Genomic DNA, 57671 nt, shown 5'->3' on the forward strand with positions numbered 1-57671 from the left:
GCTACACTTATTGTTTAATCCGGAAAATTTGTATTTTTCAATTTTATCCGGAACTTACAAGTAAGTGTGCACATGCTCATGCTGGGCACACACAATTTGCAAATTGCATTGCGGGTGCAGTGGTGTGCGTTGTCTCTGCTCCTTTCTTGACCGTCATGTCCTACCGGACACTGACGCTCTTCGAAATCCGCAACGACAACTTGCAAGTGACCGTTAGCCACAAAAAAAGCCGGTCGATAAATCAACCGGCATATATCTTAAGATTCAACGACTCTTATTCGTCAAGCTTGTCAAGAGCAAAAGCGTAAGCACCCAGCGAAATGGCACGGCTTGCTCCGATACGGCTAATTCCCACGGCCAACATTGGCTCCGGGTTGTACACCACCGTTTTTTCGCTCTGTGGCACCTTAATTTCGACTGCTTTCTGATGAAACAAGGCTGCTAATCCCTCTTCGGTATCGGCACTCACCACTTTCTGTACCAACCGGGGCATCGTTTCCCCGTTCGGTAAATCCAGGGTACTGTTCATTTCAGCCAGAGCAGAAGGCATAATCAACTCAGCTGCACCTGAGAGTCCTCCGCCAATCACAATCAAACCATCGAATGTAGTGGCCAGTTGAGTAAGCACATCTCCCAGTGATTCGCCAACCGAAGCAAAAGCTTTTGTCGCTGCGTCACTGTTTCCGGGACGCATACCTTTCGCAATCTCGAAAATATCTTTCGGTGTCAGTTCTTCAGCATTCGCGTCTCCGCTGTACTCACCGTAATGACGTTTCACCGCACGAATGGAAACACCATCTTCGGCACACCAATTGGCATTTAGTTTATTCCGGTAGGCATAAATCTCGGCCGCCATGGCATTGTCGCCAATAATAAGCTTGCCTTCGCGTACCAAACCGCCACCCAAACCGGTTCCTAAGGTAATTCCAACGAGATTGTGGTATCGTTTGGGTGAACCGGCATCCTCGAGGCTTTTATTGATTTCGGGAAGAAATCCTCCCAGCGCCTCACCATAAGCATACAGGTCGCCATCGTTGTTGATGTAGACGGGCAAATTGAATTTCTCTTCCAGGAACGGACCGAGTGCTACACCGCCACGGAAACCGGGCAAATTGACCAAATCGCCAATAATTCCATTGGGATAATCGGCCGGACCGGGAAAAGCGAAACTAATCGCTACCGGCTCTTCCTGCAATTCTTCTTTCACCCGGGAAAAACCATCGACCATGTTGGCCAGACTTTTTTCCAGATTGTCTCCGTTTGACGGTAATGTAATGGGTTCAACAATATTTTCGCCGCCGCGAATGGCTGAAAAGACAAAGTTGGTACCTCCGGCATCGAGTGTCATCACCACACGCTTGTCATCAAATAAGTTCATTGGTTTACAGTTTTTGTGAATTTCGGAGGTTGAAAATACAAAATTCCCTCTAAAACGTGTCAGCATTTCAGTGGTTTGGAAAGTCTTTAAACAAAAAAAGGCCCGGAAAATTCCGGGCCTTTTTCAATTCGGTATTATTTCTTACATATCCAGATTTTTCTGAATCAGCTCCTTCAGTTGTTTTGCCTGCGGATCACTCGGATCGAGCTTCACAGCTTTATCAACATAAGGCATAGCGGCTTTGAAATCAACCTTTGCTTTCGCAACCTGTGCTTTGTACTTGTCGTCGGTTGTTTTGTACTTGCCGGCTTTTACATCGTTGGCAGCAGCCTGCAGAATAGCAGCACCTTTTTTGTAGTGCGCATTTCCTTCTTTCAGGTAATAAACGCCCAAAAAGGATTTGATTTTCTTACTATTCGGGTACTTCTGGAGGCCCGTTTCAAGCGTCGACTCAAACTTGGCCATGTTATTCAAGTGCCGGTAAGAGTTGGCAATGTACAAATACGCGTACTCAGCTTTGTAACTTGCGTCAGCCGCCATGGTGAAATACTTGATGGCTTTGTTCCACTTCTTGATTTTGTAAGCAGAATACCCCGTGTTGTAAATCATCACATAATCCGGATCCTGGTCGCCCCAGTTGGCAATAGCTTTCTCGAAATTGGTAAGCGCTTTTGCATAGTCCTTCGAACGCAAAGCTTCATTTCCCGCATTTTTCGATGCGATTGCATCCGCCTTTTGGTCCTGTGCAAAAGAGGTTGCCAAAAATCCTACACTAAAAATTAAAACAGCGATCAGTTTCTTCATTGTTGCTCCTATTTTTAAATTATCTATCAATTATGTTCTATAGAATGCTATTAGTAAGCTCAAAAATAATGATTTTAAAAAAATATGAAAGTAGTTACATGTATATTTTTCATCCCCGCTTCATACACTTGGGCACTGAATATAATAGTATCTACTCATAAATCTTATGTATTTGTCGGAATCTCCCCCTAAAAACAGACGGGCAATAACCATAAAACAGAAATCAGGGGTTGTACCGGTCTTTGTGGTAAAACTTCAATATATTCTGAATCATATCGATGTATCCTTTGGCGTTTTTATTTTCCGGTTCAACCGATACAACCGCATTGAAGCAATTGAGGGCCTTTCCCCACTCCTGCATTTTGTAATAGCTCATTCCCAGAAGCATGTTGACCGTTGAATCCAATTCATTGATCTCATCGTTATTCAGTATCGAGAAAACCTCTTCCAGTTCGCCCCGCTCGTATGCTTCTTTCGCTTTTGTCAATTTCTCATTCATAGGTTAAAATTTCAATTACCCGCTTTCCTGACACAATGTGATACGAAAACTGTGCCATATTTTGTTTACTATAGATTTACTATTCAGGATTTGATATTGTCGGCACGCCCAACAGACAGCACACCATGTACATTACGTAATTTCTGAATCAGGAAATCGAGGTGTTCGAGGTCATTTACATACACCCGCAGCGTTCCTTCGAAATTGCCGTTTTCCGAATTCACTGATATCGAGCGCATCTGTACACCGACGTCTTTGGAGATGATGTGGGAAATATCGCTGACGAGTCCCATTTCGTCCGTCCCGGAGATGTGGATGGTCGTCTGGAATGAGTTCCGTTTCCCGGTATCCTTCCACCGGGCCCGAATGACACGATAGGGATAGCGTTCGAACATCTGCGGCGCATTGGGGCAGTTCATCCGGTGGATTTTAATTCCTTCGCGAATGGTCACAAAACCAAATATGTTGTCACCGAAAATCGGATTACAACATTGCGCCAACTTGTAATTGATGTTCCGGATGTCATTATCAATCACCAGGAAATCGCCGCCGGTATCGAAAGTCAAGTCTTTCATATCCGAAGCCGGCAAAATTTCCGATAACTTATCTTTGGTTGTCTCTTCCTCCTTCTTGCCGGTCAGAATATTCTTAATCTCCAGCGGCTCAATTTTCCCCACCGAAATATTGTAGTACAAATCGGCGGCTAATTTCAGCTTGTAATGTTTTAACAAGTCGCGGATGACTATGTCGTTGTAATCTATCTTCCAGTTTTTCAGCTTACGCAGAAGCATCTCTTTGCCATTATCAGCTTCCTTTTTCTGCTCCTCGTTCAAACTGGCCTTGATGCGCGACTTGGCTTTCGAAGTCACCACAAATTCGAGCCAATCGAGCTTCGGCTTCTGATTGTTGGAGGTTTCTACCGAAATATGGTCGCCGTTTTTCAGCTTATGTTTCAGCGTTACCATCCGGTCGTTCACCTTTCCACCGGTACAATGATCGCCAACAGCCGAGTGTATTTCATAAGCGAAATCCAGCAAGGTAGAACCGGCCGGTAGTTTTTTCAGATCACCTTTCGGTGTAAAAACGAAAATTTCGTCTTCGTATATATTCACCTTGAACTCCTCGATGAAATCAACCGGGTTCAATTCGGGATTCTCCAGTATCTCGCGGATATTCTTCAACCAGTCGTCCAAATCCGAAGAGCCTTTCCCTCCTTTGTAACGCCAGTGAGCCGCCAAACCGTTCTCAGCTACGTCGTCCATCCGGCGCGTCCGGATTTGCACTTCAACCCAACGCTTTCCCGGTCCCAGCACCGTCGTATGAAGCGACTCATAGCCATTGGATTTAGGGATGGTGATCCAGTCGCGCAAGCGTTCGGGGTTTGACTGGTACTCTTCGGTAACTACCGAGAAAGCCTGCCAGCAATCCGACTTCTCATCTTCCGGCTTCGAGTTTAAAATAATACGAATAGCAAACAGATCGAATACTTCATCAAAGTCGACTCCCTTCTTATTCATCTTGTTCCAGATGGAGAAAATCGATTTAGTCCGGGCCTTCATCTCAAAATCGAAACCACGTTTTTTCAGCTTTACTTCGACGGGTTTGACAAACGCAGAAACAAAATTCTTTCGTTGTTCATCCGTTTCCTTCAACTTATCGACGATGTGCTGATAATCTTTGGGATGTAAATACTTTAGCGAAATATCCTGCAACTCGGAATTGACCTTATACAGCCCCAAACGGTGAGCTAGCGGGGCATACAGATGCATGGTTTCATGCGCATGCTTCTTGTGCACCGAATGCGGATACCGGTCGAGTGTACGCATATCCTGCAGCTTGTCCGCAATTTTAATCAGGATAACCCGCACATCGCCCGAAAGGGCCAGCATCAACCGCCTGAAGTTTTCACTTTGCAGCGCCAGGTTATCGGTCTTGATGCCATTTATTTTAATCAGGCCGTCAAGTATTTCAGCAACGACTCTGCCAAATAACTTTTCAATTTCCTGCCGGGCCTTGGTTTCTTCCTCTTCGGTGTACACGTTATGCAGCAACGCTGAAATCACCGAATCCGACGCCAGTCCAATTTCGTTGGCAGCCAGGCGCGCTACCGCGATGGAATGCAAAATAACCGGGTCACCATTCGACCAGGTTTTGTCACCAATCTTTTCCTTCGCCAGCTCAAATGCATTATGCACCAGAACCAGTTCTTTATCGCTGAAACTGCGCGAGCAGGCAGCAATTAGTTTGTTATACTCTTCTGAAATAAGTTCGTTAAAGCTTTCCGTCACTTGCTGTCAATTTACAAATCCGTCACTGCATAAAATTAGCAAATATGGGAGGAGATTGGAAATCCTGTTTTCATTTCATCGGGTCGGTACTAACCGGCGAAGTCCTGTAATAATCGGTTTGTGGATATCCGCCCGGGGTATTGTAATATCCACCGTTATAAGGGTTTCCAACCTTGCTGATACTGAATTCGGCCTGCATGCTAAACTTGTCGGAAAACTTATAACCGACAAACAAAGAGCTGCCATAATTTGTCAGATTCTTCACGGCCGGATTCAACTCATTTTCAGACTGAAAAGTGTTTGAAACGAATCCTGTTCCGCCTAAGAATAATTTTTCGTTAACAGCGTAGGTCGCCTGCCCCAGTAAAGACGCATAGTAATATCGACCACTCATCACCGGGTATTCATTCAGATAATAAGAATAGAGAGGCATATCCTCGAACCGGGTCACTCCCATCGTTCCCAGCATATCGACGCGCCAGCGCTTGCTAGGCGAAAAACTAAATCGCGGAGCCACATATTGATTGAAGCCGTATCCATGTTTAAAATTGGTAAATACCGACGTCCCGACTTCAACACCAAAGTCATGCGGCATAACAGAATCCGTTGGCGATTGCTGCAATTGAAGCGACAGAGGCACTGACATTTCCGGTTTCTGTACCGACAATGAATCAGGCTCTTCCGCCAGGGCAGTCTGCACAAAAATGGCCATAAACAACAACGTTAATACGCTATATTTCATCCTCATAATCATCAACTTAAAAACACCAGACCGGCTTAGAAATATCCTACGCTCAAGATTGTAAATATCCTTCATCTTTCCTAACAAAAACCAGACCATCAAGAATCTGAACAGGGGGTTTTATTTTTTGATAAATTGCCGTAACTTTTCTCAGAATTTGCCCTTTATCGATATCAATCTTTAACCTAAATAAATATTCCATGATGAAAACTTTACTCTCCCTCCTAAAGGTATTTACTGTGATGAGTATTGTATTGCTCTTCAGTAAATGTACAAGCGACCATGGTGTTCCCGTGGATGAGCCTGTAAAACAAACTATCCCCCAGTCTGATGCTTCAGGATATCTGACACAAGTTAATGAAGTTATCCATTTCCGGCCATTCGACGGCCAAACGAAATCTGTTACTGTTGATCCGGTACAGGGACTCACCCTGGTTCACAAGGCAAATGTAAGCGCCCCAGAAGCCGATTTGCCGTTGAGTGCCTCTTGCCTTTACGTTAAGGATGACATAGCAGTTATAGGCTATAACGTTCAGGGAACCGAATTTGGCGGTGCATTTCAGGTTATCAAGTTCAAGGAAGAAACCGAACAGGTAGAAACGGTCGTATCCAATCTGCCAGTCGACGTGAACGACATCATGCTGAAGGATAACATCGTGTATATGGCCTGTTCCGATCCGAAAACCGGCGCAGCACTTTATACCTATAACTTAACTACATCAGAATTTACCCGCGCTTTCATTCTTTCGAAATTACTGGAAGGACAAACAGTTGCTTCGGCAAACGGTTTGGTTTTATCTGATTCGGAAGCCATGTTGTCTGCCGGAAATACCAATGGTGGTCTGTTTTGGGTTTCGGAAGGAACCGAAGGTTTCAGTGGCCTTAACTATTACGGAGCTACTTCAGCCAGTTCGATAGCGATGAGCCCCGATGGAAATCACCTGGTCTTGTTGGTCGGTGGTAACGAAGGCGACAAAGCCAGCCTTGTTTTGACCGGAACCGACGGCACTTTTGAGAAGACTATTACGTTGTCTGATGAGCCGGTAACGCATCAGAATGTTGCAACCGAAAATATGTACAGCGGAAAGACCAAGGTGCGTTTCATTACCGATAATATGGTGATTGCCACATTGGGAAGCCAGGGAGCGGTGGTCGTTAATCTCACTACTGATGAGGTTCAGTCTACTCCGCCTTCGATGTTACACGCAGGAAACACAAACAGCTTTGCCTTCGACGACAAATTCGTTTACTACGGTAATGGCGCCGATGGCTTGTACCTGGCCCGTTACGATACCGAAAATCCTTCGCTGATGGTATACCCGGTATGGGTTTGGGATACGCAATCCAGTGCACCTCCGGGATCGGTCAACGATGTAGCATCCGATGGTTCGAAGTGGATAGTTGTCGCCAAGGGGCTTGACGGCGTGCACATTTTGAAATTCGTCGATGACGGATGTGGCTGCAGTTTCTAATGGCAGTGCACAGAACTTCGACTAGCAAGAAATAAATAGTACTAAGCAATCGATAATTCAGCAAAGAACTCAGGCCGGTGAAAATCCGGCTTGAGTGTTTTTATAGGAGCCCAACTAACAAAATGAGGAATGAGCGTTTCGTCGCCGCATTTATAAAAATTGCCGCGAAAGCTTTTTCCTCTTTCCAGTCCAATCATCGAAAAAGGAATCTCAACCGTTAGGTTCCAGTCCGATAGAACATCTTCAGGCGGCAATGCATCCGGATGTAAACTGGCGTTGCGTCTAATCAATGCCAACTCTTCCGTCTGCAAACGCCGCCTGCTTTTACGCTTAGCTCCTACTGCAGACAAACAAACACCCAATGCATTGAACTCGAAATTGCGGTAATTTTCATTCTCCTGAAGAAAAAACTCCACGCACGAATCTTCGTAAACCGGCTCCTGGTCGTTTCGGTTAACTGCTCTCACATAATCCTTACGAACCACGTAATGCAGGAACAGCGAATGACCGCAATGTCCCAGGTATACATCAACTTCCGGTTTGTGCGGAAATTCGTTCCAATTGATTTGCTGAAGCTGAAGTGCCAGTCCTTCTGTCGGAAGCAGTTCTCCGGCATTCTCTGCAGTAAGTGCCGGAAGATATGGAATCGTTGGGATAGTCATCATGTTCGGTAATTTGGTTGGTGCAAGCTACGAAATCCATTGACCACAAAAAAGCCGGAAAACCTCTATGATGATTTTCCGGCTTCAACAAGATCCATTAAAATAATTACTTCCTCACAGATGCCTCCTTGTGCACCCGCTCCAGTTCGACCGTAAAGTGCCGAAGAATGGGCGCTTCGTGGGTAATGCTAAATCCATGTTTTATCTGGTCTCTGCGGTCGTAAACATTCTTCAATACCGCAGCTACGTAGTGCATGTGATTATTGGTATAAACTCTCCGTGGAATGGCTAAGCGAACTAATTCCAGCGCCGGATAGCGGTTTTCCCGCGTATGCGGATCCCGATCGGCCAGCAATGTTCCAATCTCAACGCCGCGAACTCCACCTTCGAGATACAGTTCTACAGCCAGCGTCTGAGCAATATATTCCTCTTTCGGAACATGTGGCAGAAAGCGTTTGGCATCGACAAAAACAGCATGCCCGCCAATGGGTTGCTGAACCGGAACGCCATACTCAATGAGTTTGTCTCCCAGGTATTTTACCTGCTGAATACGGGTGTCGAGGTAATCGAAATCAACGACTTCCTGAAGGCCTACCGCCAATGCATTCATGTCGCGGCCACTCATGCCGCCATAGGTAACAAAGCCCTCGAACATGATGGTATGCATCGAGCATTTGTCTACCATCTCTTTTTCCCGGAAGGCCATAAACCCGCCGATATTCACCAAACCATCTTTCTTCGAACTCATGGTCATCCCATCGGCATAGGAGAACATTTCGCGGACAATTTCCTTGATAGACTGATTCCGGTAACCGGGTTCCCGCATTTTGATGAAATAGGCATTCTCCGCAAAACGAGCTGCATCGAAAATAATGGTAGTGCCGTATTTTTTCGCCATCTGGTACACGTCCTTCAAGTTCTGCATGGAAACGGGCTGACCGCCGGCGGTATTACAGGTAACCGTTACAATAATCATCGGAATGCGCTCTTTCGGGTTCGAAATCAGCACATGCTCCAGTTTATCCAGATCGACATTCCCTTTGAACGGATGCTCTTTAGTGGTATCGTATGCTTCTTTGATGGTACAATCGACTGCATCGGCATGACGAAACTCGATGTGACCTTTGGTTGTATCGAAATGCGCATTACCCGGAATCAAATCCCCTTCTTTTATCAGCGATGAAAACAGCACGTTTTCGGCTGCCCGTCCTTGGTGGCTGGGAAGGAAATAATCGAATCCGGTAATGTCTTTGATGGTTTCTTTCAGATGAAAATAGGAAGAAGAGCCGGCGTAACTCTCATCACCGGTCATAATCGCTCCCCACTGTTGGTCGCTCATCGCGCCCGTACCGCTATCGGTCAGCAAGTCGATAAAAACCTGCTCGCTACGAAGATTAAATAAATTGTATTGGGCTTTTTTTATCCACGCTTCACGCTCCTTCCGGGTACTTTTCCGGATAGGTTCCACCATCTTGATTTTATAGCTTTCTGTAAAAGGTAAATCCATCTTAATTTGAGAATTTAGGGTGTTCAGGTAAAATCCGGCTTTCGCCGAATCAATCATCTAGAAATATTAGAATGCGATGGATTAACAAAAGGAATCCCTGTTCTTCAGATTCCTGTAGAGCTGAAACATCAGCCACCATATGTGAATGGACATTTTCATGTTAACTCCCTTACTTATGTTACAAATATAGGGAATGCAACAGGCGTCGGGGGAAAAAGAAGTCGAAAAGGGTAATTCCAATTTTTATTTTAGCGGGTGTTCTTCAGCATGGGGTTGTCGCGAAAAATAGCGGTCGTTTCCATATATCACGTTGATTTTTCCCGGTAGGATTTCCAAGGTATAATGCCCTCGTTTTAGGGTCTCTCCGTCCGATTCGCCGGGGATAGGCTTATCCGATTCAAAACGAATCTGACGAGCTGTGTGGGTCGTTACGTGTTTGTCCTGAATAAAGCTTCCGTTGTATAATCCGGTAAAATTTCGGAGTATTCCCCACAGGCCTATCCGTCGGATGACAGTTACCTGAAATTCTCCGTTGTCGGGAATGGCTCCGGGAGCCTGCATCATGCCGCCTCCGTTGAATTTTCCGATACCCACGCTAGCGCTAAACAGCACAGTTTCAAACGGCTTTTCATCAACAAAATAACGCAACCGCCGGCTTCTGTACGACAAATAACTGGAAACCAAACTATGTATATACACCCGAATACCTGACTTGCCTTTGTCCTTCAACCGGTTGGCGCGGGCTGCTGTCATCGCATCGAAACCAAACCCTGCCATGTTCATGAAATACCGGGTCACCGTTTCGGTGGGGCGACGAATGGTAATTTTTCCCACATCCTGCCGAATGGTTTTGCCTTCCAGAATAATTTCGATAGCCTTTTTGTATTCATCGGGTATCCCGAAAGTACGAATCCAGTCGTTTCCGGTCCCAACCGGAATCATCCCGATAGTCACCTCCTCCGGAGGACAGTTATCTTGTTGAAAGACACCATTCACCACTTCATTCAGAGTTCCGTCACCTCCAGCGATAATAATATTCCGGTAACCGGCTGCCACCATTTCACCCGCAAGGGAAATCGCGTGGCGAGGATAATCGGAGGTCACCATATGGAAATTGATTTTGTGCTTCTTCAGCAACTTCATAATCTTTCCTTTATCGTGCGCTCCTCTTCTACTTCCAGCATGCGGATTGAGAATAACCAGCCAGTCAGATTGTATCATTTTTCTCGAAAATTATGTTCCGAAGATAGTAAAATTGAGATCAAGCAAGCGGAGTGGAAAATGTGTTATGCATCATCCGAGGGATTCCGGCTCATCTTGTCAAGGAATTCATCGATAAACAGGTTCATGTGATCAAAATGAGAGCCCTCCCAAAATACTTTGCCACAGTCGGTGCACCGATAAAACTGGTCAAAGTAGCGGCGTGTTCCCGTTTCGAGCCTTTCCTGTACTTCTTCTTTGGGTACCTCTACCATATGTCCGTTGCACTGCATGCAGCGCGTAAAGGGACGAATGGCCCGAATAAGGCCGAAATGTTCAATCACTTCTGAAAGCTGCTTTTTAGACTGCTGCGAACGAAGCCAGTAGCCCAACTTCACGCGATTGTATTTAAGGATACCCAGGTCGCGGGTCAACACAATCCGGTTCTCCGCTTCAGCAATATCAGCAATCACATCGTCATCCATCCGGTTACGGTAAAGGGTGTCGAAGCCCAGCATACGAAGATACTTCGCCAGTTTTCCCAGGTGGACGTCCAGAATAAAACGTGCTTCACCCGGCAATACCGTACGCAGATGAATAACCGAGCTATCATTTAGCAATTCGGCCACCGGATACACGTTCACCAGATCCCCAGAAGCCAGCAGAGCATCAAATGCAACCGACTTACCATTTATCGTCAACACATCGATTTCAACGTGGGGAATACCGGCTGATTCGACGGCATCCTTCACCGTTTGCCCTAAATTGAGTTTTACCCTGAAGGGTTTTTGCCGGTAATCCGACGGAAGAAAATCATTCAGGTTACCAAAGGCACGAATCCATATGAAGGAAAGTTTGCTCATCGGATTGTCTTGCTACCAAAGGTAAGAAAACCTTTTTCGGGATACGATATTTGGGCGTTTAACCGCCAAACGGACGACTTTGCGCGTCATTTTTCGGCTTCAGCAGAAAAAAATAGAAAAAGCCTTTTAAATTTGCAGCCGGAAAATCATCAAAATACAATATCTGTAAGACTATAACGTATGGGACGCGCCTTTGAATACCGCAAGGCCAGGAAGCTGAAACGCTGGGGCACCATGGCCAAAACCTTTACCAAACTGGGAAAAGAAATCGCAATCGCAGTTAAATCCGGTGGCCCCGATCCGGTAGCCAACTCACGCCTTCGCGTGTTGATTCAAAACGCCAAAGCGGCCAACATGCCCAAAGACAATGTCGAAAGGGCTATCAAACGTGCTGTATCCAAAGACCAGGATGATTACAAAGAGCTGGTTTACGAGGGCTACGGACCATACGGAATAGCCGTGTTGGTAGAAACAGCTACTGACAACCCCACTCGTACCGTGGCCAATGTGCGCAGCTACTTCAATAAATGCAATGGCTCACTGGGAACCTCTGGTTCGGTTGAATTCATGTTCGAGCACAAATGCAACTTCAAGGTAAAAGGCAAAGAAGGACTCGACCTGGAAGAGCTGGAACTGGAATTGATTGATTTTGGTGTACAGGAAATATTCGCTGAAGACGAGGACATTCTCATTTACGGCGACTTTGAATCGTTCGGTCCAATCCAGAAATACCTGGAAGAGAACGAATTTGAAATTGTGAGTGCCGAGTTCGAACGTATTCCGAACGATACCAAAGAATTGAATGAAGAGCAGGTAGCCGAGATTGAGAAGCTACTGGGCAAGTTGGAAGAAGATGATGATGTGACCAATGTCTTCCACAATATGAAAGAAACAGAGTAAACATCTCTTCAAGAAATACAGTTAAAAGCCCTGAGATGCCAATGCTACTCAGGGCTTTTATTTTGATTCTCATCTATATATAAAACCTAAAGTCACGTTCAAATTTAATAGGCGGTTTTCATCACTTCACCAATCGCTTCGTACAATTCAGCTTTTTTAATCGGTTTCGCGATATAGCCATGGCATCCGGCTTCCAGCAACTGGTCGCGCTCCTCCAGCATCGCATAGGCTGTTTGCGCTATAATCCGGGTAGTTATTCCTTTCTCTTTTATTTCCTGAAGACATTCGTAACCGCTTTTCACCGGCATATCGATGTCCAACAACACCAAATCAGGCTGGCTCTGTTCCAGCATATCCATCAAAATTTGCCCGTTGGAAGCATGTTTTATTTCTGACACCCGGTTCTTCAGTATCTCGCGCAAATACATATACGAGTTCCGATCGTCTTCAGCGATAATAATGCTCAACCCATGGAATTCATCCATCTTACTTCCGGCTTTCTTACCTTCGGGAAACATCTCTTTCACCGGTTGATACGGAACTGTAAAACTAAAAGTAGTCCCGATATTGGGTTGCGATGTAAACCAGATACTCCCGCCCAAAAGTTCTACAATACCTTTGGAAATACTAAGCCCCAGACCGGCACCTTCGTGATGTTTATCTTCATCAATCTGCCGGAAGCGTTCGAATATGATTTCCGCCTTTTCAGGAGAAATACCGAGCCCTGTATCTTTTACATAGAATTCGATGAAATTGCCATCTTCGGTTTGTTTCTGAACGAAACCAACCGTAACACTTCCCTTCCGTGTAAACTTCAATGCATTACTCATCAGGTTGTCTATCACCTGTTGCACCCTGATGCCATCGGTATGCAAACGAATGGCGGCGGCATCTTCGGGAAGTTCCAACATCAAATCCAGGTTAGGATTGCTGGTGACCCATGCTGATTTCTCAAAGGTACGGTAACTATTTTCAAGCAGCTTGGCAGGCTCGCAATCAGTTTTGTGTATTCGCAATTGACCCGCCTCAATTTTGGAGATATCGACAATATCGTTGATGATTTGCAGCAGGCGCTTGCTGGAATTCTGGATAATATCAATAAAATTATCGCGTTCTGGGTCGTCGGGGTCCAACTCTCCCAGCAAATTGGAGAAGCCCATAATGGCATTCATTGGGGTACGGATTTCGTGGCTCATGTTGGCCAGGAAAATAGATTTCAACCGATCGCTCTCTTCCGCCTTTTCTTTTGCTTTTAGCAACTCCATGCCTGTTAAAACCTCACGGGTGATATCCTGCAGCGTACCGTGGCGTCTGACAGGGCGTCCCTGCGCATTGTATTCCGTAATGTAGCGTTGCTCGATATGCTTTATCCGGTTATTATTAAGTAACAACCGATGCGTTATTTCGCCAAACATTTCGTTAATTTCAGCGGAAGTATAACACTCTTTCACCTTCTTCCTGTCCTCCGGATGAATTAGCTGAATAAATTCATCGAAGGTAATTTCAAGGGTGCCGGCTTCTAACTCCAGGATGTTACCAATTGCCTCTGAAAAACCAATGTTCATGGTTGTGAGATCGAGTTCCCAGTGACCTATCTGTGCCAACGTTTGCGCCTCTTTCAACTTCCGCTCGCTTTCCTTCAACGCCTCCTGTGTTCTATAAAAATCGGTCATGTTCCGGGCTACCCCAAGCACGCCAATCAGATTTCCTTCCGAATCACGCATGGGCGTTTTGATGGTTTCAAATAACGCCTCATGTCCATCGTCAGCGTAGGTCACCCATTCGAGGTTCGTCTGAGCTCCGTCGGTCTCAATGGCTGCTTTGTCTTTTTCACGGAAGAATGTAGCCAAATCACCCGGAAAAAAGTCGTAATCCGTCTTTCCGATTAACTGTTCCACGGGAACACCCATCAAGCGCTCAAATTCATGATTGCACGACAAAAACCGACCTTCTTTATCCTTTAGCCAAACTAAATCGGGAATGGTTTCGATAAGTGTTTTTAGCTGTTTCCGTTCATTTTCCAGTCTTAATTTGGCCTCTTTCCTTTCGGTAATATCTCTGACGAACATCATATGAGCCGGACGCCTGTTATAAGTCAGTGTACTCGCTGTTAGCTCGACAGTGATTAATCGACCATCTTTATGCTGAATAATCGTTTCGTAATTCGTTGGAACATCTTTTCCAATGGTTCGTGCAATGTAATATTGCTCTAAGCGAATACGTTCCGAGGGCGCAATGAATTCCAGAAAATTTCGGTTAAGTACTTCATTTCGTGCATAACCAAAAGCCTGTGAGATCATGTGGTTGGCAAACTGAATCAATCCGTCCTGAAGAATCACAATGGTATCACCGGCCCCTTCAACCAACGTCCGGTATTTTTCCTCACTTTCGTGAAGAGCATTACGGGTTTGCCAGTTTTTATTCTGCTTCAGCATCAACTTTCCCAGCAATACATTCCCAATCGGATAAACCGTCAGGAGCGGCAATGCCAGCTGCGACAACGTTTCCCAACGCACACTGGCAGGAAGCAAAAGTGAGCAGGCCAACATGGCCAAATGAACCACTACCCCAAGAGAAAGTAACTCCAGAAGTTGATTGCTGCAAAACCAGTTGGGACGGAGTTTTCGCCAAAGAATACCAATGGTTCCGGAGGTAATGATAACGGCTGTTCCCATCCACACGCCGGCACCACCTTCCAGTATCCGGAAGACTCCCGTAGCAATCATGGCAATAACAGTGGGAACCAGTCCAAAGAAAACACCGGATATGGAAAGCATTACCGAGCGCGTGTCGAAAACCAGGCCGGGTTTCATGGTCCATTGCGATAACATCAGAATAATCCCGATAGCTCCCAGAATAACGCCGGTAATCAGTTTATCGGAGATTTTTTTTGAGTTCTCTTCTCCCACCCACAGATAATCGTAAAGCATGCTGAAGGCCAGAAGAATGGCTGTATTTTGCAACAGCGCTACCACAATCGAATTATTCATCCTCTATCACTTAGTCAAGGGTGCGAAGATATACTATTTATCAATCTTTTAAGAAAAGATTTCTCATATAGCAGTCATGTTTTTTCCACACATTCAATTTATCCTTGGGTTCGTTATTACAAATTTATAACGATAAAGAAGTGAATAAAATTGTCTGAAACAGGGACGAACCCCGCGATTCATTTATCCGGAGTTAGGCCAAAAACCAAAACGTAAAAAGTGGAAGAGTCTATAACCGGACTACAGAAAATTCTTATCAAGAAACTCCTGAAATTTCTCTTTGTACTGGTCGCCTACCGGGATGTAGACTTTACCAAAAACGATGCGGTTTCGTTCGATCGTTTCGATTTTTGCCAGGTTGACAATGTACGAGCGGTGTACCCGCATGAAGCGGTCCTCGGGTAGTTTGGCATCCAGCGCTTTGAGGGAGTTGAGCGACAGAATGGGTTTGGCTTCATTCTGTGCGTGCACTTTGATATAGTCTTTCAGGCCTTCGATATACAGGATATTATCGAAGTTAATGCGCCGGATCTTGTATTCTGACTTGATAAAAAGATATTCATTGTTGGCCTCGATTTGCGTATGCGCCTGATGTTCCAGGTTGAACATATTCTGCGCTTTGATAGCGGCCTTCAGGAATTCCTCATAACTAAAAGGTTTCAGCAGGTAATCGACCGCATTCAGTTTAAAACCTTCCAACGCATATTTTTCATAGGCGGTGGTGAAGATGATTTTAGGCGGAGAAGTCAATGTGCGGGTAAACTCGGTTCCCGACAAATCGGGCATGTGGATATCGAGAAACAACAGGTCGACCTGCTCGTGTGCCAAAAATTCCATGGCATCGAGCGGATTGTCGAACGTATTCACCAGTTCCAGAAATGGTGTTTTCTGAATGTAGCCCTTGATCAGTTGCAGGGCAAGAGGTTCGTCATCGATAGCTATAACCCGCAGATTCATTTTTTCGGTTTGTAGGTTGATTTCACAAGACAATTTCTTTAAGACTCGCTAATCTGAATAGTTAGCAGCACCTGGAACATCTCATCATTTTCATGAATTTCCAGTTTATGTTTTCCCGGGTAAAGTAGCTTCAGGCGTTTCCGGGCATTTTCCAGTCCAATTCCGGAGTGCTTTTCCACCGGTTTTCCGGAAGAGACTTTACTGTTCCGGCACATGAAATTAATCTTCCCGTCATCAACCTGCAGTACGATATCGATGAATGATTTTTCGCGGTAGCTGATTCCGTGTTTAAAGGCATTTTCGATAAATGGGATGAATAACAACGGCGACACTTTGATATTCTGAGTTTCTTCCGGAAACGAAACATTGACGGTTACCTTTTCGTTGATGCGCAATTTCATTAAGTCGAAATAGTTACGCATGAAGCTAATCTCTCTTTCCAATGGGATTAACTCGCTCTCCGATTCGTACAACAAGTACCGCATCATGTGCGAGAGTTTCAGTACTGCCTCTCCCGCATCGTTCTGATTGAGGCTGATCAACGAATAGATATTGTTCATGGTATTGAAGAAGAAATGCGGACTAATCTGGCTTTTCAGCAGGGCCAATTCTGAATTCAGCTTAGCTTTTTCCAAATCTTTTCGTTCTGCTTCATTCTTTGCCAGTTTACCCATTACCCGCAGCCCCATAGCAAATCCCGAAACAAGTATGCTCGTCACTAAATAAATGTAAATATGGAATTCCCGTGGCGGTGGTTTCGGGAAGTTATTCTTCTTCCAGATTTCCCGCATAGCCTCCATGAACCGTTGCTCATCTGCCGTCACCAACAGGTGATTTCCCCAGTCGCTCACCCAGTAAAGTGCAAAAACCATAACCGATATCAGCAGAAAGTACATCCATTTCCGGTCTTTCAGGAAGAACCGGGGAATCAGCCAGATGTAATTGATGTAAAACACTGCTGCATACACCGCCGTGTTGAAATAGAGCCGTCCCGACATCATTCCGCTGCGCCCCCAGGCCAGCATCATCAGGTACTGTGGCAGGAAGAAGAGGAAAATCCAGGCCAGCACATGCAACAAAATATGCAGGCGATTACCGGAAAGTAGTTTTCGTTTCATTTGTAATGGTTTGTGCCCGTGCTGCTGAGATGAATTTCAGCAGCACGGGCAAGGATTTATATCCTGAAGTCTCTAAGATAGCAGAATTTACTCATACCGGAGGGCATCAATCGGATTTAAGCCGGCGGCCTTTCGGGCCGGATACCATCCAAAGAAGATACCGATGGCCGAGCAGACAAAAAACGACAGAATCACCGAGCTAGACATCACATACACCGGCCACCCCATGATGGAACCGACCAGATTGGAAGCCAGGTAGCCCAGTATAATCCCCAGTATTCCCCCGATGACACTCAGCAGAACCGATTCGATGAGGAACTGCATCAGGATATCGATACCGCGGCCGCCGATGGACATCCGCAGCCCGATTTCGCGGGTACGTTCGGTCACCGACACATACATGATGTTCATGATACCGATACCGCCCACCAACAGCGAAATGCCGGCGATGGCACCAAGCAGGGCTGTCAGTACGTTGCTGATGGACGAAAAGGTACTTACCAATTCCGATTGGGAGAACACCCGGAAGTCATCATTGTCGTTGCCGGTCAGCTTATGTGATTTGCGCAACGCATTTTCCACTTCCGTGATGGCTGCATCGGCTTTTTGTTCGCTGGCGGCTGACATGCTGATTCCCTGGATATAGTCAATGGCCAGAATCCGCTTCTGAACCGTTGTGTAGGGCGCCATGATGATATCATCCTGGTCACGGCCGAACGAGTTCTCGCCCTTTGCGGCCAATACACCAATGATCTTCATCGGGACTTTATTAAAACGGATATTCTGTCCTACCGGATTGGCATCTTTCCCAAAAAGCTTTTCTACCACCGTTTGTCCTACCAGGCAGACTTTCCCCATCGTCTTGATTTCGTTTTCGGTGAACATACGCCCGCTCGACAAGTCGTACTTTTTAATGTTCAGGTACTGGTCATTGATACCGAATATCGATGTCGGCCAGTTTTCGTTGCCATACACCACCTGCCCGCTGGCCCGAAGTTCGGGCGAAACGGCTACAACATCGGGGCAACTTTTCTCTATCGCGCTAATATCTTTCAGCGTCAGCGACTCCGCATTCGAGTTTCCCAGCTGTACGCCTCCTCTCTCCTGCGAAGCCGGCATCACCTGGATGAGGTTGGTTCCCATGGACGACATCTGCTGCTGAATGCTTCGCTTCGAACCTTCGCCAATGGCCAGCATGGCAATCACCGAGGCCACCCCGATGATGATACCCAGCATGGTTAAGAATGCCCTGAATTTATTTCTTCGCAAGGCATTGATGGCTATTTTGAATAGATTGGAAATATTCATCTCGCTAAGGGTTTAAAGTGAAACATCCACGTCCTCGTCGGGAGGAAGGTTATCCAGCATTTCCTGTGCGCTCAGCCGGTCAGTCACCGGATGTTCGCCTTTGATAAGGCCATCGCGGAAAACAATGTTCCGCGTGGTAAAGCGGGCAATGTCCGGTTCGTGCGTTACAAAGACAATAGTTTTGCCCTTGTCGTTCAGGTCCTGGAAAAGGGCCATAATTTCGTAAGAAGTACGGGTATCGAGGTTTCCGGTGGCCTCATCCGCCAGAATCACAACCGGGTCATTCACCAGCGACCGGGCAATGGCCACCCGCTGTTGCTGGCCGCCCGAAAGCTGATTAGGCATGTGGTGCATCCGGTCGCTCAAACCTACGGCATTCAGTGCCTCCTTCGCGCGTTCTTTCCGCTCTTTACTGCTTACCTTGCTGTTGTAATACAACGGCAATTCCACATTCTCCAGCGCCGAGGTTCGCGGTAGCAGGTTATATGCCTGAAAAACGAAGCCCAGCTTTTTATTGCGCAAACCCGCCAGCTCGTTCCGGTTCAGGTCGCCCATGTTGATGCCGTCGAGCTGATAATCGCCCGAACTCGGCTTTTCGAGACACCCCAGGATGTTCAGCATCGTCGATTTACCTGAACCGCTGGCTCCCATGATGGCGACAAACTCTCCTTTGTGAATCTCCATATCGATTCCCCGTAAGGCGCGCACGGTCACTTCTCCCACATGAAAATCCTTGTGCAACTGATTGACCTGTATGATGGTGCTGTTTTCCATTTCTTTACTTTTTATTCTTGTTTCGTCGCCCCGGAGGTGTCGGCATGAACGGACTCCTGGCTTCTTCCGATGAATTATCTGCCAGTTTCTTCTCACTCATCGACAGCACAACCTTCTCTCCTTTTTTCAGACCGGAAAGAATCTGCACATCGGTTCCGTCGTTGATGCCGGTTTTTACGGTTACCGGATGGAGCATCACACCATCTTTCACCCACACATGTTGCTCTTTCTGTCCGTTTCCTCCCTGATTTTCACCGGAAGGTGACACCGTTTTCCCTTTGTTGGGTTCAATTGCCATCGCTGCGTTACGCGGACGTTCGTTTTCAGGAAGTTGGCTCATGTAGGCCTGCATCAACTGTGGATCGGGTTTGAACAATAGTGCCTGGACCGGAACTTTTAGTGCATCGTTCGATTCCTTTACGAAGATGGTGGCGCTGGCCGTCATTCCCGGCAGCAATTTCTTGTCAGGATTAGGAGCTGAGATGATAACGGTGAATGTTACCACGTTATTGGTCGTCACCGGCTCTAATCGTATTTCGGTTACCGTACCCGCGAATTTCATATCAGGGTAAGCGTCTACCGTGAATTCCACCCGCTGCCCGTCCCGCACCTGGCCAATATCGGCTTCGTCCACGTTGGCTTCCACCTGCATTTGAGTCAGGTCGTTGGCGATGGTGAACAGCGTCGGGGTGTTGAAACTGGCGGCAACGGTCTGCCCTTCGTCAACGGCACGGTTGAGTACTACGCCATCAATGGGCGAATAAATCGTTGCGTAATCGAGGTTCGTCTTGCTTTTGTCGTACCCCGATTGAGCGCTGATGACGTTGGCTTTGGCCTGCTCGTAATTGTAGACCGCCTGGTCGTAATCGGTTTGCGAAATCAGTTGTTTCTCGTATAAGGGTTTCAGCCGTTCGTAGTTGGCCTTTTGGTATTTCAGTTCCGCTTTTGCGTTGTCGAGCGTAGCCCGGGCCTGGTCGAGCGAAAGCCGTAATGGTTCTTCATCGATTTTGGCCAGCACCTCTCCTTTTTTTACGTGCGAGTTAAAATCGACATACAGTTTTTTGATGCGGCCCGAAACCTGCGTACCGACTTCTACTGTTTGAATGGCCTGAAGGGTTCCGGTGGCGGTTACCGTATTGCTGAGGTAACCGGTGTCGGCCGTAGCCGTCTTGAAATCGATGGTTTTATTCTTGTCTTTCATGACATTGCTCACCAGCAGTCCGCCTATGGCAATCACCGCAATGGCCGATATGATAATGATGGTTTTCTTTTTCATGTGTGTTGATATTACAGGGTTAACGGTATTCCCGAATAGAAATCGAGGATTTTATAGTCGAATATCAGGGTGTATTTCGATTGCAGCAGATTGCTCTGTGCGGTAATCTGGTTGGTTTTTTGTACCAGGAAATCCACCGAGTTGATGAGTCCCTGCCGGAACTTTTCTTCAGCCACCAGATACGACTCATTGGCCGCGTCGTATTTCTCCACGCTGGCTTCGTACTGAATCTGTGCCGATTTCACGTCGGTACAGGCCTGCTCAATCTCTTTCCGCAACTGGTTTTTCACATCGATTTCCTGCAGCTCTGCATTCTGTGTCCCGATTTGCGCCAGCTCTACATTCGATTTTACCTGTTTGTTATCGAATATCGGGATGGACAGGCTCAGTCCCACCGAAGGCGTCAGCTTATCGCTGAGCTGGGTGCTGTAACCCGAACCGGTCAGCAGGCTCGAATAACCCGTATTAACTCCGGCATCTAACGACAGTTTGGGTAGATATCCCGCTTTGGCGATGTTCACGTCAAGGGCAGCGCTCTGCTTGTTCAGCTCCACGCTTTTCACTTCGGGTTTAAAACCTAGTGCTTTCAGATAGACGTCCTTCGGAATCGGATTACGTTGCTGATTGACCAGCGAATCGAGTACCGGACGGATGATATGAAAGTTATCGGTAACCGGAAGCTCCATCAGCTGCATCAGGTTCAGTCGGGCAATGGCCAGGTCATTTTCAGCATTCGCCAACGTCAGCTTTTCGCTGGCCAGCTCCGATTTTACCTGCAGGTATTCCGACTGGGAAATCACGCGGAGCGATAGCTTTTCCTTGGCCAGTTCTACCTGTCCCTGTGTCGACTGAATTTGGTTTTGAGCATTGGCAACGGCTTCCTGCGCATAGAGCACCTGCAGATAAGCGTTCAGAATATTCAGGCTCACGGTCTCCTTATTGGTCTGAATATCGTAGTTGCTGCTTTGCAGGTTCAAATCGGCCTGCTTGATGGCATTGGTCAGCTTCGAGCCGTTGAAGAGCGTCAGGCTGGAGTTCACACCGTAGTCGGTGCTGTTGGCCCCTGCGTAATTATCGTTAATGCCGTTGCTCTTGCTCCAGCTGAAATGCTGATTGACTGATGCATTGAGGGATGGCAGCTGATTAGCCCTTGCCTGGTCGGCATAAACCGTGTTGCTTTGGTAGGTTAGTTCACTTCCCCGCACGGTGACATTCTTTTTCAATGCATACTGAATACAGTCCTGCAAAGTCCAGTGGGTCGAGTCGGCCGGTTGCGCCGAAACAACCGAATTGGAGAAATACAGGATGATGATCCCGATGATGGAAATATGCCTGATGATTGTTTGCATGCTTTCGTGTTTTGATTTTACCGAAAGGTAGTTTCCGGCAAAGCCGAATGAAAGCAGAATAGACCGGGCCAGGGATTTTATCGACGAAGGGAAGGATTTTATCGAACGAAAATTACACGAAACGAAGTTCGACGAAGCCAATTGCTCTTCGAGGTTGCAGGGAAGCAGAACAATGAATTCCCGTATACCGCCGATAGCTCCCGGCCACGATATATCGTGGCCCTACCTGGCCGGCAACGGACGGAATATCGAAGCCGAACAACAATAACGACAGGAACAACAGAAACCATTCAAACCGCAAAGCGCAACCTGAAACCTGAAAAGCGAAGCGACGTAACCTGGAACTTGTCATGTCTCCTGTCTCTCCTCTCATATCTATGATTAAAACCTGTTACATAATATCAGGGAAAAAAGATTTTTTTTGCCCATATTACTACCCCATTCTTGTAAAGTGAAAACACCGCTGATGACCGGTGAAATGCAACCGCCCCATTAACGGGAACCCTAAAACCTGTGTAATGAATCAAAATGCCAAAACCAAAAAAGAACTCATCGTTGAGTTGCAGGAATTGCAACAGAAATACCAATCGTTAAAGAAGGAATACGACAAAAACATAGCCGGTCGGAAGCAGGCCGATTTGGATTTGCAGACAAGCGAAGAACGCCTCCGCGAAATCAACAAGACCGATTGGGTGTGGGAAGTCGACGAAAAAGGCGTGTACACTTACACATCGCAAACCGGCATCGACATGTTCGGCTCATTGCCGGAGGATGTTATCGGGAAGACGCCGTTTGATTTCATGCCCCCCGAAGAAAAAGAACGCGTTGCCACCTTGTTTGCAGAAATTATCGAAAAGAAAGCCCCGATTAAGGACATGGAGAACTGGGTTATCACCAAAGATGGTGAATTGCGTTGTGTGCTCACCAATGGTGTTCCCATTCTCGACGAAAAGGGAAATTTGAAAGGCTACCGGGGCGTCGACCGGGATATCACCGAAAGGAAAAAAGCGGAAGCCGAAATCAAGCGCATGAATGAAGAACTGCTGATTAGCAATGCCGAAAAAGACAAGTTCTTCTCCATCATCGCGCATGATTTGCGCAGCCCGTTTAACAGCTTTCTGGGCCTGACCCAGGTTATGGCGGAAAACCTGCAGGATTTGACCATGGAAGAGATACGCAAGTTCTCGTTAACCATGCGCGACTCGGTTTCGCACCTGTACCGCTTGCTCGAAAACCTGTTGCAGTGGTCGCGCATGCAGCAGGGAATGATCCTGTTCAACCCGGAAATCATTCCCCTCTGCTCCATCATCATCGACAGCCTGGATATTTTAGCAGAACCCGCGCAGGCGAAAGAGATTGAGATCACCTGTGCCATCCCCAATAACCTCGAGGTATTCGCCGATGTGAATGTTGTGCAGACCATTATCCGCAACCTGGTTTCCAATGCGATAAAATTCACGCCCCGGGGCGGAAAAGTCGACATTACAGCCAACCTATTGCCCGACCGTTTTATCGAAATATCCGTTGCCGACACGGGAATTGGGATGGACCGGGAGATGCTGGACAAGCTGTTCCGCCTCGACGGGAAAGTCAACCGCGAAGGAACCGAAGGAGAAACCAGCACCGGACTCGGTTTGATTCTCTGCAAGGAGTTCATCGAGAAACAAGGTGGAAAGTTATGGGTGGAGAGTGAGGTAGGAAAAGGCTCTGTCTTCTATTTCACCCTTCCATTTGCCGAGGAATCGGAAAAGCGAAACCTGGGCGAAAACGGAGCCATTGTTTCCGAACCGGACGATGAAGACGGTAACCTGAAAGTGCTGATTGTTGAAGACGATGAAACATCGGAGTTAATCATATCCATTGCCGCGAAGATGTTTGGCAACGAAATTGCTTTGGCGAAGACCGGTGAGGACGCGGTGATAATTACCCGCGGCAATCCCGATATCGATTTGATTTTGATGGATGTGCAGATACCCGGTTTGGATGGCTACGAGACGACCCGTCAGATACGGGAATTCAATAAAGATGTTATCATTATCGCCTTAACCGGCTTCGGTTTTACCGGCGAACGCGAGAAAGCCATCCAGGCCGGATGCAACGACTACTTCTCCAAACCCGTGAACAAATACAAGCTAAAAGCCGTCCGGCAGAAGTATTTCAGTAAATAAGCAAACGATGCTCCACCCCTATATCCTGGCAGGTTTTCGTAACCTGTCAGGATTTTTTTGTACGTCTCTACGGGACAATTTAATTCAGCCCAATGGCAACGCCTTGGGGTTAATGGCACCGATCATTTCCTGCACCCTGCAGGGGCAGTTTACCATTAATGCTGCGCCATTACCATTGCGGTCGAGACAGCGATTCTTTTTCAATCATAGCCGTTGTGCGACCGCATATACGTTCCGTTTCCATAACCCGGGGTTTCGCCCCGGGTTGAAGTCAGTTGGCCTTTCAGGCCGAATAAAACATACACCAAATTTTGTCTGATGGATTTGGAACAGCCCCCTTACCGGGGCGTGCCATCACCAACAGAGCGAAGCTCGATGAAAGCCCGGAACCCTAACCCGATGTAATTTCGCGATCTAAAAACTTTTTGGGAGCCTCCCAGCCGTATTTTTTCGATCTGAAAACTTTTTGGTCGATGTCCAGCTATATTTTTCCGATCTGAAACGTTTTGGGAAGCACCCCAGCCAAAAATTCCCGATCTAAAAATTTTTAGGGTCCTATTCCAAACCTATTTACTGATCTAAAGCTTTTTGGAAACCCGAACAGAATATTTTTTTCGATCTAAAACTCTTCAGGGACCAATTCAGAACCTATTTACCGACCTAAAACTTTTTAGGGGCAAAATCCGGAGCGGTTTACCGGCCTAAAAGTCTTCAGAAACAACTTTTGGAGCAGTTCGCCTCCCTAAAAGCTTTCAGGAGTGAATTCAGAATCAACTCGTCGACCAAAAAACTTTTAGAAATACGATCGGGAGCGCTTGACCGGCAAGAGAATTTTTGGGCGACGCGATCAAAATCGGTTTGGCCCGTAAAATTCTTGATGAGCATGGCGGGAAAAATTTTCTGTTCGCCGGATTCTTCATATGACGAATGGTTGCCTATGTTTAGGAGGAGGGATTGGATAGAGAGTGATATAACACTTTATTTTATTGGGATTTTGCTGTGTTTTATTTTATATGAACGTTGGGGTGTTGAAAAGTTATTGGGTGAAGGACAATGTCGGATACGAAAAGAAAGTGGTGAATCGTTAATTTAGAGAACCAGTAATACAAAAAGATGAAAGACAATCTAAATACAATTAAGTTGTTTTGCACATTCGTTAGGTGTAATTTGACTCGTAGGGAATCAACATTATAATTGGAAAGAAAGCATGAGAATAGAAAACATAATATCGACTATAGTTGAGTCAAATAATAGTGGACACTACAGAACATTTCAGTTAAATGATATTTTATCTTGCATTGATACCAATTGGAATTTAATAAGACAAAAAATTCCTAGAGCAGAACTCTCTAAGTATTTTTATTATATATGCTCACAACTAAATAATTATTCAATACCATCCCCCTATGTTCTAGAGAAAGACTCCTTTATTCTATTTTCAAAAACATTGAGAATTTTAGAAAAAATTGAAATGGAAGTTGGATGGTATGACAATATTTCCTGTTTACAAATTGATGAAATCATATGGAGTTTGTATAACCAAATTGCCATACCACATAAAAAAGGCACAATAAATCCAGACAATTATTTAAAACAACTTTCGAAAATTAAAGAACCTATTGAAGAAGAAAAAAGAAATGAGTTTTATGAACATAAAAACAAGTTAGAACAACTCATATCTGGATATAAAAGCAAAACATTAAAAACAATACTGAAAACAACGATTCCCGTTACTCCTGTAAAAGAAAAGACAATAATTCGAATCCAGTATTTTGATTTGGAAACAGAAATTATTTTGAGTCCAGAATTTATGACCAGTGGTCAGTCAATGGTATCTGCTACATCAGACAATTCTGTTATTCCAATGGCTAATTCTCAATGGCAACATTGCATTTGCAAAATAAGTGTATCAATTAATGGATTGTTAGATTCTTCATATCCATCGGAAAACTTGTCATTACCTCCTGAAAAAGGAAACCATAATAGTCCGTTTGTACATAATTACTTATTTGAACTAGTTGAAAAAATTTCTTGGAATATTTATAAACCCGAAGACCACATCGGTAGGTGGTTAATTACCCCTAATGACATTGGAGCCATTACTTATTTAACACTAGCAAATGATAATGAACTTTATAATACAAAAATTGACCCGCCTGGTCAGTCTTTAAGTATTTCAAAGCAAAACAAAGAGGTAATAATAGAAAATCATTCGATTACTATTCAAAAACAATGGTTTGACAAATGTCTTATTTTGGCAATCGATAAATTGGGAACAGGAAATACAAACGAAGCTATCTTTTGGTTAAATGCTGGCATTGAAGCTTTGTTTGAAGAAAAGACACGATCAATATGCGAACAAAGTAACATTGATTATGATGAATTCACATCGTCAAAATCATATTGGATAAACGCAAAAGAATTGGTGGAAAAATACATTCCGCGACAAGAAGCAGATAAAATAGAATGGCCAACAACTAAAAATGGTAAAACCAGCTGGTTTTCTATTATTAAAAATCTTAGTAAACAAGTTGAACTAAAAGAAGGCTATAAAAAGATATTAAGCCATTATTCAAAAGTAAATAAGCATAGAAATGCAATATTTCACGGTAGTAATCAGCACAGGGTAGATGGTAAAACAGTCAATGAAGCGATTGCATCATTTAACTGGATTAAAGATAATTACAAGATGAAAATGACACCTAACAATGGCACATAAGCAATAGCAGGGAAAGTGCTAACTCGAACGTATGTAGTCGGTCCAAGCATCATCTCCGACAGAAGGAAAATTTCACGTTAGCCAATTCTGCTCATAGCCGAGACCATCAACACTACAATTAAATATCAATTAATCCACTCCATGAAAATCGATCGCATTGACCATATTGTCCTGACTGTTGCCAATATGGCGGCAACCATCGAGTTTTACACCGAAATACTGGGCATGGAGCTGGTGGTTTTCGGGAATAACCGGAAAGCGTTGTCGTTTGGAAGGCAGAAAATCAACCTGCACCCAAAAGGCAACGAATTTGAGCCCAAAGCCTCCGCTCCCACCTGCGGATCGGCCGATATTTGTCTCGTCAGCGCCACCGCCATTGAGGAGGTGCAGGCCGAACTCATCGGCAAGGGCGTAAAGATTATCGAGGGCATTGTGGAACGGACCGGCGCCACCGGGAAAATCCGCTCGCTTTACCTCCGCGATCCGGATGGCAACCTGATTGAGATTAGTGATTACGCGTAAATTATTTGGAGACAGATTTCTCCATTGAAACGGAAAACAATTATTTTTGATGTCGTTCACTAACAGACCAATATCTTAAATCCACCCATGAAATCTCCTAAGAAGGTTCTGAAACATATCTATTTACCGATATTGACAGCAACCGTTGTCATTATCGGACTTTATACCCTGGCTCATTATCTATTGATTATTCAGTACCATTTGATCGAACCGAAAGAAATACTGGTTGATCTTTTTTTGCCAATGGGAATAGCAGCACTTTTTGCTTATCTATTTGTCCGTCCGAAAGTGAGTTTTCTGGTGGTGAAAGATAAGACTGAAGATTTTCTGAGTCTTATAAGTGTATTCGCTATAGGCGTCCCTCTGATTATCATGCAACTCTACATCAACACCGAAAATGGCAAGTTAACTCCTCTGAAAAGTACAACAGAGATTACTCAACATCCCAGGACCAAGTACTACCAAATTGACAACTACTATGCTTTTAAGAAGTTTAGTAGTTTTTCGGTTTCCAGAAAAAGCGCAAACCGATATGGAACGGAGATATGGATTAATGTTCATTTTACCTGTCCGATGGTCGATACAACCCAATACTACGGTTCGATGACCGATTTAAATGTATGGATTGGGAAAACCTATGGTCAGAGATTCCCAAACCATAAGTGGGATATGAAAGAGCAGCCTGAAAAAATTCAACGGTTCATTGACAAAAGCATAAAAGAATTCAGAGGGTATAATTTCCATCCGCAGAACTATTTCAAGCGTTTAACGAACTCAGAAGAACGGGATAACTTTATTGAAGCCATTAAAAGAGTACCGCAAGGGGACGAAATAATCCAACACGTTACCATTCTTGAGCCAGAGGAAGGTACTTATGCGACCCGGAATGGAAGTAAACTGGCTTGGCTTATAGGCACATTTTTAGGTTTTCAATTACTCTTCTTTCTCCTGATATATAACAGACCAATCAAAACACGCCTATTAAGCAAGTACCAAAAGCTTGACTCCAGTGAAAAAATAAAGCAATCGATTGGTATCATCGCTTACCTGGTTCCAGCTAAAGGAAGATTTGCAACTTCGCTGTTAGTTGACATCAACCTATTGGTTTTGCTTGTTATGGTAGCCAGCGGAACCAATTTAATGGAACCTTCGTCAATAGACTTACTGCATTGGGGTGCCAATTTTCGCCCACTTGTCGAGCAAGGAGAATGGTGGCGGTTGTTTACATCCATCTTTGTTCATGCCGGGCTTGTACATTTAGTACTAAACATGTTTGCATTAGTTCTCATTGGTATTTTCCTGGAAGAAGCTTTAAGTCTCCCGGAATACCTCATCCTTTATCTCCTGACCGGTGTTATATCGAGCATATCCAGTATGTTTTTTCATGAAAGAACTCTCAGCGTAGGGGCATCAGGCGCTATTATGGGGCTCTATGGCATCGGATTGGCTATGATCCTTTTAAATAACGATTTGAAGAAGTCCCGCGGCATTTTATCAATTGGCTTGCTCGTAATTATCGGTCCCACCCTATTCATGGGACTTATTGCGCCTGTTGACAACGCCGCACACCTTGGTGGGTTGATTAGTGGGTTCATAATTGGTTTGATTTATATTCCGATAAAAAAATACCTGCTTGAGACAAGCTAAGATTCAACATATGGTTGTCACCACACTAAATATATCTAAAGTGATTTCTGTAAATTCCATAAGATATAAAGGCCTATTGCTCGAAAGTAGCAGACATATATTTTATACAATAAAAATTCCATGAACAACATCCTCACCCGCCTTCGCGGAGAACTGCAAAGCAATGCAACGGAAGAAACCCGGATATCGGGGCAACGATTCTTCAAGGGAGAACTAAAATCGTATGGCGTGAAAGCGGCGGTCCTCCATAAAATCAGTAAGGAGTACTGGAAAGAGCTGAAAAAGGAGAACAAAGCGGATATTTTCGCCTTATGTGACCGATTATGGCAGTCGGGTAACCTGGAAGAGTCATTTGTAGCTTGCAACTGGGCCTATTCCCTGCGCAAACAGTACGTTCCGGAGGATTTCGATGTGTTTGCGAATTGGGTAACTAATTATGTGAACAACTGGGCTTCGTGCGATGCATTATGCAATCACACCATCGGCGACTTTGTGATGATGTACCCGGAGTTCCTGTCCCAATTAAAGGCGTTTGCGCGGTCTGAAAACCGGTGGGTGAAACGGGCTGCTGCTGTTTCACTGATTGTCCCGGCACGAAGAGGCCTGTTTTGGGAAGAAATATTCGCCATCGCGGACATTTTACTCCTCGACACGGACGATCTGGTGCAAAAAGGTTATGGCTGGATGTTGAAAGCCGCGAGTCAGGCTCACCAGCAGGAAGTGTTCGACTACGTGGTGGGTAACAAAGCAGTGATGCCCCGCACGGCATTGCGGTATGCGATTGAGAAGCTGCCGAAGGAGATGAAGGCGGTAGCGATGGAGAAATAGAAGAGGTTTCAGGTTTCAAGTTACAGATTGGGCTTCGTGGTTTTTATCGTTTCTGTTGCTACTGTTGTTCCTATTGTTGGTTACAGGTTCAGCCGAATCGTTCTCTTCATTTTTCATTTCTCATTGTTCATTAATTACAGGGTTTCAGGTCACGCTTCGTCGTTGCTGTTAGATAATCTCCTATTCTCCCCATCACCCAATCGCCCACTCTCCACTTCACCCTTTCTCCCTCTCTCCATTTTGGTTTCCGTTGAAAATACTATCTTTCGTTCGCCTGAAAAATGGCGGTTTACTGAACGATAATAAACAAGAACCTCTGATACATGCAGTTATTCTCATCCATCCGTTTGATTCGGATTTTACCGGCGATAGTGGCCGGAATACTGGGGTTCGCTCCCATAGCCAACGCGCAGAACAGTCCGGTAGTGGACGACGGCGCTCAGTTGAAACTTATTTCCAGTCAGTTCTCCTTCACCGAAGGACCGGCAGCCGATGCCAAAGGAAATATTTATTTCACCGATCAGCCCAACAACAAAATCTGGAAATACAGCACCAGCGGGAAACTTTCGGTTTTTATGGACAATGCCGGACGTTCGAACGGAATGTATTTCGACCGGAAGGGGAATCTCATCACCTGCGCCGATTTGCATGACCAGCTTTGGTCAATTTCTCCGGATAAAAAGGTAACCGTGCTGATAAAAGACTTCAAGGGACACCGGCTGAATGGTCCCAACGACGTATGGATTGACCCGAAAGGTGGCATGTACTTCACCGACCCGTACTATCAGCGCGATTACTGGAAACGCAAGCAACCCGCCATCAAAAAGCAACGTGTTTACTACCTCACACCCGACCGTCACAAGGTGATTATTGTTGGCGACGACCTCGTGAAGCCCAACGGCATCATCGGCACGCCGGATGGCAAACATCTGTACGTAGCCGATATTGGTGCCAACAAAACCTACGTGTATCAAATCGAAAAGAACGGTCACCTGACCGACCGGAAGCTATTCACCGACATGGGCTCGGATGGCCTCACGCTCGACGCGGAAGGCAATCTCTACCTCACCGGAAAAGGCGTAACCGTCTTCAACAAATCGGGGCAAAAGATTGACCACATTGACGTGAAACAGGACTGGACAGCCAATGTAACCTTTGGCGGACCGCATTTCAAAACGTTGTTCATTACTGCCAGTCATGGTTTCTACAAACTGCCGATGAAGGTGAAAGGAGCAGGAGCAATGAGAAATGAGGAATGAACAATTATTAAATAGTTACAGATTGTGCTCCGCGGTTTCTGTAGTTTCTGTGGTTCCTGTTGTCGGGCTTCGTATTTCGGGTTACAGGTTGCGCTTCTACTTTGCTTTTGCCTTTGGCCCGTTTTCTTTTGCTAAGAAAGAAGACACCAGACTCCAGACGATAAAACTCAGATAGATTACTCATTATTCAATAGGCTGAAGGCATGCACGCAATTCGTATTTTCATTGTTGGCTGCCCTCGGCCGTTAGCCGGATTGTTAACCTTGTTGCCTTTATCACGTTAAAAGGCTAAAACCTACACACCTGAAACATGAATAAAGGACGTTTGGAAGCCTTCAGCGACGGAGTACTGGCGATTATCATTACCATTATGGTACTGGAAATTAAAGTACCCCATGGTCATGAGCTGGTTGATTTGAAGCCGCTAATCCCGGTATTTCTAAGTTACGTACTGAGCTTTATCTACGTGGGAATCTACTGGAACAATCACCACCACATGATGCACACCGTGAGGCGGGTGAATGGCAGCATTTTATGGGCCAATTTGCATCTGCTTTTCTGGCTTTCACTCATCCCGTTTGTGACGGGCTGGATGGGCGAAAATCAATTCAGCCCCACGCCTCTTGCCTTGTATGGGGTAGTCCTGTTAATGGCTGCGATAGCCTATTTCGTCCTGCAAAACCTGATCATTAAAAGTCACGGACATACTTCTCTTCTGGCAAAAGCCATTGGAAAAGATATCAAGGGGAAAATATCGCCGATATTGTACCTGATTGCCATCGGTTCCAGCTGGTTGAGTCAATGGCTTTCCGGAGGTATATACATTCTTGTCGCCCTCATCTGGCTGATTCCTGATAAGCGGATAGAACGGACAATTGCAGAAACCTCTTCCAAACATTGATGTATTCGATTTCTATCCGAAACGAAGAGCTCTTCTTGTGATGTCCCCTGCAAATTGTGTAAGTTTGCCGATTCATTTCAGAATGTAACCGCGAACAAAAACAGAACTCATGTCTTTTAAAGGAATTATTTTCGATTTGGATGGTACGTTGCTCGATACCATCGAAGATATTGCCGATTCGATGAACCGGGTGCTCAGCGAGAACAACCTGCCCACACACGATACCGAAGCCTACCGTCTGTTTGTAGGAAGTGGGATTAGGAACCTCGTCAAACAAGCGTTGCCCGAATCGCACCGGGATGAAACAACCATTCAGGCTTACTTCGAAACGATGTACGGTCTTTACAAGGAAAACTGCGTTAAAAAGACCCGTCCGTACGATGGGGTTACCGATTTGCTGGATGAACTGGCAGCCCGCGATTTAAAACTGGCCATCCTTTCCAATAAAGCGGATGAAATGACGCAACAGACGGCCAGAGCACTTCTTCCGGAAGAATATTTTACCATCATCGCCGGTCTGACCGATGAATCCCTAAAAAAGCCCAATCCGCAAAAGGCGCTTCAAATGAGCAAAGAGATGGGGATTGACCCGAAAGAGATGATTTACGTAGGCGACACAGACGTCGATATGCAAACCGCCAATAACGCCGGAATGTACGCCGTTGGTGTTCTGTGGGGTTTTCGGGGTGAAGAAGAGCTGCGCGCCAACGGTGCTAAGAAGACAGTTGCACATCCTTCAGAGTTGATGGCATTACTATAGACAACCGTCAACATTTTTCTCTTTTGCTTTCGGGCTCTCTGTTAAAGTTCTTAATTTCAAGGGAAATAACTTTTCTGAACCTGAAACAAGAAATCATGCCGAAAGCTGAAGAGATTCTTGACGGACTACATGCCATTGCGAATGATTATGTCACGCTGGCTAAGATTTGGCATCTCCTTTTCTATGTATTGATTATAGCGCTGTTAGCAGGCTGGACACCTTCAAACCAGCTGCTGGGAAGCATTTTGTGCCTTCCGTTGCTGACGGTGGCTTTGCTGGCCTGGATGAGGGGAAATCCCTTTAATGGCGCGTTGTTTACCGCACTGGCCATTTGGCTTTTCGTTTTCAGCATGGGAATATCCGGATTGCCTGTCGTAATGGCTCAATGGCCGTTTGTCATGACCGGAATCTTCATGATGACATTTGGTTTGGTTTATCCCCATTTCATCGAAACCAATTCTCACATCGGTTATCTGTACGCCTCGCCCGCTGGTTTAATTCCCTGTCCCACCCTGTCGGTTGTCATTGGATTTCTATTGGTTTTTAACGGGTTGAATTCAGCCTGCATCTCATTGGCTTTCGTCATTGCCGGACTCTTTTATGGTTTGTTTGGCTTACTGAAGCTGAAAGTACAACTCGACCTGTTCCTGGTAGTCGGGGCCGTCGTGTTATTGATCAAATATTTTTCGCTGACTTGAACTTCGAGAATAAAACTTACGTAAGAATATTCAATCACAAACAAAACACCCTGAAGATGCTCAGATATATCATTAAAGTACTGCTGACCTCTATCCTGATTGTTACTATTTCGGAAGTTGGAAAACGCAACTCGATTATGGCGGCCATATATGCGTCGCTTCCGCTGACTACGTTTTTGGCTATGATTTGGTTATATCTCGACACGCATGACGTTGGGAAAGTTGTGAGTCTTTCCTGGAATGTTCTTCTGGCTGTTATTCCCAGCTATGTATTTTTAATTTCCTTTCCTCTATTAGTCAAAAGTGGGCTCAGCTTTTGGATTGCCTTATTTCTTTCCGTGGTCTTTACCGCCCTGGCATATTGGCTATATGTGATGACATTGAAATATTTTGGCATCCATATCTAATCAATCGGAAATTAACTCCAACTTAAAGAAACCGTGTCGGATTTCCTCTATTTGTTTTGCAAAGAGTTGGTAAATCCGGAGAGGCGCTTAATTTTAAGGACGAAAGCAAATGCTCTCCTAAATCCGAACAAGACGCTTTGGATTTAGGAGACATCATCAAACTGCTGCCTTATGATGCCCTTACTGATTGTCCTGGCCGGCGTTATATTACTCCTGCTGCTGATTACCGCATTCAAGCTCAATGCCTTTATTTCGTTTACGTTGGTTTGCCTTTTTGTTGGGTTGGCCATGGGCCTGCCGTTAAATGCCATCATCGATGCCCTGAAAAAGGGAATGGGCGAAACGCTCGGCTTGCTGGTGTTGATTCTCGGATTTGGAGCCATGCTGGGTAAACTGGTGGCCGACAGCGGTGCGGCACAGCGAATCACTCAAACATTGGTCGGAGCCTTTGGTTTGAAGCGAATCCACTGGGCCCTGATGTTAACCGGCTTTATTGTCGGTATCCCCATGTTCTATTCCGTCGGCTTTGTCATCCTCATACCCATCGCCTTCACCATTGCCGAGGCAACGGGGCTTCCTTTGCTCCTGGTCGGATTACCCATGCTGGCGTCCCTTTCAGTAACACATGGCTATCTGCCCCCACACCCCGCTCCAACAGCCATAGCAGCTATGTTTCATGCTGATATCGGCGATACCATGATGCTCGGTTTGCTCATTGCCATTCCGGCCATCATCATCGCCGGACCGATACTCTCTCCCCGCTTCAAAAAAATTAAGGCGAAACCATTAGCAGATTTCACCGGACATGAAGTTTTGGACGAAAAGGATCTACCGTCGACGTTCATCAGCATTTTAACTGCTTTGATGCCCGTTATTTTGATCGCCTTTTCAGGGATAGCGAATCACTTCATTCCAAAAGAAAGCGCCATTTATCCATACATTGAAGGGATTGGCAATCCGGTTCTGGCGATGTTACTCTCTGTACTTTTTGCTATCTGGTCATTGGGAATCCGTCGCGGAAAGCGTATTCCCGACATCATGGACCGGCTGGCACACGCTGTATCCAGTATTGCCATGATATTGCTGATTCTGGCAGGCGCCGGAGGTTTGAAAGAGGTTTTGGTCGCCAGTGGCATCAGCGAATATTTAGGAGAATTACTCAGACATTCGCAAATGTCTCCGTTGTTCCTTGCCTGGCTGATTGCCGCGGTCATTCGGGTGTCAGTCGGCTCAGCCACTGTAGCGGGAATGACCGCAGCCGGAATCGTTCTCCCGTTAGCATCGTTACCACACGTATCGCCCGAATTAATGGTGCTGGCTATTGGATCGGGAAGTCTAATGCTGTCGCATGTGAACGATGGTGGCTTTTGGATGTTTAAAGAATACTTTAACCTTTCGGTGAAAGAAACCTTTATGACCTGGACCGTAATGGAAACAACCATTTCACTGGTCGGTCTGGCAGGTGTTTTTATCATCAATCATTTTATATAAACCAAACTAAGATGAGCACAGTAGAAGAAAAAATTAAAGCACTGGGACTGGAATTACCACCCGCTCCTCCGTTAGGCGGCATCTATCGTCCGGTCGTTATTACCGGCAACCACCTTTATGTTTCCGGACAAGGCCCGCTGAAAAGCGACAAGCAATTAATCAAAGGAAAAGTTGGACGCGATTTAACGGTGGAAGAAGGTCAAGTCGCTGCCCGTCAAGTGGGACTGGCCATGCTTGCCACCATCAAGGCGCAAATTGGCGATTTAGGCAAAATCAAACGCCTGATTAAAACGCTGGGAATGGTCAACTGCTACCCGGAATTCGAGCAACATCCGCAAGTCATCAACGGTTTTAGCCAGTTTATGGTCGATGTTTTTGGCGAAGAAAATGGCAAAGGCGCCCGCAGTGCCGTTGGTATGTTTCTTCCCGGCAACATTGCTGTGGAGGTAGAATGTATTTTCGAACTACACGAAGAAAGTTGATATGTGGTATTCCGTTACCAACGAATCATCGGTTTTTACGCCATCCGTATTGCTTTACCCCGACCGGATAGAAGAAAATATCCGGCGAATGATTGTGATGGCGGGTGATGTCAAACGGCTGCGTCCGCATGTGAAGACTCACAAAATTGCCGAGATTATTCAGCTGCAGGTGCAGATGGGAATCCGCAAATTCAAATGTGCGACGCTGTCGGAAGTAAAAATGGTGGCTGAAAACGGCGGCGAAGACATCTTGCTGGCTTATCCGCTGCTCGGTCCGGCAATTAACTGGTTTCTGGAATTCACCAACCGCTTCCCGAATATAACTTTTGCCGTCACCATCGACTCGCTCGCAGCAGCCCACATGCTCGATACCGCTGCTTCTCAGAAAGGTCAAACGGTTCGTGTTTTCATCGACCTGGACACCGGCATGCACCGGACCGGAATCATTCCCGGTTTGGCCGAAATCATCGTCGATTTTATTCATGGTAGTAAAAATCTTCGTTTTGCAGGTTTTCACTTTTATGACGGCCATGTTCATGAAATAGACTTAGCCAAACGGAAGGCTCATATCGACCGTGACTTCGAAAGCGTCGCTCATCTGGTGAAGAATATAAAAGAGAAAGGCATCGACGTGGAAGAAATCGCCTGCGGAGGTACGCCCACATTTCCGATACATGTGCAATACCCCGAACGAACGCTGTGCCCGGGAACGCCTATTCTTTGGGACGCCGGCTACACCGAAACCATCCCCGACCTCGATTTTCTGCCAGCTGCCGTTATTGCCGGAAGGGTCATCAGTAAACCGCACGGCAATGTCTGCTTCGATTTAGGTTACAAGGCTTTTGCATCGGAAATGCCCCATCCGAGACTGCAATTTCTCGATTTTGAGCCCGGAGAAGTGGTCAATCATAGCGAAGAACACCTGGTAGTAGCTCCCGACCGGGAAGAGGATTTCGAAATCGGGGAGCTGGTCTACGCCCTACCGAAACACATCTGCCCCACGATGGCGCTCCACGAAAAAGTGTATGTGGTCACAAACCACCAGGTAACCGGAACCTGGGACGTAACCGCCCGAAAAAGAATTTACTAAACAGCTAATAAACAAATGGAAAACGACAAAATATTGTGCTTCGACGCTCATCTGGACATCTCGATGAACGCCATGGAATGGAACCGCGACCAGCGATGGACGGTTGAACAAATCCGCGAAAGCGAAAAAGGCATGACCGACAAACCCGATCGCGGCCGAAACACCGTTTCATTTCCGGCCTTACGGGAAGGAAATGTTGGGCTGGTGGTCGCTACTCAGATTTCAAGAGTCGTGAAGCCGGGAAGTCCCATTCCGGGCTGGTATTCACAGGAACAGGCCTGGGCACAAACACAGGGCCAGTTGCAATGGTACCGCACCATGGAAGAAGCCGGCGAAATGAAGCAGATTGTAGACAGTCAAACATTGAATGAAAGTTTGGCATTGTGGGAAAACCCTGATGAGAAAACCCCCATTTGCTATATGCTTAGCCTGGAAGGTGCTGACTCTATTATTTCCATGAATCACCTGGAAAGAGCTTATAGCTATGGCTTACGGGCCATTGGTCCGGCACATTATGGCCCGGGAGTTTATGCCAACGGAACCGATTCTTCCGGCAAGCTAAACGCAAAAGGTATCGAATTGCTGAAGACCATGGAAGAGCTGGACATGATTCTGGACATGACTCACCTGAACGATGACGCTTTCTGGCATGCATTGGATATATACCACGGAAGCATTTGGGCCAGTCACAACAATTGTCGTCATTTTGTCGATCATAACCGCCAGTTCAGCGATGAAATGATTCGGGAATTGGTCAACCGGAATGCTGTCATCGGAGTAGCACTCGATGCCTGGATGATGGTACCTGACTGGATTCGCGGTGTTTCCACGCCAAAAGACCGGAATGTAACGCTGGACATCATGGTCGATAACATCGATCACATCTGTCAACTGGCCGGCGATTCGCGGCACGTAGGCGTAGGCAGTGATCTGGACGGAGCTTTTGGTAATGAGCAGTGTCCGTACGACCTGGATACGATTGCAGATATCCGGAAGTTACCGGCATTGTTACAAAAGAGAGGCTATAACAACAGTGATATCCAAAATATTATGCACGGAAACTTCATTCGGTTTCTGCAATCGTTTTTTGAATAGGCGTAAAAAAAAAATGACTGATTTGATTACTGTTTTCAGGAATAGAATACTGAAACAAGCCGGATAGTGCGTATTTGTAATGGAAATCTGACCTCCGAAAATAGCTTATGAAATGCTGATTTCATGAATTAGACTAACCAACTTGTAGAGCAATATCATTCCTTATGTTCATTTTGAGCGATGCGCAATAAATAAGGCTATACTACGGTTATTAAATTACAGATGAGTAAATCTGAACCATGGTATACTAAACGAACATCAAAGAAACCTGAATACAAAAGCCGACTTTAAACCGCTACTCCTATTATACATACATGAACAACAAACCTTCATACATAGAATTAGAGAAGCAAAACGAAGAACTCAATAAAACGAGTAATAAACGACTGGAACAACTACTCAAAAATTCGTTCGACATGATCGTGCTGTTAGATTCGAATGGCATTCAGCATTATGTAAGTGAATCCTGTGAGAAAATTCTGGGTTATCGTCCTGACGAACTGATACGGATACCGGTTATTGAGCAATTGATTCATCCCGAAGATCAGGAAAAAGTATCTCTTGCCTTTCAGGATATTGTAAAAAATTCGATCAATGGAGGGACGCAGTACAGACACCGTCATAAAAACGGAGGCTGGGTTTATCTTGAGGCTGTAGGTTCCAACCAAATTGATAATCCACTAATTCAATCTGTCATTCTGAATGTTCGTGATATTACGGAACGCAAGAATGCAGAAGCTGCGCTGATTGAGAGCAAAGCCCGTTTAAGCGAACTCAATGCCACCAAGGATCGTTTTTTCTCTATCATTGCTCACGACCTGAAGAGTCCGTTCAATAGCATTTTCGGGTTCTGCGAACTTCTGGTCGAACAATTGGCCAGGAAAGACTACCAGGGAGTTGAAAAATTCGCCGCTATCATCAATCGTTCCTCGAAGCAGGCTATGGATTTATTGACAAATTTGTTGGAATGGGCACGTGCACAAACAGGCAAAATTGAATTTAATCCGGAATACATCGAACTGGTTACCTTAGTTAATGATGTCGCTGAATTATTTGACGATTCAGCGCAGCAAAAATCTATCACCATTCTCAAAGACTTACCTCACAACATTCCTGTTTTTGCAGATAAATATATGGTTGATACAATTTTGCGGAACCTGATAGCAAATGGAATTAAATTCACTCATCCAAGAGGAAAAATACGCATCCATACCGAACAGAATGAGAATCAATTAACGGTATCAGTTGCCGATAATGGTATTGGGATTGAAAAAGAAGCCATCGATAAACTGTTCCAGATTGAATACAGTTATTCAACAACTGGTACAGCCAGAGAATCCGGAACCGGGCTCGGATTATTACTTTGCAAGGAATTTATTGAGATGCATGGAGGTAAGATATGGGTGGAATCTAAACCAGGAAAAGGCAGCACATTTCGTTTCACGCTACCAGCTATTTAATAAGCTGTCTATCTGAATGTTTAAAACATTACAATCGAAAGTTGAATACAAAATAGCGGTTTGGTTTCTCGTTTACGAAAAAAGCTCCTCTGTTCAATACAAAGGAGCTTTTCTATTTTTTCACTTTTGGGTCTTAGAACATCGGCAACACCGGCTTGGTGCCCATGATTTCGTCAATCCGGTCTTTTACTTCCGGCGTGAGTTTTGGATACACCTCCAGTGCTTTCAGGTTCTCTTCCAGCTGCTCTTTCCGGGTCGCACCCAAAATAGCAGTCGTCACATTCGGATTACTAATCGTCCAGGCAATTGACAAAGTCGCCAGTGATGTTCCCAGCTCATCAGCCACATTCTGCAGGTTACGAACCCGTTCAATTTTATCGTCGTTCAGGATGTTGTTTTTCAGCCATTCCATTTTTTTGTCATCCAGGCGGGAGCCTTCCGGGATACCGTCGTTGTATTTTCCCGTAAGGAGACCCGAAGCCAGCGGACTCCAGATAGTGGTTCCCAAACCGACATCTTTGAAAATCGTCAGGTAATCTTTTTCCAGTTTGGTACGCTCGAAGAGGTTGTACTGTGGCTGCTCCATGGTCGGGCCAATCAATCGGTACTTTTCAGCGACCATAAACGCCTCCATAATTTCGGCAGCGCTCCATTCCGACGTTCCCCAGTAGAGAATTTTTCCCTGCTGAATCAGGTGATTCATCGTCCAAACGACTTCTTCTATCGGTGTTTCCTTATCGGGACGGTGGCAGAAATACAAATCGAGATAATCGGTTTGCAAACGCTGCAATGCTTCGTTACAGGCTTCTACCAGGTGCTTACGCGACAGTCCACGTTGCGTCGGTTTGTTGTCTTCGCCATGAATACCGAAAAATACCTTGCTGGACACCACATACGAAGTACGGTCCCACTGTTTCTTCTTCAGGACACGTCCCATCATTTTTTCACTTTCACCCATAGCATAGGCTTCCGCGTTATCGAAAAAGTTGATACCGCGGTCATAAGCCAGTCCCATCAGCATATCGGCTTTGCTGTCATCGATTTGCTGATGAAAGGTCACCCAGCTACCCAGCGATAGCGTACTCAGTTTTAATCCGGATTTTCCGAGTCTTCTATATTCCATTGTTTTTATATTTTGATTTTATAAGGTTTCGAATGAAACTCCTACCGGGAAAAACAAAATGAAGAAAGGAAAGGTTCAGAAGGGTTACAGAAATGCCAATGTAAGAAAAGCTCTCTACCGGATACATTCCAACAGGGAGCTTTCACTAAATATTTCGACATTATGTCTTCTCTTATAAAACTTTCGGCAAATTATTCATAAAATACTCCGTATCCTTCACATCGTACTCTTCCGGCGCCTTTTTCCAATCCATGTCAATGCGGACAACCGGAGAAGACAACAACGCACCAATCTCATTCTTCGTCAATGTTACTGAGCCATTGTAATAGGAAATGTTGTAGTTGTCAAAGAAGTGGTCTTTAAAACCCGGGTTGTATTGAAATTTCAACTCCTGACCACTCGCCAACACAAATGTTACGTCTTTCACATCTCTCATGAAACCGAAGTACCGATTGGCATCTCCAACTGCTGCAGCCCATTCCAGTCGAATCGATATCACTCCTTTTTCGTTGACACACTCAGCACTACAACGCATCCGTCCTTTTTCTTCGCCAAAGAAACGGGCCAGTCGCGGACTGGAAACATCGATGATTTGCACCTTCAATGTCGAGTCGACCCGGCTCGAATCAATCTTCATGGACCAGGAAGCCTGTTTAGCTGCTGGTGCCGGAGCAACCGCAGCCTGCTGTGGCTGAGGATTGGGATTCGGAAGTGTATCTATAATCGTTTGTCCTTCGTCGTATTTCCAGGTTCCGTTGGGAAACAACAAAACCTTATTACCGGCTGCGGTAGTCGCCCTGATTTGAGCCGAAACCTTACCACCAACCAATAGCATCAACAGAAAAGCAATAGCGTAAAATATTCTCATGGCAATGAATTTCCGTCTAAAATACAAACTTTATCCGCTCATTCGTCCGGAAAACGCAGATTACTTACCTGCCAAATGTGCTTTTAAATCTTCCACAAACGGCAGCAAATGATCGACGGTAACATGTTCCATTACCACAATTTTGAACCAGTTCGGCGCGTGGTGACTATCGGGAACCAGACCATATTTTTCCACCAATTCAAACGGAATACTGGCGGCCCGCATGGTCACCAGGTTCGATGACGGATTTCTGTAAAAAGGCACATTCAGTTCTTCCAACTGATTACAGAGCCATTCGGTGCGGTAATTCAGAATGTGAATCTTTTCAAACCAACCATGAGGACCGTAAGTTTGCAGAATCATCCAAACAGCAATAGCATTGGCACCGGAACGGCTTCCGATAATGGTAGCATCCATTCCCTGGACATACTGTGCTTCCTCAGTTGTCGCATATTTCATCCAGCCTTTCCTGATAAGAAAAACACCGGTACCGAAAGGCGCTTGCACCATCTTGTGTGCATCCAGCGTGAATGAGGTAATCTCCGGATTCCGGAAAGTCAAATCTTCATCAGCTGTACTGAACGGATAAACGAACCCGCCGTATGCACCATCGATGTGAACCTTGTATTCAACGCCGGCCTTTTTCAGCGAATTGACATACGTATCGATTTTATCGACCGAACCAAACATGGTGGTCATCATATTCGAAACCACAATAAAATAGCCGATTCCGTCAGCTTTCGCCTCCTCCAGCTTTTGGTCCAGCACTTCGGGTTGGATTTCACGGGTGGTATCATCGACCGGAACGGAAATCACGGGCAAATTCATGATATTGCCAGCTTTGGGCATCGAATAGTGTGAATCGGCCGAGCAGAGAATGGCAATCTCACTGTTCCTCGCTCCTTTTTCGCGTAAGAAAAAATTGCGGTAAATCCAGATGGCCTGCATGTTCGCTTCCGTTCCTCCGGAAGCAATGTAACCATCCTGTGCATCCGGCTCTCCTTTCAGAATATCTTCGGCTACCAGCGCAACTAATTCGCGCTCGATCTGCTGTGTTCCGGCAAAAAACTGTTCCGAATCGCCCAATGTATGACAACCAATATGGTTCGGGTTATGCACCATAGCCGACAGAAACGGCGCATCTTTCAGGTAAGTGGCATCCTGGTTAAACACATTCTCATCGAGGTGCGAAGCCGGAATTCCCAGCGTAGTTCGCTCTTTATAATTGACATTCCGGTTCAGTGCGCCAAATACGCGCTCCCTAATCTCATTTCCGGTTAGCTTTTTCCAATATCGCATAGTCCAATTTTTATCCGGAACAAAGATAAAGAAGCAAACAACGAAGGGATGTGATGGATGTCAGAAAAACGGATGATTGCTCAATTCTACCGGTCTTCGCTGTAAACTGCTTCCCGTTTTTCCTGTCGCTTGTAGTGATTATTCGCCAGGTACGAGCGGTAAAAATTGAAGATTCCGCCCGTTAAAAAGAAAATGCTGCCGGCAATATATTCCCAGGCCATGTAACTGTAAAGCTTCTGCTGAAAAGCGGTTTGCTTGTGGCTCCAGAGATAGGGAACCGAAGCCAGCAAGAAGATAACAGACCCGATGGTGAAACAGATGGCAGTGGCATTCATTAATTGAAGCGTAAACATTGATCCGGCCTGAATAATCTGGATGACATTAATGAAAGCCCCAACCAGGAAAAGCAGGCTTCCCCAGATAAAACACCAGCTTCCGGCCACTACGAAGTCAATTTGAGACAGGAAAAACAAACTACCGATAATAAACAGTACCGTTCCGGAAACATAAACACCGGCAGCAAACAATTCCAACCGTTCCCAAAACGAAGCGTTCTCGCGGCTTCGCAGGTAAGCGGAAGCTTCGAACAAATCGTGAACCGTTACAATGAGGTAAATCAGCGAGCCACCAAAGAAGATCCACGCGCCGGTATCGGCATAGTGCGCGTACTTCGGCAGGAAGAAAATGCTGCCCAGAACAAAGGTGAGTCCGCCCAGCAAATACAAAACCGAGTTGACCGACTCCCAGCTAAAGTGCCTCGAGCCGGCAGGTTCATCAATAAAAAGGTTGTGTTGTCGGGGACGATTGGTAAACAGATGCGGCATACCCTTGGCTGATTTTCTATTTTCTGGTCTGCCAAAGTAATGAAATGCGAACAATTCGCCGAAAGAAAACTCGATTGATGAGCTATTTCTTCAGCATTTCACCGGTTCTTAAATAATGGTTGATAGCCTTCTCCCACCAAATCATGCTTCCGCGGAAACTGTCTTCGAATTTCGTTTTGAGCCACTCATTTTTCTGGTCGTTCAAGGCAGTATACTGATAAGAAATCCGGGATGTGGTTGTTCCGTCTTCCCTTCCGTTTAATCGGATATTGATTCGAACAACCTCTTCTTCCGGGGTAACCCGGACAAATTCGATTTTGAAGTTGATTTTATCATAAACCGTCACATACCAAATGGTGTCGTGCTGACCGTGATGTGGCGTCGAAAAAACGCAACCCTCTTCTATCAACCCCGATTCCGAGTGAATCATGGTGTAATCCCAGCCGTCAAGCCAGTCTTTTTCCCTTACCGGGCAGAGCAACGGAAAGACCTCTTTCGGTGCGGCCAGGTTAATTTGCTGGTAGGTTTTGGATACCTGAATTCCCTGAAATTCCATTTTTATCAGTATTAGTTACCAGTTATAAAGCTTTCAGCGTGTAAAAACCACCTCCATAATCAACTCATAACCGCCGCCAACCACCGGGTACTCCATTTTCAGGATGACTTTGTCCTCACTCACCCGGGTAAAGGTTTGTACCAGCAGCGTGTTGTGCCAGTTCATGGCCAGGGTATCATCATCCAGGAACTCACAGGAGGCATCGAGGAAGTTACCCGAATTTTCGAACCACCAGTAGCGGTAAATCTCCGTTTTTTCGTCCCATGCAAAAATTCCCTTGGCCTCGCCGCCGGAGGCAGTGGCATAATCGAACACCACGTAGCGGCTGTTCATCTCTTTGGTAAATTTACCCACGCCGGTGTCGGTTCCGGCCGAGCTCAGACTGCTTTCCGGGATGGTGTAAGTCAGGTTCCATTCGCCAAGTAAAAAGTTAAAACGGTTCATCATTCGTGCAGGCATATGAGGTTATTTTTAATTGATTATTACCTTGAATTAGTGGCCGGTGAAAGCGCTTTTGGGCCGGCAGTTATCGTACCGGACACAACCGCAACACCATTTCTGTGCGACAGCTTTCGGTTGCAGTCCCACGTTCCTGCGCTTCTTTCGGCGCAACGTTCGTTTACCGGCGCCCGTAGTTCATTTCATCAAGCCGCGTGTTCGTTGCGCGAGGGCCGGAGTTGTTTTCTTTGTTCGCCAAGTAGTTTGCGCCACACACCGGGTAGTTTTCTTTGTCAGCCGGGTAGTTTGAACGGCTCGTTGTGTTTGTTTCTTTACCGTCGACTGACTTTGCGTCACCCCGAACTGCCAATGCATCAGTCGCCGGGTAGTTTGCACGACCCGCGATGATGTTTGCTTCACATTGGTTCATCTCTGCACCAGGTTTTACGCGGTTTTGGCTACCTTGCGCCATCGGTTAAATGGTCCACTGCAGCCCCAGATACGAACTAAAGATACTCGCATGAGCAACGCTGTGCCCTACCGAAAACAGCAAATGGGTTTTCTCACTAAAGTTAACAAAACCTCCCAAATCGAAACCTGTGGTCGATTGGCTTTCGTCTGTACCGGCCGATTGGTAGTAAATTTCCCCGCCAAGGGTCACCGTTTTGGAAAAATCGTACTGCATTTCCCACCCGGCAAACGTCGAATTCCGGTTTCCTGTACCCGGATTAATCTGGTAGCCCACGCCCCCGTAGGTAGTTAGTTTGTTCCAAGACTTCTGGGCCCACACCGGCAAAAATGTTTTCACCTTGCCGTTGCTAAACGTGTTGTTCTTCACGGTAGGAACTTCAACAATCGGAAAAACCCCCACTTGCGGCCGGTTCTTTGTTTCCTTCAAAAAGCAATATTTTACTCCCAACTCCGTATCCGCATAACCAAATTGCGTTTGTTGGTGCGGCTCAGTTGAATAATTCAGCGGAACCAACAGATGAACCTGCATGTGAGGGATAAGTCCATAATTTACTTCAAAATGAGGAAGTGTCCCGGACCAGGATGTGGATTCATACGTACTGACAGAAGATACATAGTATTCCCAATGCCCTAACGGAACCGGCACGGGATCGTCAGTCTTGAAAGGCGGACCGGCATAAGCCTGATAACTTCCTGAAAATAGCAATATACACGCACCAACAACTGACCTTTGAACTCTTCCTTTCATCATATTCTATTTGCTAATTCACATTCAAAATCATCTGTTATCTTACATAGTATTAAATGGATTTCAATTACATTATCTCCCCGTAAAGGATTTACATTAAAACAAGACACCTTTCCTTTTATGCAACAAATTGAATTTTGTTTCATAAAACAACTCCATCTACCCTTGTTATAAGTTCTTTCTTGAAAAGCTCCGACAACACATTATGTACACTCGCTATCAATTACTTAAATAACAGCCAATAAATTTTGAATTTGAGCGACCAGATGAAAGGCAATAACATCCGGTTATAGGAAATAACAATTTACAATTTGCATTCCTTATCCGGCAGCCTTTATTTTGTAATAGAAATTTAGAAACACAAAGTCAGTTGATCGACTTTGTTACCACCCGCTAACCAACCCTGTGAAATTAAATCTGCTTGCACTGAAACCGGTCGTTTATCAATGACCTATGTTGAATTATTTAATTTCAAATACCATGAATCGTAGAATCGAAAAAGGAATTAAAGAGGTAGACGCAGCAACCGCCTACGAGAAAATCAAAAATGGTGCTATCTTGATGGACGTTCGCGAGTGGGAAGAAATTGACCAGGTTGCTTTTGGAGTAGCAAACACGTTGGTGATGCCCATCAGTGAGTTCGGTGCCCGGTTAGATGAAATCCCGCGCGACGTAGAGGTGATTGTCGGTTGCCGGAGTGGCTCACGTAGCTATCAGGTTACCTGGTTCCTGACAGAACAAAATTACAGCAACGTTATCAACCTGAAAAACGGAATCATCAGCTGGGCGCAAAGTGGACTTCCGGTTAAGGTCCGGGAAGCAGCAAAATGAAATTCAAATCCTGATGGTCTAATAACATCAACTGACTCAATCGTATAAATCATGATTTTACCGTATGTCTATGCCCTCTTAAGCGGATTATTATCGGGCGGCGCCTTAGGAATGACCGGTGGCGGCGGGTCCATTCTGGCCGTTCCATTGTTGGTTTACTTGGTTGGTCAGGATGTTCATTTAGCCATCGGGACTTCATTGATTGCGGTCGGTGTTACTTCACTAATTTCATCCGTTAGCTACATGCGGCAATCGTTGGTTAAGTTTCGTATCGCCATCTACATGGCTGCACCGGGACTCATCAGTACCTATTTGGGCGCTTTACTCAACAAGCAGTTCAAAGGGCCGGTGTTGCTGCTCTTCTTCGCCCTGTTGATGATTTATATCGGCTTTCTGATGACCCGGAAGAAAGCAGGGAACCCGGATGATCCAATTGAATCGGGAGGCATTAACTACTACCGGATTATAGCATTGGGCTTCGTAACCGGATTTGCCAGTGGCTTCTTTGGTGTGGGTGGCGGCTTCCTCCTGGTTCCGGCTCTCTACCTGGGTGCCCGACTGAAAATGAAAGAAGCTATTGCCACTTCCCTTTTTATCATCTTTCTTTTCGGAACCTTTGGACTGGCCAGCTATCTCATTCAGGGACGCGAGGTCAATTTACTGATGAGTGCCGTCTTTGTCGTCGGAGGTTCGCTTGGCGGAATTATTGGCGCATGGTATGCCAAACGCTTGAATCAGGCCAAACTACGTTACATCTTCTCTATTTTCATTATCCTTATCGGGATCGGAGTCTTCACTCAAAACCTGTTGAAGTTGATGTAATCCGGTTGCCCGGAATTTATTTCTCATCTATTTTCCATCCGTTTCCGTTCTGTGCTTTGCCCGAAAAGTCTTATTTTGACAGGCAAAACTAACGACCATTGGAACACTCACTCATCGTTACGCACGGAGAAGAAATCATCTTTACCAGCAATGAGCACTGGCTGCATCCGCTTTTCGAACTCGAAGATTTTCTGAAAGAGAAAAACATTCCCTCTTCTGAACTTCTCGTGAATGATAAGATTGCCGGAAAAGCAGCGGCCTGCCTAATGGTTCGTCTGGGAGTCACTCGCTGCCACGTCGAACTGCTTAGCGAGCGGGCTATTCCGGTATTCAAAGCACACGAGGTCGATTTTTCATACGACTCACTGGTAGAACAGATTCAGTGCCGTACCGAAGATTTGATTACCGACTCCATGAGCATCGACGACGCCTATCTTTTTCTGCGCAAGCGAGCCGGCCGGGTTCAGGGATTACCCGTCAAAATTGAGAATCTCACAGTAGACATTGGTCGTAAGAATATCCTCGAGAATTTAAGTCTCGAACTGGGAAGAGGTGAACAACTGGTCATTCACGGTGCCAACGGTACCGGAAAAACAACATTGTTGCGGACCTTGCTCGGATTTCTTCAACCGGTGCAGGGAACCATTCGTGTAGGTGACATCATGGTGGGAAGCAATGAATGGCGCCACAACCGTAGCATGATTGGATACGTGCACCAGGAAAATGTGAAGAACACCTTTCCCATTTCAGCAGAAGAAGTGGTTGCCATCGGATTGAGTGAGCGGAAACTTTCTTCGAAGGAACTGAACTACCGTGTCGAATTAGCCATGCGTCGAACCGGTTGTTTTCATCTGGCCAAACAGTCGTATCATCGTTTGTCGGGTGGAGAGAAACAACGGGTTTCACTGGCTCGTTGCCTCAGCCAAAACGCACGGGTATTGCTCTTCGATGAGCCAACTTCATTTCTCGATTCGGGTGGCAAAGAAGATTTGCTGCAGTTATTGAGTGAACTAAGCTCGACCGAAGCACCAACGATGATACTCGTCTCGCACGAAACAGCATGGCTCGATCAGCTGAACTGGCCACGCAAAGAGTTAAAAGGAGGTCAGCTATGTTAGAAATGCTCTCGCTCCCTCCCATTCTAAAAGGCCTGTTGGTATTGGCTTTCGCCGGATTTACCTTTCCTGTAACCGGCGTATACCTGCTACGCATGAACCTGCTTCCGTTGCGCTTCATGCTCATGCACGGCGCCATTCTGGGAGGCGCCATTGCGCTGGCCATGCAATACAATCCCTTCTGGACTACCATGCTGGTTAACCTGCTCATGGTGCTGCTGATGACGAAAACGTCGCGCTCCATGCAGGTCGACACAGGTCAAATCAGCATGTTCATGATGGTCATCTCCATTTCACTGGCTTTCATCTTCATCTATAAATTCAATGTCCCGGCCCAGGACACCCTCTCATTACTGTGGGGAAGTTTATTTGCACTTAGCTGGCATGAAGTAGTTGGCGTATTGGCATTTTCAGGCCTTTTGCTGGCTTTTCAGTTTCAATACAGGCGGAAGCTTCGTGCCGTGTTTTTCGACCGTGAAATCGCCTTCTCTTCCGGTGTAAACGAAGGAAGATTATACTATACTATCATTCTGTTAACGGCTATTACCGTTGCTGCTGCCATGAAACTCATCGGTGCACTTCTGCTCGATGCCCTGCTTCTTTTGCCGGCATTGATCGCATCACTTCATGCCAAGAGTTTGCGCGGAGTGATCATCTGGTCGTGCCTGTGGGGCGGCATCTTTTCCCTTTCGGGATTTTTTCTCTCGCTGGCAATAGACATTCCCGCCAGTTCCGGTGTCGCACTGATGGCATCGGTGGTCTTCCTGGTCATTTACCTGAATCACAAACGGTTTAAATCATAAATCAATTCACATATGAAATTTTCACCAGCCCGCTCTATCCTTATTTTGCTAACGATGATTGTTTTTTCCTTTTCCGCGGAAGCGCAGAATGTAGTGGCCACCAATGCATGGACTGCAGCTTTCGCCGAAGCTGCCGGAGCGAAGAATGTCACCGTGCTCGCTCCTTTTAAGATGCAACATCCCACCGAATATGAGTTACGCCCGGGCGACATTCCCCGCGTGATGAAAGCCGACCTGATTATTTACGCTGGTTACGAAACCATGCTCGACCGGATGCGCAAAGGCTTACACGTAGATGAAAACAAAATGCTGCAGATCGATACACGTTATGATTTGTCAACTCTTCGGAAATCGATCGTGAAAATTGCAGAAAAGCTGGGAACCACAGAGCAAGCGGAAGCCAACCTCAAACAGATAGAAACGGTCATCAACCAGGCCAAAGCAACATTGAAGCAGGACGGAATGCTCGAAGAACCGGTTTTGGTTCACTTTTTCCAACGGCCGCTGGCCAAAGAACTTGGATTGAAGATTGCCGGCGTTTTTGGCCCGGCTCCCCCTGAAGCACGTCAAATTGCTGATATGGCCAAAACTCATGCAGTGCTAATCATTGACAATGCACACAACCCTGTGGGAAAACCGTTGCAGGAAGTACTTCCTGATGCGCGAATGGTATCGCTGCTCAACTTTCCGGGAACGCATGGTACCCAAACATTGATGGATGTAATTCGCTACAACGTGGAGCAATTAACGCAGGTTTCATCAGACCTGAAAAAGTAGCTCTTCTCTTTCGATCATTCGCACTTAATCGGTCCGGACAAAAATTTACCATCGGATTTTTAAATAAAATTCTATTTTTGACAAAAACAGAAACTAAACTGATAGATAATAAACATGAAGAAATCACTCAGTATCCTTTTCACTTTTTTCCTGGTTAGCATGGCCGCCACGGTTTTTGCGCAGGATGTTACGGGAGTTTGGACCACGATTGACGACAAAACGGGTAAACCGAAGTCGGAAGTCAGAATCTATAAAAAAGATGGCAAGCTGTATGGCAAGATTATCAAGCTTTTCCGGGATGACCCAAATGCCGATCCGCTTTGCGATAAATGTAAGGGAAACCTGCACAATCAACATATTCTGGGCATGCAAATCATTAACGGCCTGACGCAGAATGAAGATGGACAATGGGTTGGCGATGACGGAATTATGGATCCTGAAAACGGCAAGTTTTACGATGTGAAAATCTGGCGTGAAGGCGACATTCTTCGTGTACGCGGCTACATCGGATTTCTGTATCGCACGCAGGAATGGGAGAAAAGTTGAAATAAGAAGAGAGACCTCAGACATAAGATTTTAGACATCTCTTAAAAATAATCTGAAAAGCCCCGGCATCAAGAGCGAGCCGGGGTTTTTATTTGATCTTTTCTGTGACACAAAATACTATGCAGCAGCCAGTTTACCTTCTTCACCAATATCTGAAGAGCGAGTAAAACCACTTTTGCTCAGCAACCAAACAATAACAAATCCCCAAACAAAGTTCGATGACGCTGTTTCGATAAAGTGAGCCAGCCGGACTTCGGGAACCATCAAAGCATTGGGTAGCAGATGTTGAGCATTCATCAGCAAAGCGAAAAGCAGTCCAACCATCAGTGCTTTCATCCACATACTACTTTTCATGGCCAGCATAACCGGAATAGCAATAGCAATCCATACCAGCCCGCGAATTATCTGCAAAAGGTGCAATTCCGAAAACACGAACGAGCCAAGTTGGGCGATAAAAGTAGGTTGTGCTTCCAGTCCATCGTACAACGCTCTTACTTCGGGCACCCGCCAGGCAATAAAATAACCTGCCAACTGGTAAAGAAAAGGATAAACCACAACGCTCAACAGAGCAATATTCATCCAAAACATGTTTCCAGTGGCAGTCTTTAAATGCTTGCTACTGTCAATTTGCTTCCAGTTTCCTGAAATAAGCACAGCTAGCGGACTCCAGACAAGAGACAGAATGATTCCGGTAAAAATCATCGACCAGGCCAGGTTGGCCGGCATTTTCAAATATCCGCCGAAAAACAATGCTTCAACAGCGCTCAGGGCAAACTGAATGACAAATATCTCCAAAGCCAGTAAACTGGCCAGCTTCCACCCTTTCCAAACTGCGAAATGAATTAAAGTATACAAGAGTGATGTATGAATCAAACAAACGACGGTCATTCTCAGGAACAACTGTCCTGCATCGACTCCGGATGTACTAAGTTCGAATGGAAACAACTGGCTTCCGATTCCTAAACCGACACTCCAAATTATCTGCATTAGAATAGTCAATAACAATAGTTTACCTATTGTCACAAAAATTGTTTTCATGGTTACAAGTTTGATTAATTGGTTATGATTCAGAATTATCAGAAAGATTGTTTTCAATTTTTTGGAACACTTCCAATGTCCGGTCAAGCTCTTCATCCGAAAGGTTGCCCAGAGCCTGCACATATATTTCACCTGAAAGCATCACCAGTTGGTCCTGCAAATTTCTGCCTTTGTCCGTCAGGAAAATCCGCTTCGCCCGTTTATCGTCTACATTGTCCAACCTTCGGATTAAATCGTGCTTGATCATGTTGCTGACCACGCGCGAGATGGTTGTTTTATCACGCTGACTACGGTCCGCCAATTCTTTGATACTAATTCCCTCGTTGTACCAAAGAATAGTCAATAAGGAGAACTGCTCCGGTGTGATATCCAGGCTTTCGTTGCGGAAGACATTCTCGACATGTTGGTGCACCTTCCTGGCAACGGTTCCCAACTGAAATATCAGGTTGTCATCCAATGATTTCGGAATTCTCATAGCTTTTTAGATGTATATACAACCAAATTACGACATCGAAATGAGAAAAACAAGAGTGTTAACAAAAAAAAATCCGGCTACAAGACTGGGAGACAGCCTCGAGCCGGATATGAGCATTGATTGAGAGAGGGATTTTATCTATTCCCTGTTTCGGGCCAGAAAATATAGTGCAATAGGACGATAAGCTGCATGCGCAAACTTCGAGAAAGCAAACAGAATAACCAATTCCATTGAAATGATGGTGTGAATCATAAAAATCACCTGGCTTAGTGTTTCACTCAGATTAAACGAAACCGCGACTTCCATCCAGAAACCAGTTAAACCAGCAATCCAAAGGAAGAATAGGAACATCCAGTCTGCCAGCTTAGTAGCTTCATACGTTTTCGTAGGTTTGGTCATGCGATAATACATGGCCAGCGACGTTCCGTAAATCAGGAAAAGTCCGGAAACGGTACCCAGGATGCGTGATGGCAACCAGATGGTTGTTGCCGGATCTTTAAACAGGAAGTCGAGAATGGTGGCAAAGAGGAGGCCGATAAAGCCCCACATGATTGACCAGTGCACAAACCACGGACGAACCAGGTTGGGTTTCGTACTCCAGTATTCTCCCTCATCGGTTGAACACTTTTGATATCGTCCCATGGTTCCAATCTCGGTCAGTACTTCGCCAATCGACTGAAAAACTGATTTTTTGGTTTTATTTGAATCTGTACTGTGTTTACGGTTCAGTCTCCGACTCATACTGAAAATGCCCAGAAGAGCCGTTAATCCTGTAAAGGAAAAGACAATCAGTCCCATCAGGTGAATGACCGCATAAGGCATCCAGCTGAAAATCCAGCGCGAAACCGTGAAGTCCGGCTTCATGGTCAGCAAAAAGAAACCCAGAATCGTTGCCAAAACGAGGGTTAGCAGGATGGAAAACGGATTGCTTTTGAAAATGAGCTTCGTGATACCTGAGGGCTCATAGTTCGCAATTGCATAGCGGCGCAAACCGGCCATCAATTCACCCGGGTCGGCCTGACGCGGACAAGTTGCCGAACAATCGCCACAATGGTAACACATCCAGAGCTCCTTGCTGCTCAGAATTTCTTCTTTCATTCCCAGCATGCTGTAGCGTATCATCATTCGCGGAAAACTGGCATTCTCTTCGGTCAGGCTGCAAACGGCCGTACAATTACCGCAGTTGTAGCAGGCGCTGAAATCGACAGCTCCGTATTTTGCTATATCTTTTGCCAGTTTTGGATCTACCTTTGACATAAGTGCTTAGTTCTTTTGATTCAAGTGATAGTAAAAATACTCGTCCATGTCATCGATCTCACCGGTCACTACATCACCATACTTTCGCATCGACATCACATAATAGGTCGCTTCATGGGCGGGAAGTTCAGTTGCCTTGGCGATTTCGGGAATGGTTTTCGGCCCTTCCTTCAATGCATCCTTGATCAACTTCTTCATTTTATTGTAATGCTTGATATTGGCTTTCACCTCCTCCGAAACCGTCCGTTTTTCTTTCATTATCTTGACGGTACGTTGTTTCTCTTCTGCCATCTTATCAGGTATTAAAGAGTTTACAATTGGTCGTTAATAATCACTCTCCGTGAGCGCATCAATCATTTCTTCTATCTCGGAATTGGTATAGCCTGAAAGCTCGATGGCGTCAGTCGGACAAACCGGGAGACACATTCCACAGCCTTTACAGTTCGATTCGTTCACTTTTGCCACCTTCTTGCCGTTCTCTTCCACAAACTCGAAAGCACCGAACGGACAAGCTGCCGAGCAGTTATCACAAACCTCACATTTTTCCGCATCGACTTTCGCCATGATGGGCTCCAAGGTGATTTCCTCACGTTTCAGCAACGAATAAGTCTTAGCTGAAGCGGCCAGTGACGATTTCACCGTTTCGGTTATATTCTTCGGTCCCTGGCAAACACCGGCAATCAAAACACCATCAATGGTTGTTTCTACCGGACGCAGTTTGGGGTGAATTTCGTTGTAGAACTTATCACGGCCGCGCGGAAGTTTCAGTGTATCGCCAATGGCATCATCCTTCCGGGGTGTCATACCGGTCACCAGAACCACCAAATCAGGTTCGATTTCCAGCTCTTTTCCGGCAGTCAGCAGGTCATTCACCTTAACAACTGTATGTTTTCCGTTAGAACTAACTTCGGGGAAAGTGTCTTCGGTAAACTGAATGTAGATATCGCCGTTTTTGGATGATTGCTCATACAACACTTCCTGTTTTCCGTATGTCCGGATTCCGCGATTAATGTGGTAAACCGTCATATCCGGCACTTTTTCCCGCACTTTAATCGCACTGTGAACAGCCGATGTACAGCAGTAACGCGAGCAATATTTATTTTCGCCATTCGGCTGACGACTTCCCACGCAATAGATATAAGCCATGCTCCGGATTTTCTTTCCATTGATGACCAAATCCTTACCATTGCTGAGTTCCAGGTGACGCTCCAGCTGTGGTAACGTGATGACATTGTCGTAATCGCCGTAACCGAATTCCGATTTCTCCGGCTCATACGGGTCAAATCCCGTGGTAATCATCAACGAGCCGGCTTGAAGCGTGATACGCTCTTCTTCCAGGTTCAAATCGATGGCGTCACTTACTTCGGCGCATTTACCGCACTTGGTACAGGTAGCTGCGTCGATGGCAGCGATTTCGGGGAACTGGCCGGGATGAAAGTTCATCAACGCCTTGCGGTTGGTTAAACCGAAGTTAAATTCATCGGAAACTTCTTCAGGACAAACCTCAATCGCTTTCTCAATTGTCGAAGCATCAGCGTCTTTCTTCACTCCTCGTGAAGTGATTTTCACTTCAATCTCGAAGTTACCAACACTCCCCTTCTTGGAAACAAGTTCGGCACCAGTGAACAGATTGATATTCTGACGCTTCTTTACTTCCTGATAAAGATTTTCTACAACTGATTTTCCGGTTTCTCCCGGAAGGAAAAGCTTGCCCCACTGCGAGGTACGACCACCCACATAGTGCGATTTTTCGATCAAATACACCTGCGAGCCCATATCGGCCAATTCGATGGCAGCTTTCATACCCGCTACACCGGCACCAACAACGGCTACCACATTCTGAGCAGAAATGGAAACCGGGTCCATCGCTACTGAGTGTGAAACCCGCTCAACGGCAGAACGCACCAGCGAAATAGCTTTCTCGGTGGCGCCTTTCTTATCGTCAGAGTGAGCCCAGGAGCTTTGTTCCCGGATATTCGCGTGAACGTAGTTGTACGGATTGAGTCCGGCACGTTCGGCAACTGATCTGAATGTTAAGAGGTGCAGCTTTGGAGAGCAGGATGCCACTACAATGCCGTCGAGCTCCAGATTTTTGATATCCTCAGCGATTTCCTTCTGCGAGGAATCGGCACAGGCAAAAATGGTATGCTTGGCAATGGCAACGCCTCCCATCTTTTCAGCTTCTTCTCTGACCTTATTTACATCAATAACGTCGGAGATATTACCGCCACAATGACAAACGTATACGCCAATCTTGTTCTTCATGCGAAAATATATTGATTGTCAGGAAATCCTTACCAGGAAATAGGCCCAACAATATTTAATTCATTATTCAAGTAAATCAATCTTATCAACACTGAATCAATTCATTATTCAGTCAATGCAAGATAGCTGGCAGCTTCGGACGACGCCGAGCCGGCTGAAAGAATTGAGTCCGGAATGTCCATCGGGCCGGAAGCTGCTCCTGCCACAAACACACCGTCGATGTTGGTCATGGCCGGACGTTTCAGTTCATCAATTTGCTTCACGTAGCGATAGTCATCGAATTCCAGCTTCTGTGTTTTGAAAACCTGTCCGATTTCATCGTTGGCCAGAATACCTACCGAAAGGACAACCATATCGTGCTCGACCTCCTTCACCTGACCTGTTTCAATATCATCGTACCTCAAAACGAGGTTTCCGTTTTCCTTTTCTGAAATTTTGCCGATTTTCCCTTTTACGAACTCAACGCCCATTCCTTTGGCTGTTTCATAGAATTCGTTGAATCCCTTACCAAACGATCGAATGTGCAGGTAATAAATGGTCACATCGGCCATAGGCAATGCTCCCATCAGCAATTGAGCCTGCTTGATAGAATACATGCAGCAAACCTGCGAGCAAATCGGGTTACCAACCGTATGGTCACGCGAACCGGTACAAAGTACGTAAGCCAGGTTGTCAGGCATTTTGCCGTCACCCGGACGTAAAATCGTATTGAAAGGACGTGTAGGGGCTAATTCACGCTCCATCTGCATGGAGGTGATAATATTTTTGTATCTGCCGTAACCGTAACGCGGCATTTTAATCGGGTCAAATAATTTGTACCCGGTAGCAACCACTACACTCTTAAATTGATAGGTCTTCTCTTCCGGCTCCTGTGAGAAGTCAATGGCATCAGCCGGACAAGCCCGTTCGCAGGCACCACACAACGAGCAGTTTTCGATATCGATGGCAGCAATACGCGGGTTCGCGATACTGAATGGAACAAACACCGCTTTCCGGCCAACCAGATTGAACTGGTACTGATCCTTCACCACCACCGGGCAAACCGGCTCACATTCCTGACACCCCGTACAAGCGTCTTCCTTCACATAACGGGGTTGGCGTAAAATACGCGCTTCAAAGTTCCGTTCGCCTTTCTTTTCGACTCCTTTTACTTCACTACCGGTAAAGATGGTAATGTTGGGATGCCGGGCCGTTTCCGACACTTTGGGTGTGGTAATACACGCTGCACAGTCGAGTGTAGGAAAAACCTTACTCAGCAGAATCATTTTGCCGCCAATCGAGAGTTCCTTCTCCACCAACAGCACCTTATAGTCCATTTTGGCCAGATTCAGCGCTGTCTCTTCACCGGCAATTCCACCACCTATAACCAGTGCGTCGTATGATAAAACTTCGTTCTCCATGTTACATATCTATTGTAAAAATATTCCGGTTACGCCGGTACTTTCGAAAGCGCCTCGTAAAACGATTTCATATGTTTTACGAATGGTTCGGCACATACCGAACACAAAGCAGCCATCTTCAACCGGGCCGGTTCAATCCCCTTTGCTTTCATCATTTCGTGTGTCTGGGCAATAATCGCTGCGGTTTTGTCCACACAACTTTCTCCGTAGGAACAATCGGTTCCATCGGCAGCAATAAAAACACCGTCAAACCCCTGCTCAAAGGCATGCATAATCCAGCGGGATTTAACGGAACTTGAACATCGTAACGGAATGGAATAAATGGTTGGCGGGTAGTGCATTTTCAACAACCCCGCGAGGTCAATCGCGGGGTCGGAAATCTTTTCCGTTGAAAACACTAA

General features: G+C 45.8%; 55 protein-coding genes (1 of these 55 running past the window's edge). 24 read left to right on the forward strand and 31 right to left on the reverse strand.

Annotation, left to right across the window (positions count from 1 at the left end; translation table 11 throughout):
- Positions 1 to 274: 274 nt before the first annotated feature.
- The 5 genes from CLV93_RS17765 to CLV93_RS17785 form a co-directional block, all read right to left on the reverse strand.
- On the reverse strand, positions 275 to 1378 hold the full coding sequence (locus CLV93_RS17765; protein ID WP_106543572.1) for an ROK family protein: 1104 nt from the start codon (positions 1376 to 1378) through the stop codon (positions 275 to 277).
- Positions 1379 to 1519: 141 nt separating this feature from the next.
- Positions 1520 to 2182, reverse strand: coding sequence for a tetratricopeptide repeat protein (locus CLV93_RS17770; RefSeq protein WP_106543573.1), 663 nt, complete (start codon positions 2180 to 2182; stop codon positions 1520 to 1522).
- Positions 2183 to 2405: 223 nt separating this feature from the next.
- Positions 2406 to 2681: a tetratricopeptide repeat protein gene (locus tag CLV93_RS17775; protein ID WP_106543574.1), complete on the reverse strand. Its 276-nt coding sequence runs from the start codon at positions 2679 to 2681 to the stop codon at positions 2406 to 2408.
- An 83-nt stretch (positions 2682 to 2764) separates the two neighbouring features.
- Positions 2765 to 4969 (reverse strand): RelA/SpoT family protein, encoded by a 2205-nt coding sequence (locus CLV93_RS17780; RefSeq protein WP_106543575.1) that lies wholly within the window; start codon positions 4967 to 4969, stop codon positions 2765 to 2767.
- A 70-nt stretch (positions 4970 to 5039) separates the two neighbouring features.
- A complete protein-coding gene (locus CLV93_RS17785; RefSeq protein WP_146142067.1) occupies positions 5040 to 5717 on the reverse strand; it encodes a hypothetical protein in 678 nt (225 codons plus the stop codon).
- Positions 5718 to 5911: 194 nt separating this feature from the next.
- Between CLV93_RS17785 and CLV93_RS17790 the strand changes: the two genes are divergently transcribed.
- A complete protein-coding gene (locus tag CLV93_RS17790) occupies positions 5912 to 7183 on the forward strand; it encodes a WD40 repeat domain-containing protein (RefSeq protein ID WP_146142068.1) in 1272 nt (423 codons plus the stop codon).
- 41 nt (positions 7184 to 7224) lie between these two features.
- Here CLV93_RS17790 and CLV93_RS17795 read toward each other — a convergent pair whose 3' ends face one another.
- The 4 genes from CLV93_RS17795 to CLV93_RS17810 all read right to left on the reverse strand — a co-directional run bounded on the left by CLV93_RS17795 (position 7225) and on the right by CLV93_RS17810 (position 11415).
- Complete coding sequence (locus CLV93_RS17795) at positions 7225 to 7848, reverse strand: carbohydrate-binding family 9-like protein (protein WP_106543578.1); 624 nt, start codon at positions 7846 to 7848, stop codon at positions 7225 to 7227.
- 103 nt (positions 7849 to 7951) lie between these two features.
- Positions 7952 to 9409, reverse strand: a complete 1458-nt coding sequence (gene tnaA, locus CLV93_RS17800) for a tryptophanase TnaA (RefSeq protein ID WP_211297902.1) — start codon at positions 9407 to 9409, stop codon at positions 7952 to 7954.
- A gap of 186 nt (positions 9410 to 9595) precedes the next feature.
- The gene (locus CLV93_RS17805) at positions 9596 to 10573 is read right to left on the reverse strand and encodes a diacylglycerol/lipid kinase family protein (protein ID WP_106543579.1); all 978 of its coding nucleotides are present in this window, start codon (positions 10571 to 10573) and stop codon (positions 9596 to 9598) included.
- A 65-nt stretch (positions 10574 to 10638) separates the two neighbouring features.
- Positions 10639 to 11415 (reverse strand): Mut7-C RNAse domain-containing protein, encoded by a 777-nt coding sequence (locus CLV93_RS17810; protein ID WP_106543580.1) that lies wholly within the window; start codon positions 11413 to 11415, stop codon positions 10639 to 10641.
- Between the two features lie 180 nt (positions 11416 to 11595).
- Here CLV93_RS17810 and CLV93_RS17815 point away from each other — a divergent pair, with 180 nt between their 5' ends.
- Positions 11596 to 12315 (forward strand): YebC/PmpR family DNA-binding transcriptional regulator, encoded by a 720-nt coding sequence (locus tag CLV93_RS17815; RefSeq protein ID WP_106543581.1) that lies wholly within the window; start codon positions 11596 to 11598, stop codon positions 12313 to 12315.
- 104 nt (positions 12316 to 12419) lie between these two features.
- Here CLV93_RS17815 and CLV93_RS17820 read toward each other — a convergent pair whose 3' ends face one another.
- From CLV93_RS17820 to CLV93_RS20145, 8 genes are all read right to left on the reverse strand, one after another.
- Positions 12420 to 15305 carry a PAS domain S-box protein gene (locus tag CLV93_RS17820; protein WP_106543582.1) on the reverse strand — a complete coding sequence of 962 codons (2886 nt, stop codon included), beginning with the start codon at positions 15303 to 15305 and terminating at the stop codon, positions 12420 to 12422.
- 240 nt (positions 15306 to 15545) lie between these two features.
- Positions 15546 to 16262: a LytR/AlgR family response regulator transcription factor gene (locus tag CLV93_RS17825; RefSeq protein ID WP_106543583.1), complete on the reverse strand. Its 717-nt coding sequence runs from the start codon at positions 16260 to 16262 to the stop codon at positions 15546 to 15548.
- A 38-nt stretch (positions 16263 to 16300) separates the two neighbouring features.
- Positions 16301 to 17380, reverse strand: a complete 1080-nt coding sequence (locus CLV93_RS17830) for a sensor histidine kinase (RefSeq protein ID WP_106543584.1) — start codon at positions 17378 to 17380, stop codon at positions 16301 to 16303.
- Positions 17381 to 17467: 87 nt separating this feature from the next.
- Positions 17468 to 18688, reverse strand: coding sequence for an ABC transporter permease (locus CLV93_RS17835; RefSeq protein WP_106543585.1), 1221 nt, complete (start codon positions 18686 to 18688; stop codon positions 17468 to 17470).
- Positions 18689 to 18700: 12 nt separating this feature from the next.
- Positions 18701 to 19462 carry an ABC transporter ATP-binding protein gene (locus CLV93_RS17840; protein WP_106543586.1) on the reverse strand — a complete coding sequence of 254 codons (762 nt, stop codon included), beginning with the start codon at positions 19460 to 19462 and terminating at the stop codon, positions 18701 to 18703.
- Positions 19463 to 19466: 4 nt separating this feature from the next.
- On the reverse strand, positions 19467 to 20738 hold the full coding sequence (locus CLV93_RS17845; protein WP_106543587.1) for an efflux RND transporter periplasmic adaptor subunit: 1272 nt from the start codon (positions 20736 to 20738) through the stop codon (positions 19467 to 19469).
- An 11-nt stretch (positions 20739 to 20749) separates the two neighbouring features.
- Positions 20750 to 22087, reverse strand: coding sequence for a TolC family protein (locus CLV93_RS17850; RefSeq protein WP_106543588.1), 1338 nt, complete (start codon positions 22085 to 22087; stop codon positions 20750 to 20752).
- 112 nt (positions 22088 to 22199) lie between these two features.
- Positions 22200 to 22460, reverse strand: coding sequence for a hypothetical protein (locus CLV93_RS20145; RefSeq protein WP_146142069.1), 261 nt, complete (start codon positions 22458 to 22460; stop codon positions 22200 to 22202).
- A gap of 145 nt (positions 22461 to 22605) precedes the next feature.
- Here CLV93_RS20145 and CLV93_RS17855 point away from each other — a divergent pair, with 145 nt between their 5' ends.
- From CLV93_RS17855 to CLV93_RS17930, 15 genes are all read left to right on the forward strand, one after another.
- Complete coding sequence (locus CLV93_RS17855; protein WP_106543589.1) at positions 22606 to 24255, forward strand: hybrid sensor histidine kinase/response regulator; 1650 nt, start codon at positions 22606 to 22608, stop codon at positions 24253 to 24255.
- A gap of 1207 nt (positions 24256 to 25462) precedes the next feature.
- Positions 25463 to 26974 carry a hypothetical protein gene (locus tag CLV93_RS17865; protein ID WP_146142070.1) on the forward strand — a complete coding sequence of 504 codons (1512 nt, stop codon included), beginning with the start codon at positions 25463 to 25465 and terminating at the stop codon, positions 26972 to 26974.
- A gap of 141 nt (positions 26975 to 27115) precedes the next feature.
- Complete coding sequence (locus CLV93_RS17870; RefSeq protein ID WP_106543592.1) at positions 27116 to 27496, forward strand: VOC family protein; 381 nt, start codon at positions 27116 to 27118, stop codon at positions 27494 to 27496.
- 87 nt (positions 27497 to 27583) lie between these two features.
- Positions 27584 to 29143 carry a rhomboid family intramembrane serine protease gene (locus tag CLV93_RS17875; protein ID WP_106543593.1) on the forward strand — a complete coding sequence of 520 codons (1560 nt, stop codon included), beginning with the start codon at positions 27584 to 27586 and terminating at the stop codon, positions 29141 to 29143.
- Between the two features lie 120 nt (positions 29144 to 29263).
- A complete protein-coding gene (locus CLV93_RS17880) occupies positions 29264 to 29971 on the forward strand; it encodes a DNA alkylation repair protein (protein ID WP_106543594.1) in 708 nt (235 codons plus the stop codon).
- 323 nt (positions 29972 to 30294) lie between these two features.
- On the forward strand, positions 30295 to 31230 hold the full coding sequence (locus CLV93_RS17885) for an SMP-30/gluconolactonase/LRE family protein (RefSeq protein WP_106543595.1): 936 nt from the start codon (positions 30295 to 30297) through the stop codon (positions 31228 to 31230).
- A gap of 310 nt (positions 31231 to 31540) precedes the next feature.
- Entirely contained in the window at positions 31541 to 32131 is a 591-nt protein-coding gene (locus tag CLV93_RS17890) for a TMEM175 family protein (protein ID WP_106543596.1), read from the forward strand.
- 109 nt (positions 32132 to 32240) lie between these two features.
- The gene (locus CLV93_RS17895; RefSeq protein WP_106543597.1) at positions 32241 to 32891 is read left to right on the forward strand and encodes an HAD family hydrolase; all 651 of its coding nucleotides are present in this window, start codon (positions 32241 to 32243) and stop codon (positions 32889 to 32891) included.
- Positions 32892 to 32986: 95 nt separating this feature from the next.
- On the forward strand, positions 32987 to 33589 hold the full coding sequence (locus tag CLV93_RS17900; RefSeq protein ID WP_106543598.1) for a hypothetical protein: 603 nt from the start codon (positions 32987 to 32989) through the stop codon (positions 33587 to 33589).
- Positions 33590 to 33645: 56 nt separating this feature from the next.
- A complete protein-coding gene (locus CLV93_RS17905; RefSeq protein WP_106543673.1) occupies positions 33646 to 33996 on the forward strand; it encodes a DUF3147 family protein in 351 nt (116 codons plus the stop codon).
- A 171-nt stretch (positions 33997 to 34167) separates the two neighbouring features.
- Positions 34168 to 35487, forward strand: a complete 1320-nt coding sequence (locus tag CLV93_RS17910) for a gluconate:H+ symporter (protein ID WP_246187242.1) — start codon at positions 34168 to 34170, stop codon at positions 35485 to 35487.
- Between the two features lie 11 nt (positions 35488 to 35498).
- The gene (locus tag CLV93_RS17915) at positions 35499 to 35969 is read left to right on the forward strand and encodes a RidA family protein (protein WP_106543599.1); all 471 of its coding nucleotides are present in this window, start codon (positions 35499 to 35501) and stop codon (positions 35967 to 35969) included.
- A gap of 1 nt (position 35970) precedes the next feature.
- The gene (locus CLV93_RS17920) at positions 35971 to 37059 is read left to right on the forward strand and encodes a D-TA family PLP-dependent enzyme (RefSeq protein WP_106543600.1); all 1089 of its coding nucleotides are present in this window, start codon (positions 35971 to 35973) and stop codon (positions 37057 to 37059) included.
- A gap of 15 nt (positions 37060 to 37074) precedes the next feature.
- The gene (locus tag CLV93_RS17925) at positions 37075 to 38154 is read left to right on the forward strand and encodes a dipeptidase (RefSeq protein ID WP_106543601.1); all 1080 of its coding nucleotides are present in this window, start codon (positions 37075 to 37077) and stop codon (positions 38152 to 38154) included.
- 314 nt (positions 38155 to 38468) lie between these two features.
- Positions 38469 to 39614: a PAS domain-containing sensor histidine kinase gene (locus CLV93_RS17930; protein ID WP_106543602.1), complete on the forward strand. Its 1146-nt coding sequence runs from the start codon at positions 38469 to 38471 to the stop codon at positions 39612 to 39614.
- 133 nt (positions 39615 to 39747) lie between these two features.
- Here the strand turns inward: CLV93_RS17930 and CLV93_RS17935 are convergent, their stop codons facing one another.
- The 6 genes from CLV93_RS17935 to CLV93_RS17960 all read right to left on the reverse strand — a co-directional run bounded on the left by CLV93_RS17935 (position 39748) and on the right by CLV93_RS17960 (position 44743).
- Positions 39748 to 40737: a potassium channel beta subunit family protein gene (locus CLV93_RS17935; RefSeq protein ID WP_106543603.1), complete on the reverse strand. Its 990-nt coding sequence runs from the start codon at positions 40735 to 40737 to the stop codon at positions 39748 to 39750.
- Positions 40738 to 40909: 172 nt separating this feature from the next.
- The gene (locus CLV93_RS17940) at positions 40910 to 41605 is read right to left on the reverse strand and encodes a hypothetical protein (RefSeq protein ID WP_106543604.1); all 696 of its coding nucleotides are present in this window, start codon (positions 41603 to 41605) and stop codon (positions 40910 to 40912) included.
- Between the two features lie 60 nt (positions 41606 to 41665).
- On the reverse strand, positions 41666 to 42904 hold the full coding sequence (locus CLV93_RS17945) for a pyridoxal phosphate-dependent decarboxylase family protein (RefSeq protein WP_106543605.1): 1239 nt from the start codon (positions 42902 to 42904) through the stop codon (positions 41666 to 41668).
- An 86-nt stretch (positions 42905 to 42990) separates the two neighbouring features.
- Entirely contained in the window at positions 42991 to 43728 is a 738-nt protein-coding gene (locus CLV93_RS17950) for a YrhK family protein (protein WP_106543606.1), read from the reverse strand.
- A gap of 82 nt (positions 43729 to 43810) precedes the next feature.
- Positions 43811 to 44284, reverse strand: coding sequence for a hypothetical protein (locus CLV93_RS17955; RefSeq protein ID WP_106543607.1), 474 nt, complete (start codon positions 44282 to 44284; stop codon positions 43811 to 43813).
- A gap of 33 nt (positions 44285 to 44317) precedes the next feature.
- Positions 44318 to 44743 carry a hypothetical protein gene (locus CLV93_RS17960; RefSeq protein WP_106543608.1) on the reverse strand — a complete coding sequence of 142 codons (426 nt, stop codon included), beginning with the start codon at positions 44741 to 44743 and terminating at the stop codon, positions 44318 to 44320.
- Here CLV93_RS17960 and CLV93_RS20150 point away from each other — a divergent pair, their 5' ends adjacent.
- Positions 44744 to 45130: a hypothetical protein gene (locus CLV93_RS20150; protein ID WP_146142071.1), complete on the forward strand. Its 387-nt coding sequence runs from the start codon at positions 44744 to 44746 to the stop codon at positions 45128 to 45130. It abuts the gene before it with no gap.
- Between the two features lie 67 nt (positions 45131 to 45197).
- Here the strand turns inward: CLV93_RS20150 and CLV93_RS17970 are convergent, their stop codons facing one another.
- Positions 45198 to 45944: a transporter family protein gene (locus CLV93_RS17970; RefSeq protein WP_146142072.1), complete on the reverse strand. Its 747-nt coding sequence runs from the start codon at positions 45942 to 45944 to the stop codon at positions 45198 to 45200.
- A 477-nt stretch (positions 45945 to 46421) separates the two neighbouring features.
- Between CLV93_RS17970 and CLV93_RS17975 the strand changes: the two genes are divergently transcribed.
- The 6 genes from CLV93_RS17975 (at position 46422) to CLV93_RS18000 (ending at position 50835) form a co-directional block, all read left to right on the forward strand.
- Entirely contained in the window at positions 46422 to 46772 is a 351-nt protein-coding gene (locus tag CLV93_RS17975) for a rhodanese-like domain-containing protein (RefSeq protein ID WP_170108992.1), read from the forward strand.
- Between the two features lie 51 nt (positions 46773 to 46823).
- The gene (locus tag CLV93_RS17980) at positions 46824 to 47594 is read left to right on the forward strand and encodes a sulfite exporter TauE/SafE family protein (protein WP_106543612.1); all 771 of its coding nucleotides are present in this window, start codon (positions 46824 to 46826) and stop codon (positions 47592 to 47594) included.
- Between the two features lie 98 nt (positions 47595 to 47692).
- On the forward strand, positions 47693 to 48712 hold the full coding sequence (locus CLV93_RS17985; RefSeq protein ID WP_106543613.1) for a DUF1893 domain-containing protein: 1020 nt from the start codon (positions 47693 to 47695) through the stop codon (positions 48710 to 48712).
- Positions 48706 to 49512: a metal ABC transporter permease gene (locus tag CLV93_RS17990; RefSeq protein ID WP_106543614.1), complete on the forward strand. Its 807-nt coding sequence runs from the start codon at positions 48706 to 48708 to the stop codon at positions 49510 to 49512. Before CLV93_RS17985 ends, CLV93_RS17990 begins: the two co-directional genes overlap by 7 nt.
- 12 nt (positions 49513 to 49524) lie before the next feature.
- Complete coding sequence (locus CLV93_RS17995; protein WP_106543615.1) at positions 49525 to 50289, forward strand: metal ABC transporter substrate-binding protein; 765 nt, start codon at positions 49525 to 49527, stop codon at positions 50287 to 50289.
- A gap of 114 nt (positions 50290 to 50403) precedes the next feature.
- Positions 50404 to 50835 (forward strand): DUF2147 domain-containing protein, encoded by a 432-nt coding sequence (locus CLV93_RS18000; protein WP_106543616.1) that lies wholly within the window; start codon positions 50404 to 50406, stop codon positions 50833 to 50835.
- Between the two features lie 117 nt (positions 50836 to 50952).
- On the opposite strand, the gene CLV93_RS18005 is transcribed toward CLV93_RS18000, so the two are convergent.
- From CLV93_RS18005 to CLV93_RS18035, 7 genes are all read right to left on the reverse strand, one after another.
- Positions 50953 to 51873, reverse strand: coding sequence for a hypothetical protein (locus CLV93_RS18005; RefSeq protein WP_146142073.1), 921 nt, complete (start codon positions 51871 to 51873; stop codon positions 50953 to 50955).
- A gap of 22 nt (positions 51874 to 51895) precedes the next feature.
- A complete protein-coding gene (locus tag CLV93_RS18010) occupies positions 51896 to 52348 on the reverse strand; it encodes a MarR family winged helix-turn-helix transcriptional regulator (RefSeq protein WP_106543618.1) in 453 nt (150 codons plus the stop codon).
- A gap of 138 nt (positions 52349 to 52486) precedes the next feature.
- Complete coding sequence (locus CLV93_RS18015) at positions 52487 to 53605, reverse strand: 4Fe-4S dicluster domain-containing protein (RefSeq protein WP_106543619.1); 1119 nt, start codon at positions 53603 to 53605, stop codon at positions 52487 to 52489.
- Between the two features lie 6 nt (positions 53606 to 53611).
- Positions 53612 to 53896, reverse strand: coding sequence for a hypothetical protein (locus tag CLV93_RS18020; RefSeq protein ID WP_106543620.1), 285 nt, complete (start codon positions 53894 to 53896; stop codon positions 53612 to 53614).
- 33 nt (positions 53897 to 53929) lie between these two features.
- A complete protein-coding gene (locus CLV93_RS18025; RefSeq protein ID WP_106543621.1) occupies positions 53930 to 55870 on the reverse strand; it encodes a CoB--CoM heterodisulfide reductase iron-sulfur subunit A family protein in 1941 nt (646 codons plus the stop codon).
- A 104-nt stretch (positions 55871 to 55974) separates the two neighbouring features.
- Positions 55975 to 57270 (reverse strand): CoB--CoM heterodisulfide reductase iron-sulfur subunit A family protein, encoded by a 1296-nt coding sequence (locus CLV93_RS18030; RefSeq protein ID WP_106543622.1) that lies wholly within the window; start codon positions 57268 to 57270, stop codon positions 55975 to 55977.
- A gap of 29 nt (positions 57271 to 57299) precedes the next feature.
- On the reverse strand, positions 57300 to 57671 hold the 3' portion of the coding sequence (locus tag CLV93_RS18035; RefSeq protein WP_106543623.1) for a hydrogenase iron-sulfur subunit. It continues 24 nt past the right edge of the window; only the last 372 of its 396 coding nucleotides appear in the window; its start codon lies beyond the right edge, outside the window; its stop codon occupies positions 57300 to 57302.

Source organism: Prolixibacter denitrificans (genome assembly GCF_003014495.1).
In the GTDB taxonomy this organism is placed as follows: domain Bacteria; phylum Bacteroidota; class Bacteroidia; order Bacteroidales; family Prolixibacteraceae; genus Prolixibacter; species Prolixibacter denitrificans.

What these genes read in the sequence shown, in the direction of transcription:
- CLV93_RS17765 (WP_106543572.1), bottom strand. Translation starts at nt 1,378, where the DNA reads ATGAACTTATTTGATGACAAGCGTGTGGTGATGACACTCGATGCCGGA.
- CLV93_RS17770 (WP_106543573.1), bottom strand. Translation starts at nt 2,182, where the DNA reads ATGAAGAAACTGATCGCTGTTTTAATTTTTAGTGTAGGATTTTTGGCA.
- CLV93_RS17775 (WP_106543574.1), bottom strand. Translation starts at nt 2,681, where the DNA reads ATGAATGAGAAATTGACAAAAGCGAAAGAAGCATACGAGCGGGGCGAA.
- CLV93_RS17785 (WP_146142067.1), bottom strand. Translation starts at nt 5,717, where the DNA reads ATGAGGATGAAATATAGCGTATTAACGTTGTTGTTTATGGCCATTTTT.
- CLV93_RS17790 (WP_146142068.1), top strand. Translation starts at nt 5,912, where the DNA reads ATGATGAAAACTTTACTCTCCCTCCTAAAGGTATTTACTGTGATGAGT.
- CLV93_RS17795 (WP_106543578.1), bottom strand. Translation starts at nt 7,848, where the DNA reads ATGATGACTATCCCAACGATTCCATATCTTCCGGCACTTACTGCAGAG.
- tnaA (WP_211297902.1), bottom strand. Translation starts at nt 9,409, where the DNA reads ATGATTGATTCGGCGAAAGCCGGATTTTACCTGAACACCCTAAATTCT.
- CLV93_RS17805 (WP_106543579.1), bottom strand. Translation starts at nt 10,573, where the DNA reads ATGATACAATCTGACTGGCTGGTTATTCTCAATCCGCATGCTGGAAGT.
- CLV93_RS17810 (WP_106543580.1), bottom strand. Translation starts at nt 11,415, where the DNA reads ATGAGCAAACTTTCCTTCATATGGATTCGTGCCTTTGGTAACCTGAAT.
- CLV93_RS17815 (WP_106543581.1), top strand. Translation starts at nt 11,596, where the DNA reads ATGGGACGCGCCTTTGAATACCGCAAGGCCAGGAAGCTGAAACGCTGG.
- CLV93_RS17820 (WP_106543582.1), bottom strand. Translation starts at nt 15,305, where the DNA reads ATGAATAATTCGATTGTGGTAGCGCTGTTGCAAAATACAGCCATTCTT.
- CLV93_RS17825 (WP_106543583.1), bottom strand. Translation starts at nt 16,262, where the DNA reads ATGAATCTGCGGGTTATAGCTATCGATGACGAACCTCTTGCCCTGCAA.
- CLV93_RS17830 (WP_106543584.1), bottom strand. Translation starts at nt 17,380, where the DNA reads ATGAAACGAAAACTACTTTCCGGTAATCGCCTGCATATTTTGTTGCAT.
- CLV93_RS17835 (WP_106543585.1), bottom strand. Translation starts at nt 18,688, where the DNA reads ATGAATATTTCCAATCTATTCAAAATAGCCATCAATGCCTTGCGAAGA.
- CLV93_RS17840 (WP_106543586.1), bottom strand. Translation starts at nt 19,462, where the DNA reads ATGGAAAACAGCACCATCATACAGGTCAATCAGTTGCACAAGGATTTT.
- CLV93_RS17845 (WP_106543587.1), bottom strand. Translation starts at nt 20,738, where the DNA reads ATGAAAAAGAAAACCATCATTATCATATCGGCCATTGCGGTGATTGCC.
- CLV93_RS17850 (WP_106543588.1), bottom strand. Translation starts at nt 22,087, where the DNA reads ATGCAAACAATCATCAGGCATATTTCCATCATCGGGATCATCATCCTG.
- CLV93_RS20145 (WP_146142069.1), bottom strand. Translation starts at nt 22,460, where the DNA reads ATGAGAGGAGAGACAGGAGACATGACAAGTTCCAGGTTACGTCGCTTC.
- CLV93_RS17855 (WP_106543589.1), top strand. Translation starts at nt 22,606, where the DNA reads ATGAATCAAAATGCCAAAACCAAAAAAGAACTCATCGTTGAGTTGCAG.
- CLV93_RS17865 (WP_146142070.1), top strand. Translation starts at nt 25,463, where the DNA reads ATGAGAATAGAAAACATAATATCGACTATAGTTGAGTCAAATAATAGT.
- CLV93_RS17870 (WP_106543592.1), top strand. Translation starts at nt 27,116, where the DNA reads ATGAAAATCGATCGCATTGACCATATTGTCCTGACTGTTGCCAATATG.
- CLV93_RS17875 (WP_106543593.1), top strand. Translation starts at nt 27,584, where the DNA reads ATGAAATCTCCTAAGAAGGTTCTGAAACATATCTATTTACCGATATTG.
- CLV93_RS17880 (WP_106543594.1), top strand. Translation starts at nt 29,264, where the DNA reads ATGAACAACATCCTCACCCGCCTTCGCGGAGAACTGCAAAGCAATGCA.
- CLV93_RS17885 (WP_106543595.1), top strand. Translation starts at nt 30,295, where the DNA reads ATGCAGTTATTCTCATCCATCCGTTTGATTCGGATTTTACCGGCGATA.
- CLV93_RS17890 (WP_106543596.1), top strand. Translation starts at nt 31,541, where the DNA reads ATGAATAAAGGACGTTTGGAAGCCTTCAGCGACGGAGTACTGGCGATT.
- CLV93_RS17895 (WP_106543597.1), top strand. Translation starts at nt 32,241, where the DNA reads ATGTCTTTTAAAGGAATTATTTTCGATTTGGATGGTACGTTGCTCGAT.
- CLV93_RS17900 (WP_106543598.1), top strand. Translation starts at nt 32,987, where the DNA reads ATGCCGAAAGCTGAAGAGATTCTTGACGGACTACATGCCATTGCGAAT.
- CLV93_RS17905 (WP_106543673.1), top strand. Translation starts at nt 33,646, where the DNA reads ATGCTCAGATATATCATTAAAGTACTGCTGACCTCTATCCTGATTGTT.
- CLV93_RS17910 (WP_246187242.1), top strand. Translation starts at nt 34,168, where the DNA reads ATGATGCCCTTACTGATTGTCCTGGCCGGCGTTATATTACTCCTGCTG.
- CLV93_RS17915 (WP_106543599.1), top strand. Translation starts at nt 35,499, where the DNA reads ATGAGCACAGTAGAAGAAAAAATTAAAGCACTGGGACTGGAATTACCA.
- CLV93_RS17920 (WP_106543600.1), top strand. Translation starts at nt 35,971, where the DNA reads ATGTGGTATTCCGTTACCAACGAATCATCGGTTTTTACGCCATCCGTA.
- CLV93_RS17925 (WP_106543601.1), top strand. Translation starts at nt 37,075, where the DNA reads ATGGAAAACGACAAAATATTGTGCTTCGACGCTCATCTGGACATCTCG.
- CLV93_RS17930 (WP_106543602.1), top strand. Translation starts at nt 38,469, where the DNA reads ATGAACAACAAACCTTCATACATAGAATTAGAGAAGCAAAACGAAGAA.
- CLV93_RS17935 (WP_106543603.1), bottom strand. Translation starts at nt 40,737, where the DNA reads ATGGAATATAGAAGACTCGGAAAATCCGGATTAAAACTGAGTACGCTA.
- CLV93_RS17940 (WP_106543604.1), bottom strand. Translation starts at nt 41,605, where the DNA reads ATGAGAATATTTTACGCTATTGCTTTTCTGTTGATGCTATTGGTTGGT.
- CLV93_RS17945 (WP_106543605.1), bottom strand. Translation starts at nt 42,904, where the DNA reads ATGCGATATTGGAAAAAGCTAACCGGAAATGAGATTAGGGAGCGCGTA.
- CLV93_RS17950 (WP_106543606.1), bottom strand. Translation starts at nt 43,728, where the DNA reads ATGCCGCATCTGTTTACCAATCGTCCCCGACAACACAACCTTTTTATT.
- CLV93_RS17955 (WP_106543607.1), bottom strand. Translation starts at nt 44,284, where the DNA reads ATGGAATTTCAGGGAATTCAGGTATCCAAAACCTACCAGCAAATTAAC.
- CLV93_RS17960 (WP_106543608.1), bottom strand. Translation starts at nt 44,743, where the DNA reads ATGCCTGCACGAATGATGAACCGTTTTAACTTTTTACTTGGCGAATGG.
- CLV93_RS20150 (WP_146142071.1), top strand. Translation starts at nt 44,744, where the DNA reads ATGAGGTTATTTTTAATTGATTATTACCTTGAATTAGTGGCCGGTGAA.
- CLV93_RS17970 (WP_146142072.1), bottom strand. Translation starts at nt 45,944, where the DNA reads ATGATGAAAGGAAGAGTTCAAAGGTCAGTTGTTGGTGCGTGTATATTG.
- CLV93_RS17975 (WP_170108992.1), top strand. Translation starts at nt 46,422, where the DNA reads ATGAATCGTAGAATCGAAAAAGGAATTAAAGAGGTAGACGCAGCAACC.
- CLV93_RS17980 (WP_106543612.1), top strand. Translation starts at nt 46,824, where the DNA reads ATGATTTTACCGTATGTCTATGCCCTCTTAAGCGGATTATTATCGGGC.
- CLV93_RS17990 (WP_106543614.1), top strand. Translation starts at nt 48,706, where the DNA reads ATGTTAGAAATGCTCTCGCTCCCTCCCATTCTAAAAGGCCTGTTGGTA.
- CLV93_RS17995 (WP_106543615.1), top strand. Translation starts at nt 49,525, where the DNA reads ATGAAATTTTCACCAGCCCGCTCTATCCTTATTTTGCTAACGATGATT.
- CLV93_RS18000 (WP_106543616.1), top strand. Translation starts at nt 50,404, where the DNA reads ATGAAGAAATCACTCAGTATCCTTTTCACTTTTTTCCTGGTTAGCATG.
- CLV93_RS18005 (WP_146142073.1), bottom strand. Translation starts at nt 51,873, where the DNA reads ATGAAAACAATTTTTGTGACAATAGGTAAACTATTGTTATTGACTATT.
- CLV93_RS18010 (WP_106543618.1), bottom strand. Translation starts at nt 52,348, where the DNA reads ATGAGAATTCCGAAATCATTGGATGACAACCTGATATTTCAGTTGGGA.
- CLV93_RS18015 (WP_106543619.1), bottom strand. Translation starts at nt 53,605, where the DNA reads ATGTCAAAGGTAGATCCAAAACTGGCAAAAGATATAGCAAAATACGGA.
- CLV93_RS18020 (WP_106543620.1), bottom strand. Translation starts at nt 53,896, where the DNA reads ATGGCAGAAGAGAAACAACGTACCGTCAAGATAATGAAAGAAAAACGG.
- CLV93_RS18025 (WP_106543621.1), bottom strand. Translation starts at nt 55,870, where the DNA reads ATGAAGAACAAGATTGGCGTATACGTTTGTCATTGTGGCGGTAATATC.
- CLV93_RS18030 (WP_106543622.1), bottom strand. Translation starts at nt 57,270, where the DNA reads ATGGAGAACGAAGTTTTATCATACGACGCACTGGTTATAGGTGGTGGA.